Origin of the sequence: Paracoccus sp. DMF-8 (assembly GCF_029309835.1) — a bacterium.
GTDB lineage: Bacteria > Pseudomonadota > Alphaproteobacteria > Rhodobacterales > Rhodobacteraceae > Paracoccus.
The window spans coordinates 393,723-450,504 of sequence record NZ_JARJHL010000017.1; the positions used below are offsets into that span (position 1 = coordinate 393,723).

Consider the following 56,782-nt stretch of genomic DNA (forward strand, 5'->3'; position numbering starts at 1 on the left):
CATCGGCGTCGGCCAAGGCATAGCCATCGCGCTGGAACGGGTCTGACAAGGATATCGTGGCGGCGTGCCCCTGATGGGGGCACGCTATTCCGGCGATGACATGAAGGTTACGGCAGCCGTCGGACGGCGTCCATTCCAGCACCCGTAGGTCAGGAAAACAGCCGGGGGATATGCCAAACCTGTCTGGCGCATTCCGGTCACGCCGATGCGACCCAGACATGAACGCCACGGGCAAAGGATGTGCATTCCTTCCCGCCGCACGAACCGTTCCAACGGACGCAGGACGGCCCTGCCCCGGGCCGCCATGACCTGAACCGCCCTGCCCCGGGCCATCCGAAAGAATGGCCCGGGCCGACATCGACGATCAGAACGTCTTGTTCAGCGAAAGGTAGAAGGCCCGACCCGCTTCATTGAAGGTATTGGCGCCCTGTCCGGTGCGGAACAACTGCTTGTTGAAGATATTGTTGACCCCTGCCGAGAGTTCCGCCTGATCCGTCACATCCCAGTTCATGCCCAGATTCACCAGGGCATAGGATGGGCGTTCGTCCAGGTCGGTTTGCTCGACGCCGGTATGCACCGCCACCTTCGCCGCCTTGATCCTGCCGTAATGCGTGGCGGAAACGGTAAAGGTCAGGTCGTCGCGCGCATACCAGTCAAGCGAGGCGTTGATCGTATGGTCCGGCACCAGACTCAGCGCGTTGCCGGTCCGCTTGTCGCGGGATTCGATCATCTTGGTGAGGTTGAGGGCATATTCGCCATCTCCGAATTCGGTCGAGAAATTGCCCTCGATGCCTTCGATGACCGCCTCCGGCGTATTTTCCCATTGCAGGATCGCGCCACCGCCAGGCCGGTCGCCGCGATCACTGAAACCCGGAGCAATGCGGTTCTTGTAGTCATTGTGGAACCAGGTCAGGCTGGCGTCGATCCCGTTGACACCACGATACGCGACGCCGATTTCCTTGTTGAAGCTGGTTTCGGCCTCAAGGTCCGGATTGCCCCGGATCTCGCAAGGCGTCTCAACCCCCGGAGGGCAGCCCATGCCCATCGTGCTGTAGACATAGTTCGGGTTCAAGTTGCGGGTGTTACGGGTATTTTCCCACTGGATATAGCTGTGGGACTCGCCAAAGCTGTATTCACCGCGATGCGTCGCCGACAGGGTGCGGCGCAACATGCGGTTGGTTTCCAGACCGATCAGGTTTTCGTCATTCACATCGGCCTGCACGTCCCCACCTGCGGGATCCCCCGCGTACCGGTTGCCCTGACGCGAGAAGTTGAACTCGAAATCAAGCTCATGTCCCTCGATGGGCAGCCAGGTCAGAAGCAGGCCGAGATCCTTGTTCACAACGCCTTCACGCCCGGCATACGGGGTTTCCAGCCCTGCTTCGGCGGCTGCGTCCGCGTTCAGCTCGGTGCTGTCGGGATCGGATTTGTTGTAATTGCCAAAGACCCGGAAACTCCAGTTCTCGCCCATCGGACCGGCCAGCATGAAATTGGTCCGGACGCTTCCGCCTTCAAGGTCGCTGTCGGGCATGTTTGCATGCAATCCGACCGAGCCGGTGAAAATCTCGGGCCGCTTGGTGACGATATTCACGACACCGCCGGCAGCACCCGCGCCATAGCGCGCCGCCGCCGGGCCGCGCAGCACCTCGATACGTTCGATCAGTCCGGCGGGTACCCAGTTCAGATCGCCGCGCGTGTCGCGTTCGGCCTGCCGCCCCATGCGGATCGAGTTGCGCGACATGCTGGACACCGCCGTCATCCATCTGGCCGTCATAGACATCATGATGCCGGGCGAAAGCGGGCTGAGCCTGTGCCGCGACCTGACGCGGGAACGTCGCACCCCCGTAATCCTGCTGACCGCCCGTGCCGAGGAAACCGATCGCATCGACGGGCTGGAACTTGGCGCCGACGACTATGTCACCAAGCCATTCAATCCCCGTGAACTGGTCGCCCGGATTCGCGCGGTGCTGCGCCGGGTGCCGGCCAGCCAGCCCCAGCCCGGCACGGCCTGCAGGCGCTTTGGCGAATTTGTCCATGATCCGCTGCGGGAACGGCTGATGACCGATCAGGGGCATGAAATCGAGCTGACCACCGGCGAAAACAGGTTGCTGGGCGCCCTGCTGGATCATCCGGGAAAGACGCTGTCGCGGATGCGGCTGCTGGACCTGATCCACGGGCGCGAGGCACGCGCCTATGATCGCGCCGTGGACAACACGATCAGCCGTCTGCGGCGCAAGCTTGGCGACGACAGGCGGAGATCGCGCCTGATTGTCACGGAATGGGGCGGCGGCTACCGCATCGCGGTCCCCGTCGAGCAACTGCGATGAGCCGTTTGCGCCACCTTGCCCCTTCGGGTCTGGCAGCCCGTTTCTCGCTGCTGCTGATTGTCGCGCTGGTCGGGGTCAATGCGATCGCGGCCTTTCTTCTGGCCCGGGAAGGATCGGGCTTTGATCAGGCCGTGCGCATCCAGCGCGACATGGGGCGGCTGGTGGCGCTGGTCACGGCGCTGGAGGAGGTCGATTCCGCCACGGGTGAGACGATTCTGGCGCAAAGCAACACCGGCTATACACGTTTCTTCGTGGCCCCCGACCCCGTCAGCCCGGCGGGTGTCCCGTCTTTGCCCGGTATCGAGCAGGAGGTCCGTATTGCCCTGCCCGGACATGCGGTCCATGCCTTCGATGGCGGACATGATGCATCGGTATCGGACCAGCCCATGCTGCTGCTTCTGTCGGTGCAACTGGGCGCCGGCGTGCATGCGGGGCATTGGCTGAATTCGCTGCTTTATCCGCTTCCGCCAACGCGGGCATGGCCCCGCAAGATCCCTTTCTTCATCCCGTTGGCGGCCTCGCTGCTGGGAACACTGGTCGTCGGGCTGATCTTCACCCGCCGCATGACCGCGCCCTTGCAGGAACTTTCCCGCGCCGCATGGGCGGCAGGCAATGGCGACCGCAGCGCCCGCGTCACCGAAACAGGCGCGCGCGAGTTGCGCGAGGCGGCGGCGGCCTTCAACGACATGCAGCAGCGCATCGCCAATTTCGATGCCGAGCGGATGCGCCTTGTCGCGGCCATCGGACATGACCTGCGCACGCCCATCACCGGCCTGCGCATCCGCGCCGAGATGCTGGAAAACGAAGACATCCGGGAACCCTTCATCCGCACGCTGGACGATATGGCGGTGATCGCCGAAGATCTGCTGCAATACGGGCGTGGGGGTCAGGACGGCGAAGCGCCGGTTGCGACCGATCTGGTGGCGCTGCTGGGCCAGCTTTGCCATGATCGCGGTGCCGCTTCTGAAACGCGCGGGCGGATTGCCCTGCGCTTGCGGCCGGTGGCGATCAGCCGTGCCCTTGGCAATCTGATCGACAACGCGGTCCGCTATGGCGCGACGGCCGTGGTCCGGGTCAGGCAATCCGGGCAGCAGGTCGCGGTGGTGATCGAGGATGACGGGCCGGGAATCGCGCCGCACCTTCTGGAGCACGTCTTCGAGCCGTTTTTCCGCGGCGAGGACAGCCGCAATCTGGATACCGGCGGGGCGGGGCTTGGGCTGGCCATCGCCCGGCAGATCATCTCCGAACATGGCGGCAGCATAACCCTGAGCAACCGGGCGACCGGTGGCCTGCGGGCAGAGGTCAGGCTGCCGGACTGCCAGACCCGGACCAATGGCACAAACAGCAGGAGCAACGCATGACCCGCGACGCAAGACAGGACTATATCAGCGGGATCGCCTATCCTGCCTTCTTTCACCGCGAACAGTCGCCGGTCTGGACCGCCTCGGTCGCGGCTGCCCTTGGCCGCGCCGCGCCGGATCCCGCCCGCGCGCGCTGCTGCGGCGCGCGAACTGGCGGCTGCTGCCCGCCGCACCGGCACCCGGCGGGCTGGTTTTCCAGGCCCGGATCGGCCCGGTCGATGGCGACGCCCGCATCTTCGGCCCGCTGCTGGCGCGGCTGCGCGAAGGCCCGGCCAGCTTTGCCGGGCTGGAGACGATCCAGCCCTTTACCGGCCGCGCCCCGGCCTGCTCAACCAGTCCTTGCAGACGCTGCTGTGGTCGGGCGCGGCGCATCCGGTCGTGCCGGTCGGCGATCCGGCGCCCTCGGCGCGGCTGAACCGGCATCTGCTGGCCGGGCGGGCGCAGGGTCAGGCGGTTCCGGCGCTGGCCTGCCCGGCACTGGGGTCCGGGCTGGCCTTTGGCGCCGGGGATCTGGACGCACTGGCCACAGGCCGCGCCGGGCGCGACCTGCGTCATCTGACCGCGCTGAAGGGATGAACAGGCGCCCGATCACGGCATGATGATCGCCTTCAGCGGACAGATCCGTGGCAGAATAAAGCCTGCCGCCACGCAACAGGGAGACAGCCGATGACCAGACTGACCGCAAGGGATTTTCCGCAGGAACTGCTGGAGCTTTACGATTTCTATGCCCATGGCCGCATCACCAAGCGCGAATTCCTGGACCGCGCGGGCAAGTTCGCGGTGGGCGGGCTGACAGCGACGGCGCTGCTGGGGATGCTGCGCCCGGATTATGCGCTGGCCCAGCAGATCGCCTTTACCGACCCCGATATCGTCGCGGAATATGTCACCTACCCCTCGCCCAACGGACATGAGGAGGTGCGCGGCTATCTGGTGCGGCCCTCGGGCGCAAGCGGCCCGGTGCCGGGCGTGGTCGTGGTCCACGAAAACCGTGGCCTGAACCCTTATATCGAGGATGTCGCCCGCCGCGTCGCCAAGGCGGGTTTCGTGGCGCTGGCACCCGACGGGCTGACATCGCAGGGCGGCTATCCCGGCAATGACGACCGGGGCCGCGAATTGCAGCAGCAGGTCGATCCGGCGCGGCTGATGAACGATTTCTTTGCCGCCATCGAATGGCTTCTGGCCAGCGACCTGACCACCGACAAGATCGGCATCACCGGCTTTTGCTATGGTGGCGGGGTGTCGAACGCGGCCACCGTGGCCTATCCCGAACTTGCCGCGGCAGTGCCCTTTTATGGCCGGCAGGCCCCGGTCGAGGACGTGCCCAGCATCAGCGCCCCGCTGCTGCTGCAATTCGCCGAGCATGACGAGAACGTCAATGCAGGCTGGCCCGCCTATGAGGCGGCGCTAAAGGAACACGGCAAGACCTATGAGGCGCATGTCTATCCCGGCACCAATCACGGTTTCCACAACGATTCCACCCCGCGCTATGACAGGGAAGCGGCGGAACTGGCCTGGCAACGGACCATCGACTGGTTCAACCGCTGGCTGATCTGATCGTCGGTGACAGGGATGGCCTGAACGCGCAAGGCAAAGAGGCAGCCGCCCGGCGATCCGCCGCCACTATGGCAGACGGATCACCGCGCAATATCAAGGCGTTCAGGGTTGTTTTCAGCCCGCTACACAGCGACCTGCCACGGGCTTGCCCCGCCTATTTCTGCCCCCGCGCATGAAAGACAAAGCCGAGGAAGTTCAGCAGCACCTGCGCCGCCAGGATCGCGGTCGAGCCGGTCTGGTCGTAATCCGGCGCCACCTCGACCAGGTCGATGCCCACCACCTCGTGCCGGCGTGCCAGCGCCTGCAACATCTCCAGCACCTCGTAATAGAGGAACCCGCCATGCGAGGGCGTCCCCGTCCCCGGCGCGATCGAGGGGCAGAAGCCGTCGATGTCCAGCGTCACATAGACCCGGGCGCCCTCGGGGATGCGATCGATCACCCCCTGCGGACCCAGTGCCCGCATCTGCCGCACCGACAGGATGTCCGAACCCATGGCGCGCGCCGCGTCATAGCCGTCCTTTGCCGTCGAACTGACATTGCGGATGCCGACCTGCGTCAGCCCGGTCACATAGGGCTTTTCCGCCGCCCGGCGCAGCGGGCTGCCATGGCCGGTGCGGACGCCGTGGCGTTCGTCCACGAAATCCAGATGCGCATCGATCTGCAGGACGTGGATGTCGCCCCGGCCCTCGAACGCCTCGATGCAGGGGATGTTGACCGAATGGTCGCCCCCGATCACCACCGGAAAGGCCCCGGCATCCAGGATCGCCTGCACGCCCGCGCGGATATTGGCGTGGCTTTTCGCGGTGTCGGTGTGGACGATGTCGGCATCGCCGATATCGACGATGCGCACGTCGCCGCCCAGATAGGTGCAGTCGTCCTCGTGATCATAGGCCCCGGCATGGCCGAAGCTGAACAGGGTCGAGGCCTCGCGCACCGCGCGCGGCCCGAAGCGGGCACCGGCGCGGAACTGGGTGCCGAAGTCGAAGGGCGCGCCCAGCACGGCGACATCGGCCTCGATCCGCGACCAGTCCGCGACATAGGGCCGCTTGCCGAAGGTCGAGATCCCGACAAAGGGCAGGTTCAGCCGGCCGGTCTCATAGCCGTGCGAGGAAGAAGTGTCGGACATGGTTCAGGTTCCTTGGTAAGGATCAGCGAAAAGCAAGGTCGCGCAATCCCAGTGCGATCGAGGGAAAGACGCAAAGCAGCACGGCGACCACCAGCAGGATGGCAAGAAACGGCGGCACGCCGCGCACGACCTCGATGAAGGGTCGGCGAAAGACGGCGACGGCGGTGAACAGGTTGCAGCCAAAGGGCGGGGTCGCGGCGCCGATGGCGACCTGAAGCGTGACCAGCACGCCGACCAGCACCGGGTCCAGCCCCGCAGCAGCCGCCAGAGGCGCAAGAATGGGGACGAGGATCAGCATGACCACCAGCAGATCGACGAACATGCAGCCGATGAAGAATGCGATGTTGATGACCAGCAGGGTCTTGACCGCCCCCGCGCCTTCCAGCCCGACCGCCGCCAGCAGGGTCTGCGGCACCTGCGCGTAAGAGATGGTCCATGAAAACGCGCTGCCTGTGGCGATCAGGATGAACACCACCGAGGTCATCACCCCCGTCGACAGCGCCACGTCCCACAAATCGCGCAGCCCGATGGAACGGAAGACGACCAGTTCAAGGATCGCCGCGTAAAGCACGCAGACCGAGGCCGCCTCGGTCGGGCTGAAGATCCCGCCATAGATGCCGCCGACCACCAGCACCGGAAAGCCCAGTGGCCACAGCGCGCGGCGCATCGCGGTAAAGCGTTCGCCCCAGTTCGCGCGCGGCTCGACCGGGATGCCCTGCCGGCGGGCGACGATCCAGCACCAGATCGAGAACAGCAGGACGACCAGCAGGCCCGGCCCGATCCCGGCGATGAACAGTTCGGAAATCGAGGTGCCCGACAGCACGCCATAGACGATCATCCCGATCGAGGGCGGGATCAGATAGGCAAGGTCCGCCGCGTTCACGATCAGCCCGATGGTGAAATCGTCGCGATAGCCCGCGCGCAGCATCCGGGGCCGCATCGCGCCGCCGACCGCCACCACCGTCGCCTGGGTCGAGCCGCAGACCGCGCCGAACAGCGCGCAGGCCGAGGTGACCGAAATCGCAAGCCCGCCGCGCAGGTGCCCCATGAAGCGCATCACCAGATCGACCAGCCGGTCCGCCGAATGGCCGCGCGTGATGATGTCGGCCGCCAGAATGAACATCGGCACCGCGACCAGCGCCGAGGGCTTTACGCCGCCGATCATCTGCTGGACGATCTGCCCCATCCCCAAATTCGGGAAATAGATCACGAAGGCCAGCACCGTCGCCGCCAGCAGCGGCATCATCATCGGATAGCCCGCGATCAGCAGCAGGCACATCACGCTCATCATCATCAAGGTCATGGCGCGGGCCTTCCGTCGGCATGGGATGCGGAGTGCTGGGCCTCCAGCAGGGCGGCAAGCTCGGGGTCCTCGTAATCGTCGGTTTCGGAAAACGAGATCCAGACGCCTTCGCGGCGGGTCAGGTTGGCCCAGACGGCCAGCAGGTATTGCAGCCCGGTCAGCGCCAGCCCGACGACCACCGCGACATAGGTCCACCACAGCGGGATCTGCATCGCGGGCGTCAGGCGCCCGCGCGCCGCGACCTTGGCGACATATTCCCAGGCATGCCAGGCCAGCAGCAGCATGGCCAGGGCCGTGGTCAGCGAGATCGCGGCCATCAGCCAGCGCCGGGGCCGTTCGGGCAGCATGTCGTAAAGCGCCGACATGCGGATATGCCGGCCCTTGCGCTTGACATATCCCAGCCCCACGAAGGTCACGGTCACCATCAGGATCTCGTTCAGCTCTTCCGAGAAATAGATGCTTTGCGAAAAGACATAGCGGCCCAGCACGTTGGCGATGGTGTTCAGCGCCATGACAAGGATCGCGAGGCCGGTGATGGTGGCCTCGATCCCAGCGATTCCATCGTCCAGCCTGCGCAGGACGCCTGCGCCCGGATTGCGGGGATGCGCGTTCATCGGCTTCTCCGGTGAGGTGGGTTTGCCCGGCGCGGGGCGCCGGGAAAGGCGATTACTCGCCCAGTTCGGATTTCAGCGACTGCAGCAGTTCGGCACCCTTGGCGCCGACGATCCCGGCCACGGCCTCGTCGGTGGCCTTGGCGCGTTCGCGGAAGGCTGCGCGCTCGTCCTCGGACAGTTCGATCATCGTGATCCCCGGCTTGGCCGCCTTGATCTGGTCCAGCCGCTCGGCGTTGAATTTCTCGACCACCGGGGTAATGAAGCCGTTCATCTCGGCGAAGGTCTGATCCAGAAGCTGCTGGCGTTCGGGCGGCAGGGTCTGGAACCAGTCATCACTGGCCATCACCGCCGTCAGCAACTGCTGTTCGCCGGCCCAGATCATGTAATCGGTGACCTCGTAGAATTTCATTTCCTGGATGGCGGGGACCGGGTTCACCTGGCCATCGACCTGGCCCAGTTGCAATGCGCCATAGACCTCGCCGAAGGGGATCGGGGTCGGGCTGGCGCCCAGATCCTCGTAAGCCCTCAGCAGCATGGGCGAAACCATGACCCGCATCTTGAAATTCGCCATGTCCTCGGGCGTGCGGATTTCCTTGCGCGTGGTCCAGACCTGCTCGCCCTCGCTGTAAAGCGCGCCCAGCTTCAGGCCCTTGGCCACGAATGTCTCGGCCAGCGCGCCGTGGACCGTCGGGCTTTCGGCCAGAAAACGGTTCACCTCGGCCACGTCAGAGGGCAGCAGATAGGTCGAAAGAAACACACGGCTTTCGGGCACGATGGTCCCCAGGTTCCCGATCGAAAGGTTCGAAAGCTGGATCACCCCGTCCGCGGTCTGCTCGGCCACCTCGGTCGGCGTCCCCAGCGAGCCCAGCGGATAGATCGTGACGGTAACCTCGCCCCCGGTGGCGGTTTCGATGCGCTTTTTGAAGTCCTGCGCATAGCTGTCCATGATCGAGCCGGGGATTTCCTCGATCGCGAATTTCCATTCCTCGGCCAGCGCGGCGCCACCCATCAGGGCGGCAAGGGCCGTGGCAAGCGCCAGTTTCGCGGCAAATCTGGTCATGTTCGACTTCCCTGTTTTGATGCCGCGATCTCGATCGCCACGGCTGAAGAGAACTATGAGGCGCTGAAATTTTCGTTAAACTGAAATTATGCGATCTTTACTTTCGGTTCAGCGAAGCAAGCCATGCGGATCAGCGACTATACCCTGCGCAACCTGCGCACCTTCTGCGCCATGGTCGAACATGGCGGCCCCAGCGGCGCGCAGGCCGTGCTGGGGGCCAGCCTTTCGGCGATCTCGACCCATCTGAAGGATCTTGAACTCAGCCTCGGCTTCACGCTCTGCCAGCGCGGCCGGGGCGGCTTTGCCCTGACCGACAAGGGCGAGGCCGTCTATCGCGAGGCCAAGCGGATGCTGGGCGGGATCGAGCAATGCGAGGCCAATCTGGGCACGCTGCGCAAGGTCCGGACCGGCCATCTGCGCATCGGCATCGTGGACAGCGAGGCCGACAATCCCGACCTGCCCATCCATCGCGCCATCCGCCGCTTTTTCGGGCGCGAACACGAGGTGCGGCTGACCCCGGAAATCGGCACGACGCAGGCGCTGAGCAAGGCTTTGCAGACCGGCGAGGTCCATGTCGCCATCGGCCCCTTTCCGAACCGTCAGCCGAATGTCGAATACACCCCGGTCTATACCGAGGAACACGCGCTTTACTGCGGTCGCCTGCATCCGCTTTATGCCCGCGCCGAAGGCGCCGTGACGCTGGAGGAGCTTTCCCTTTGTCCGATCACCGCGCGCCCCTATCTTCAGCGCGCCGAACTCGCGGCCCTGCACGATCCGAATGTCGCGGCCTCGGTGTCGAACATGGAGGCGCAGGCGATCCTGATCCGAAGCGGCCGCTTCCTGGGTTTTCTGCCGCTGCATTTCGCCAATAGCTGGGTCCGGCGCGGTGAAATGCGTCAGATTACGGGGTTGGGGCTGGAATGGCTGTCCCAATTCCATATCGCCCTGCGCATCCAGCCGGAACCGCTGGAGATCGCAAGGCTCTTCGCCACCGATCTGGCAGAGGAACTCGCGCGCGCCTGATTGCTGGTGATCCGCCCTGTCCGGTGGGCGCCGTGCTGGGGAAGATCACTGCCAGCGGCAAATACTGGGTCCAATTGCGCTGCTGTTCGGCGAGGGGCGGCAATATCTGCTGGTGTAGAGTGAATATCAGGATGACCTGCGGCTTTTTGCCGTGACGGAATTCAAGGAATCAGACCGGAGCCGGATATTCATACCCGCCCCGAGGATTTCGATTTGCAGGATTGGCTGGCGGACAGCTTCGGCATCTGGCGCGAGGTACCTTTCGACGTCGAATGGCGGTTTCTGCCGGAAGTGGCGGATGAGGCCGCGACATATCAATTCCATCCCCGGCAGAAGGTGGAGAGACTGAAAGACGGGTCGCTGATGGTGCGTTTCCGGGCTGGTGGACGGCGGGAGATGGACTGGTATCTGTATCGGTGGGGGGATAAGGTGGAGGTGAGGAACCCGTAGCCGTATTTACCCTTATTAGGCTCAGGACCCATTGATTTCCGACTGGCGGCGTGATTCACGGTTCGAAAAGCGAGCGGTGACCATGTCTGATCTTTTTTGGTTGACGGACGCGCAGATGGCGCGTCTTGAGCCTTTCTTCCCCAAGTCCCACGGCAAGCCTCGCGTCGATGATCGACGCGTGTTAAGCGGGATTATCTTCATCAATCGCAATGGCTTACGGTGGCGCGATGCCCCGGCAGCCTATGGCCCGCACAAGACACTATACAACCGTTGGAAGCGGTGGAGCGACAAGGGCATCTTTGCCCAAATGATGGCGGGTCTGGCGGCCGGGCACGGCGAAGAGAAGACCGTGATGATCGACGCCACTTACCTGAAGGCCCACCGCACCGCGACCAGCATGGGCGTGAAAAAGGGGGCGTGGGCGCCTGATTGGTCGCACCAAGGGCGGCATGAACACCAAGTTGCACGCCATCTGCGACAGCCAGGGGCGCCCCCTCAACCTGTTCGTCACTGCCGGACAGGTCAGCGATTACATCGGCGCGCGGGCATTGCTGAGCAGCCTGCCGGATGTCGATTGGCTGCTCGGGGATCGCGGCTATGACGCCGACTGGTTCAGAGAAGCGTTGAAAGACAAAGGGATACGCGCCTGCATCCCAGGCCGGAAGCAGCGGAAGAAAACCGTCAAGTACGACAAGCGCCGGTACAAACGGCGCAACCGGATCGAGATCATGTTCGGCAGGCTCAAGGATTGGAGGCGTGTGGCGACCCGGTACGACCGTTGCCCCAAGGTATTCTTGTCAGCAATCGCACTTGCTGCCCTCGTCATCTACTGGCTTTGAAACTCAATGAGTCCAGACCCTAGACGGTACTGGCCGATGGACGCGGCATCAAGCCTTCAGCATCTCCGACTGCAACCTATGGCAGAGCGCAGAGGTCGGGTCTCTCAGGTGTTTAGCATCCAGCATGGCAGGGCCGGTCTCGGGATCACGAGCGATGCATGCCGATGATCGGGCGGCGATTAAATCGTCGGCGCAGGCGTCGGTATTGGCCCGCCGGTTCGCCTCCCCTGCGTGGTCGGCCAGTTCGCCCAGCTCTTTGTTTTTCCTGACCGGAACGCCCCTCCCCACCCCAGTTCCACCTTCCGCCTGTATTCCGGTCCCCGCCTTGTGGTCCGACTTGATAGTGGCGCGGGTTTACGCCTGTGTCGTCGGGCAAGGAGGCGGGATGGATGGTCAAACGACTGAAACTGAATGAGAAAACCCTGCGCGAGGCGGAGCCAAAGCCCGGCGTCAGCTATCAGATCTTCGACACGGAAGTGATTGGCTTTGCCGCGCGGGTTCAGGCCTCTGGTGCGCGGACCTTCACCATCGACTACCGGCATGCCGGGCGGCAGCGGCGGATGACCATCGGGCGGTGGCCAGAGTGGAGCGTCACTGCCGCGCGGGAACGCGCCAAGGAACTGCGCCGCGCCATCGACGAAGGGCAGGACCCTCTGTCGGCGCGGGATGAATGGCGCGGGGCCCCGCGTGTCACAGACATGATCGACCGGTACATCGCAGAGCATCTGCCGAAACTTGCCAAGACCAACGCGGGCGACCAGATTTCGATGCTGAAGAAGATGGTCGAACCGGCCTGGGGCAACCGGCTGGTGACGGAGATCACCAAGTCCGACGTCGCGAAGTTCCTCGATTTCGTGGCCGAGGGGCGCCCCCGCCCCTGCAAGGCAAAGCCCAACAACAGGGCCCGCAAGTTGCAGGGTCACAAGCCCACCCCGATCCGCGCCAACCGGATGGGCGAGGTGCTGCGCAAGATGTTCACGCTGGCGGTGGAATGGGAATGGCGGACGGACAACCCCGCGCAGGGATTCCATCGGCGCATTGAGCATGCCCGCGAGCGGTTCCTGTCGCCCGAGGAACTCACCCGGCTGGCGGTCGTGCTTGATGCAGCCGAGGATCAGCGTGCCGCGGCGATCATCCGCATCTGCATGTTGACCGGTGCCCGAGTGGGCGAGGTGCGCACGGCACGGTTCGAGCAGTTCAACCTCGACTATGCCATCTGGTCGAAACCAGCCTCGACCACCAAGCAGCGCAAGATCCACCGCGTGCCGATCTCGCAGGATGTGGCGGCCATCGTGCGGCTGCGCCAGCAGGCGGTGCCGAGCGGCAATCCGTGGCTGTTCCCCGGCGACACGGTCGGCCAGCCCGTACGGGAAATCCGGCGCTTCTGGGCCAAGGTGCAGAAGGACGCCGGGCTGACCGACGTCCGCATCCACGATTTGCGACACACCTTCGCCTCGCTTCTGGTCAGCGGCGGCGCGTCGCTGGAAATGATCGGCAAGCTCTTGGGCCACAGCCAGATGCAGACCACCCAGCGCTATGCGCACCTGATGGATTCCCCCCTGCGGGCGGGCGTCGACACGGTGGCCAGCCTCCTGCGCCCACGGCCGCGCCTTGTGCATGACGCGGCGCAGGACGGGGCTGAGCTGCCGAAATCGGCCTGACTCTCACACGGTTTCTTCGCCGCGCAGCTTGCGCCAGAGCGAGGTCAGCCGCTTGCGGATGGTGCTTTCATCCGGCACCTCGCCCGACTTCGAATTCTGGACGAACCAGTCTTGAACCAGTGCAATCAGCGCGGTCTGGGTGTCGGGCACGCCTCTTTCGAACAGGAATACGGTCAGCCACGCGTACATGGAATCCCAATCGTACCGCGGGCTGGCACCGACGGTGGAGGCCGGGCGCCGCAGCAGATCGCGTTCCTCCTCGAACTGCTGCAGGGATCCCGCCGACAAGAGAAGGTCGGACGACCGGATCAGCACGCCGTCGGGAGGGTCCGTCACTTTGAGCCAGGTCTTGGATCCGGGCGGCATCACGCGCCGCAGCCTCGCCTGTTCGTCGCTCGGGCCGATCCGTCTGAACATCGGCATCAGTTCGGCAATCGGAACCTCGACCAGACCGGCGACGGTCTCATCGCCGCAACTCACTGGCGGAATGCCTGCCAAAACCTGAAGGTGTCCCGCCGCGGCCCAGCCTGCGACGTCGGCCGGGGGACAGCCCCAGCGCACGGCAATTTCGTAGATGGAATAGAAGGCGACGGGCGGCAAAGGCATGAACGAACTCCTCTCAGACATACGGCATCCTTCGGCCAGGGCCATCGGAGTGCGGGTTACAAAAACCCGCCGTGCGAAGCACGCGGGTGGACTGGCTGCAGCCCACGTCGTCGAGGAAAACTGCCTGTAATTGGGCACTCCACCCCAAGTGGGGCGGGACCTGGCTTCGGTTGCCTTGTCGATTCTTATGTTCTGCTCAACCACGAATCTACGCATCCGGAAGGCGAGCGATCAACCAGAATCCTACGCTGGCGCGACGGAACAAAAAAAGAACTTGTGGATATCGTCCAGAACCCCTGGAACCCGACCGGAACGGTCCATTCCGGCAATTCCGGTCGCTGCGAAACCGGCGAAACCGCCTCAGCGCCGCCCAATCAGCCCCAAGCTGACGAAGCGATGGCGACGAAGTGCAGATTGTCGCCAAGAACCGGCGCTTGGAATGCGCTGCGAGGGCTGCGGCAACGCCTGTCGCGTCGCGCGCTATCCGCTGAGAGTCCAATAAAACAAGGGGTGGAGTTGGGAGGTAGCGGCCAGTTCCACCTTCCGCCTGTCTTCCGGTCCTCGCGCTCTGCTTCGCTGAAACCGCCCCCGGCAGAGGGGCGCGAGGCGAACGGAGCAGCCCATGAAGGACATGCAAAACGACCCGGTGGAGGAGGTCCCTGACCTCCTAGCCGACTGGATCAGCCGCGAGCAGCTGGCCCGCGCACTGGATTTGACCACAGACACTTTGTCGCGGTGGGAGGCCCGCCGTCAGGGTCCGCCCTGCACACGCATAGGTCGTAAGACCTTCTATCGCCGCGCATCCATTCAGGAGTGGATCAGGGCGCAGGAACAGGCCCACCCGGTGCGCAAGACGCGGGGGCGGTCATGACGATCCACCCCCGCAATTCCGCCTAGCCCGCCGACCGCGTGGCCGAGGCCCGCGCCGTCATCGCCGATGTCGCGCATCACAGCGATCTTCTCATCCGGCTCGCCTGCAATGTGCTCGTCCAGCATGGCGAGACGTCGGCTGAGCGAACGGAGGCGCAACGCCTGCTTGTGGTCGTTGACGCGCGGCGACCGGTGCGGCGCGCCCAACGCGAAGATCAGGGGAGGGCCGCGCGATGATGCGCCGTGGCACGCCCGAGGCCGATCTTCAGCGCGCCGTCGTGCAGGCGCTGCGCATCGCCCTGCCCCGCACGGCCATCATCCATCACTGCGCCAACGAGGTGACCGAGGCCGGGCCCCGCGGGTCCAAGCGCCAAGCGATCCTCGTCGGCATGGGCGTCCATGCCGGGTTCGCCGATCTGATGGTGATCTGCGACGGCCGTGTCCTGTTCCTCGAACTGAAGGCGCCGAAAGGGCGCCTGCGGCCGGAACAGGAGGCATTCCGTGATGCCGTTCTGGCGCAAGGGTTCGGCTGGGCGCTGGTGCGCAGTCTCGACGATGCGCTGGGCGCGCTGGCCGATCACGGGTTCACCACGCGCATCGCCCCTGCCCCGCGGAGGCCCGCGCCATGAGTCATGAGGCCACCAACTGGGCCATCAAGCAGCGCAGGCTGAAGCCGACGACCAAGATCGTGCTCTGGCATCTGTGCGACCGGTTCAACCCGGATTACGGCTGCTTTCCTTCGCAGGACCGGCTGGCGCATGACTGCGAGATCAGCCGGTCCACACTGAACGATCACCTTGGCCAGCTCGAGGCGGTGGGCCTGTTGCGGCGCGTGCCGAGGCTCGATCCCGTGACCAAGCGTCAGCTGCCGACCCGCTACATCCCGGGGTTCGAGCCGGGCTTCACACCTGTGGCTGTAGCTCCGTGTCCGGAAATCGGACACGGGGATGGCACGAGGCCCGTGTCCGATTTTCCGGCCGACCCGTGTCCGGAAAATGCCGAAAGCCGTGTCCGGATTTCGGACACTAACTCTGTAAGGGAATCTCTAAGTAAACCAGTAAAGGAGGAGGAGGGCGCGCAGGCGCGCGGGGCGATCTCCGATGAGGTTTTCGGGAAGCTGCTGGCAGCGCTGGGCCTCGACCCCGTCGCCCTACCCAGCTGGTGGCAAGGCTGGCCGCCTCGGCTGCACGTCCAGCGCTGGCGGGACGAGCTGGGGCTGACCGAGGCGGAGATCATCGCCGCAGCCGAGGCCTCCCGCGAGGAGCATCCCGAACCGCCCGATGGGCCGAAGGCGCTGGACCGCGCCATGCAACGGGCGGCAGGGCGCAAGGTCGAGGATGCCGGGCGGAAACGGCGCAAGCCCAAGACGCCCTCCGCCCCGGCCGCCAAGCCGATCACAGACCTGCCCGCCTTCTATGCCGATCTGATCAACTCCGACCGATACCTGCCGGTCAGCGCGATCAGCAACACGATGCGCGATGCCATGCTGGCACGTGGGTTGGTGACGGCCGAACGCATGCGCGAGCGAGGTGTTCGATGACACTGCAACGACCGATCGGCCGTGCGGGCAGTCGAGCCATTCAACGTGCGTTGGGCGTGCAGGCGGCGCTGGAATGGGCGTTCCGGATCGAACAGGCGCAGCTGGAACTGCCGCTGCCCGCGGACATCACCGAGGAAGGCTTCGGCTTCGGCCTGGAATACGTCCTGCTCCAGCGCGCCGTGCTGGGCTGCAAGATCGATGGTGGCCAGCACAAGATCGGCGGCTACACCCACGAGGACGCTGAGGTCATCGCCGCCACTGTCGCCGGGATCCCCGACAGCCTCGGCGGCAAGCGCATGGCGATCCGCGTCGCCGAACTGGCCCGCGCCGGGCTGACGCCCGACTGGATGCCCGGCGCCGTGCCGCGCTGCGTGCCCAGCATCGTGAAGCAGAACCAGCATGGCACGCATGCGGGCGCCATCGTCGTAGGCACGGAGCGCATCCGGGTTCGTGGTTCGGGCGCCCGTGCCACATGGAAGACCATCGACATCCTGGCCTGTCCGGTCACCTTCTCCCCCCACCCGCAGCAGATCAGGGCCGCCCGGCGTGGCTATGGCGACTGGTGGCAGGCGCTGAGCTGGGTTCGGGACGGGCTGATTGCGGGCGGGATGTTGCGGGAGGTTGAGGTGACAGGGGCGATGCCGAAGCCGCGGCCGTGGGAGGGGAGCCGGTGACATGTCAGACGGACCGTCATATCGCAGCTCCGGACTGTCCGACCCACGCTCGGACATCATGCCCATTCAGACCCTACCGGGCCGCTTCTCCGGTGTTTGGGCGCCCCAATATCCGCCTCTCCGACTTCAAGCTCTCGACCATCACCATGAAGCCATCCCGAAACGACGTCCCGGACGGCTGCAACACCAGCCTCGGTTCGCAAGGCGCATTCCCAGATTGTCGCAACCCTCCAACCGGCCAGCAACAAAGCCGATCGAACTGCCCCGTCCCGCATTGCATTCGCGATGAACTTCGATGCCCAGAACTCCGGGCGTGTTGCCGGAGTGCTTGCGTAACGGCAGCCCGGGTGTCGGTGCCAGAAGCACCCGTGCACGAAAATGACGGCCTTGTATTTCGGCAGCACAAGATCCGGATTGCCGGGTATGCCTTTCGCATGGAGGCGGTAGCGGAAGCCCAGCGCGTGCAGGGACCGCCGGAGCACCAGTTCCGGCTTCGTATCCTTTGCGCGGATGCCAGCCATCATCCGGGAACGGGTCTGGCTGTCGACGATGTCGGTCATTTGCCTCCTGGCCTCGGCCGATGGACCTGGTATACAGCCAGTGATCCGAATTCGAGAGGTCTCTGATTTGCCAGCCACTTTCGGCATTGTCGATCTGTTTGCAGGTCCAGGCGGCCTTGGAGAGGGATTCGCCTCGCTTGATGTTGGCGGGCAGCACCCATTCCACATCGGAATTTCGGTAGAGAAAGAGGCATCGGCACATCGGACGCTGCGGCTGCGCGCCTTTCTGCGTGACCATGTTTCGCGACACGACGCCCTTCCGGAAGCCTTCGTGAAGTTCCATGCCGGTGTGACGGACGAACCGGACTGGTCAGAGGTAGACGCCGCAGCATGGACAGAGGCGACCACAGAAGCTCGCTGTCTTGAGCTTGGCAGTGATGCAGCCGCAACAGCCATCGATGAGGCTATCGGTCGGCTGCGACAGAGCTTCGACGACACGATCCTGATCGGCGGTCCACCCTGTCAGGCCTATTCGCTGGTCGGGCGGGCCCGTTCGCGCGGCAAGACGGACTACGTCCCAGAGGAAGACCACCGGCATTACCTTTTCCGCGAATACATCCGGGTGCTGAAAGAACTTCGCCCGGCCGCTTTCGTCATGGAAAACGTCAAGGGCATGCTGTCCTCGACCGTCGAAAGCCGACTGGTCTTCGAGATGCTGATGGAAGACCTGGCTTCCCTGGGCACGGGTCACGGCCATCACTACGAGCTTCGGGCGATCCGCCTTGCAGACGGTATGGCCACCCTGCAAGAGGCGGCACAGCCATCCGACTTCATCGTGCGTGCCGAACAATTCGGTGTTCCGCAGCGCCGCCATCGCGTCATCATCGTCGGCATCAGGTCGGATTTGGCAACCCGAGCATCCGGCGCAAGCATCGCGGTGTCGTGCACTACCCGCACGGTCGATGAGACCATCGGCAACATGCCGCCTCTGCGCAGCGGCATCAGCCGCGCGTCAGACACCGCCGAGGCATGGAAAAAGGAGGTCGCAGGGTTCGCCAAACTGCTCGCGAAGATCTTCAAGGGCGAGCCGGATGGCGCCCTGCGGCCCGAGTTTCTTGATGTCGTGGAACTCCTGAAGCTCGGCGCCGAAACCCGACGCTCCTCCGCCATGCTTCACGCAGGCTATGGAACATCGAATGACGATCTGATGCGCTGGCTGGAGCGTCCCGGCTTGCGCGCGCTGACCCAGCACGAAACCGGGGGTCACATGGCCTCGGACCTCGGCCGCTACCTGTTTGCCGCAGTCTTCGGCAAGGTGCGTGGTTACAGCCCGAAGGCGGCCGACTTCCCGCTAGCCCTAAGCCCGGATCACCGTAACTGGCACAGCGGTGTCTTCAACGACCGCTTTCGCGTCCAGCTTGCACACGAGCCTTCGACGACGGTTACCAGCCACATCTCGAAGGACGGGCACTATTTCATCCACCCGGACCCGCTGCAATGCCGCAGCCTGACGGTGCGCGAGGCGGCGCGGCTGCAGACCTTCCCGGACGACTATCTCTTCCTCGGCAACCGGACACAGCAGTATGTCCAGGTCGGAAATGCGGTCCCACCATTCCTGGCAAGACAGATTGCAGCGCTAGTCCATGCATCCCTGACAAAACCGGACACCCTCAACCTCTGAGGCACTTCGCGCACCTTGTAACGACGATCCGTTCGCGCAAGAGTAGATCGTGATCGTACTGCCAAGGGTTCGCATGCAGGAAATTGTTGTTTCAAGACGGGCAGATGCCACTCCTCACGCCGCGGCATTGATCGAGGGTCTGAGGGATATCGGCTATTCTCTCGAAACGGCCATTTCAGACATCATCGACAATTCCATCACCGCGGGCGCCCATCGGATCGAGATCGTCACAGAAACCTATTCGGACGAACCCTACATCGCGATCATCGACGATGGCCTGGGCATGACCGAAGACGAACTTGTCGCAGCAATGCGACCCGGCAGCAGGAACCCGCTGGCCACGCGTGATGAACCGGACCTCGGTCGGTTCGGCCTCGGCCTCAAGAGCGCCAGCTTCTCCCAGTGCCGTCGGCTCACGGTCGTGTCCCGGCGTTACGGGCAAACCAGCGCAGCAATCTGGGATCTTGATGATGTTGCCGAACGGAACGAATGGGCGGTTCAATTGCCCGATCAATTCGATCTCATCCCGGGCATCGAGAAGCTGGGGCAGCATGGCACGCTTGTGCTCTGGCAGAAACTTGACCGCCTGACTGGCGGTTATTCCCACAATGCAGCCAAGCGCGCCGAGGTCATCAACCAGAGGATCGCGGAAACAGAGCGCCACCTGCGCCTCGTGTTTCATCGGTTCATGGAGGATGCCAAGCCGCTGCGCATTCTCCTAAACGGGCGACTGCTTCGCCCACTTGATCCGTTTGCCCGAAAGAACCCCGCGACCATTTCAGACCCGGAAGAAAAGCTGACCCTGATCAGGGGAGATGTAGAGATCCAGAGCTTCACGCTTCCCCATCATAAGCAGATGGGAAAGACGGAATGGGAGGATATAGGCGGGCCGGAGGGTCACCTGAAATCGCAGGGCTTCTACCTCTATCGCGGCAAGCGCCTGATCCTGCACGGCACATGGTTTGGTCTGTGCCGCCAATCGGAACTGACCAAGCTGTCCCGGGTCAGGATCGACATTCCCAACAGCATGGACGCCGACTGGAAGATCGACGTCAAGAAATCCTCAGCACAACTGCCGCCAGTCGTGCGCGATCGCCTGAGAAAGGTCATCGAGCGCATCCTCGCCGGTTCAAAGCGCACCTACAGCAAGCGGGGACAGAAGCTCGTCGATCATGAACGGCTGCCCATGTGGCATCGGATTCAGGCAGATGGGCAGATACGCTACCGCCCGAACATCGAACACCCGGCGTTTGCCGATTTCGCCGAAAGCCTGCCCCCGGACCTTCGGCGCGGCTTCTTCAACTGCATTGCTCTGGTCGGGGCGTCATTGCCCATCGAAACGTTGCACGCAGACATGGCAGGCACGGCCGAACAGATCGTTACGGATCGGGTGGACGAAGACGCGCTTGCCCAAGCCGTGCAGGCAACCCTCTCCGTCCTTCTGGGCGCGCGCAAGGACATCAAAGAAATCAAGGCACTGATGAAGGACGTCGATCCGTTCAGATCGGCCTGGGAAGATACGGAACGCATCATCGCGGCGACGATCGAGACGAAGGAAGACAAGTGAAGCAGATCCTGAGCAGCCTCGAGGGCATGACGTCCATGTACATGGCGTCGCAGCCCGGCCCCCACACAGCCCAGTCGATCCGGGAGATCATCGCCCAACTGCGTGTCATGCCGATGTTCGCGGGCCAGGTCGAAGATGGTGACGCAGAGGAACTCGCACGCCTGATCGAGGAGAAATACGGGATCAGCATGGGCTTCGGCGCCATCGTCGATGCCGAGGACTTCCGCCCTCGGCTGCATGACGCCCGGATCAACGGCGAGATCGGGGATTTCTACTGGGGCAGGTATCGCAAGCTCCTGAACCTGAAGGGACTGCCGAAGTCAGTGATCGACGCGACGGACGAGGTTACGGATCGGGTGCTGGATCGTCTGGGCGATCCGCGCAACCTGAGCCCATGGAGCCGCCGCGGCATGGTCGTGGGCCATGTGCAAAGCGGCAAGACCGCCAACTACACCGGGCTCATCTGCAAGGCGGCGGATGCGGGCTATCGCCTGATCGTCGTGATCGCGGGCATCCACAACAACCTGCGGAACCAGACGCAGGCGCGGATCGACGAGGGCTTCATCGGCCGGGATACCGGGCGACTAGCCCATGCCAACAGGGCGCAACGCCAGAAGATCATCGGTGTCGGTCGGTTTGGTGACAGCCAGTTCCCCGTCTCCCTGACCAACACGATCAAGGACTTCAACAAGGACACGGCTACCTCGAACACCAGCCAGATCGGGCAATACAACGTGCCCGTCGTGCTGGTGATCAAGAAGAACTCCAGCACGCTGAAGAACCTGCTGGAATGGCTGGAGGAACACTCTGCAACCGGGGCTACCAAGATGGTCAGCCAGCCCATGCTGCTGATCGATGACGAGGCCGACAATGCCTCGATCAACACGGCCTACGCACGCGACGAGGTTACCCGGATCAATGGGCAGCTCCGGCAGCTGCTGTCGATGTTCCACCGCAGCTGCTATGTCGGATACACGGCGACGCCGTTTGCCAACATCTTCATCGACCCGGACACCGATGATGATGCCCTTAAGCAGGACCTGTTCCCGCGGCACTTCATCATCGGCCTCGACGCGCCGTCGAACTACTTCGGTGCGCAGAAGGTGTTTCTCGATGCCCGTGAACGGCATGTCCGTTTGATCGACGACAACGAGGACATCCTTCCAATGAAGCACAAGATCGACCATCCGGTCGACGTGCTGCCGGAAAGCCTCATCCGTGCCGTGCGCGCATTTGTCGTCGCGCGGGCGATCCGGAACGCCCGGGGCCAGCAGGGGACCCATGCCTCGATGCTGATCAACGCCTCGCGCTTTACGGATGTTCAGGGGCGGTTGCGGTCCCGGGTAGCCGATGTGGTCGACAGGATACGGGCCGCCGTCGCAGTCGATGGGGCCAAGGGCCATGCTGCGCTTCGCAGCCTGGAGATTGCCGCCCTGCATGCGGTCTGGGAGTCCGAGTTCACCGAGGCCGAGGGCGCGGACTGGCCCGCCGTCCAGGCCCGTTTGCACGAGGTTCTGGTTGCCGCGCGTGTTGTCGAGGTCAACGCGTCAAAGCGGTCGCAGCCGCTCGACTATGACCAAGGTGGGGAACATGGCGTGACGGTGATTGCCGTCGGGGGCTTCTCCCTCTCGCGCGGCCTGACGCTGGAAGGACTGACAATCAGCTACTTCCTGCGGAACTCCATGATGTATGACACCCTGATGCAAATGGGCCGGTGGTTCGGTTACCGGCCGGGCTACGAGGATCTGTGCCGGATCTGGATCCCTGCCGATGGCGTTGGCTGGTATGCCCATATCCACGAGGCGATGGACGACCTGCAGACCCAGCTGAAGCGCATGGAACTTGCCAAGGCGACGCCCGAGCAGTTCGGCCTCGCCGTCCGCAGTCACCCGGAATCGCTGATCGTGACGGCGAGGAACAAGATGGGAACGGGGAAGGAATTCCCCATGAAGGTCAGCCTTGAAGAGAAACTGGTCGAAACGACACGCATCGTTGCCGAGGAGGGCCTGATGCGGCGCAACTTTGCGGCAGGCGAGGCACTGCTGCAGGACTTGGTTTCAGATGGCCTTGCGTTCGAGAAGCGAAGCCGGGGTCACCTGGTGAAGGGCGTGGCCGTCGGGCGGATCGACGCTTTCCTGCGGACCTTCCGTACGGATCCGGCGAATGTGCCAGCCGATCTTCTGACGGACCCCTGGCTGATCCGCGACTACATCGCCGCCCGGGCCGACAGCGAATTGCGGCTGTGGGACGTATTTATTGCCAGTTCGACCGGAAAGGAGTTCGATCCGGTCGCCTTCGGGCATCTGGATCTCGTGCCATACGGGCGGTCGGTCGACCCTCGCGACTTCGCAAAGGGCGTTCTGACGATCAGCGGCACAAGCCGCCGAGTCGGTTCGGCCGAGGATGAACGCGAAGGGCTGACGGACGAACAGATCGCGGCGGCCGAGGACGCCTTCAGGCGCGACCGTCCCGAAGCAAAACCGAAGTCCTCCATAAACCCCAGTTACTACAGGTCGGTAGAGGGACGACGACCGCTGTTGATCTTGCGGCTCGTGCGGCCGAAGGTCGAAGATGCCGATGGCAAGACCGTCTACGGGAAGGACATCCTTGCCTGGGGTCTTTCCTTCCCGTCCAGCAAGATCGCAGGCGGCACGGTGGAATACATCGTCAACACCATCCGCATGCGCGAGATGTTCGGCGATGAAGAGATCGAGGAGGAGGCGCGCGGTGATACCGACTGACACGCCATGGTCCGGCCTCGAGGCCGGAAAGGTGGACACGCGCCGGGTTTCGGCATCGGCACGGTGGAACTGGTTCTGGGCAGTGATGCCGCGGGCGGATGTGGCCCTTGTCCTGCAATTGTCCAACCTGCCGAAACCCGCCCCAGACCTGCCAAAGCTGCGTAACCTCGAAATCCGGTTCCAGACGCTGCCGCGTGGTCCGATCCTCTACATCCGGCTCAAGGACAGCGCCCAGCTTGAATTGTTCGAGACCCTGTGCCGCGATGTGATCGCGGCAGGCGAGCTTGCAGAGGCCGAGCCCGAAGCCTTGGAGCGCGCCATCGGCCGCACCTTCCGCTGGCACTATCTGCTACGCGGCGGAAAGCTCGAGGTCTTGTCGGAGGAAGCCCAGAAGGGCCTGATCGGCGAGATCGAAGTGTTGAAGCTGCTGATTGCCACGCTCGGCGCCAAACCGGCGTTGACCGCATGGACGGGCCCTTCCGGCGCACCAAAGGATTTCGAACTGAAGGCCGACTGCATCGAGGTCAAGGCGCGGCGCGGGGCTTCGCAGCCCTTCGTGAAGATCGCGAACGAATTCCAGCTGGCCGACGTGCCGGACCGTCGCCTCTGGCTGGCCGTGCTGGCCGTCGACAAGGTGCAGCCGCCGCACGGCCTGACGCTGACCGAATATGTCTCGGAAGTCACCGAGCTTCTTGAACGGACCGAACCTTCGGCCATCATGGACTGGGATCTGCACCTGGCTGACGCCGGATTTGACATCCTGCACGACTATTCGGCCTGGCGCTGGATCGTGTCGTCCCCCGACTTTCATGCCGTGACCAAGGATTTTCCGCGGATTGCTGCGCCCGTGCCGCTTGGACTGTCCGCGGTTTCCTACGCCCTCGCCCTTTCTGCCTGCACGCCATTCCGGACGGAGTGGGGCGCAGTGCAGGAAAAGCTGAACGAAGCAGACCAGACATGAGCGAACTCGACGAGTATCATCAGAACCTGATTGCCGATATCCGCCGCGAAGCGGATGCCAGCGGCGTTTTCCCTGTGGAAGCCTTCTTTGACCGGATGACCGAGCGCCTGACCGAGGCCGGTGAACTGGAAGTCGCAGACCGCGCCTATTACCAGAGCGGTGAAGGCGGCCAGAGACTGCGGATTGACGGATATGCAGGTGACCCGCGCGACGGCGAAGGTGTTCTGGGGCTGATCGTCTGCGACTTTGCCGACAGCGACGCTGTCCAGACCTTTGGCAAGGGGGATGTGCCCCCGATCCTGAACCCACTGATCCGCTTTCTGAAGAAAGCAAAGACCGAGGAATTCCGCGACTCGCTGAACGAGGCCAACCCCGCTTTTCAGGTCTCGGACCTCATCATCACTACGTGGTCGCAGGTCACGAAGGTCAAGTTGATCCTTATTTCCAACCGGCAGTACATCGGCCGCGACGATACGGTGAAACTGGCGGAAATCGGCGAGGTGCCGATTACGTGGTCGGTCTGGGATCTGGCACGCTTCGAGCGGTTCGACCGCTCGGGACAGGCCCGTGAGGACATGGTCATCGACTTTGCCAAGGATTTCCGGGGCACCCCTTCCGGCACTCCAAGCGTCGCAATCGGGCGCGGCTCTTGAAAGCTACCTCCTTATCGTGCCGGGGGAGCAGTTGGCCGCGATCTATGACAAGTGGGGCGCACGCCTTCTCGAGGCCAACGTCCGGTCTTTCCTTCAGGCAAGGGCCAAGACCAACAAGGGCATCCAGAAGACCATCAAGGACGAACCTGAACTCTTCTTCCCCTACAACAACGGGCTGTCGGCCACCGCCGATGCCGTTTCGTGCGTGCGGACAGATGACGGGTTGGGTGTAGCCTCGATCAGCAACCTGCAGATCGTCAACGGCGCCCAGACAACCGGGTCGATCCACGCCGGGCTGAAGTCGGCAAAGGAACAGCTCCCGCAAGTGTTCGTGCAGATGAAACTGACCGTCGTTCCTCCCGACAGGTCCGAGGACATCGTGCCGAAGATTTCGGAATACGCGAACACCCAGAACAAAGTGAACGCTGCCGATTTCTTCTCGAACCATCCCTTCCACATCCGGATGGAACAGTTCTCGCGCAGCGTCCTCTTCCCGGCGCGTGCTGGCGAGCGTCACGATACCAAGTGGTTCTACGAGCGTTCGCGCGGGCAGTTCATCAATGCCCGCGCCAAGCTGACACCAGCCCAGCTGAAGAAGTTCGATCTGGAGTTCCCGAAAACACAGCTCTTCAGCAAGACCGATCTCGCCAAGTTCGAGTTTTCGGCAGTCGGCCAGCCGCACATCGTTTCGCGAGGGGCCCAGAAGAACTTCGCGGAATTCGCCAAGGACATCGGCGAAGCATGGTCCAAGAGCGACGCCCGGTATGACGAGCTCTGGTACAAGCGTCTGATCTCGAAGGCGATCGTGTTTCGATGGCTCGAGGCCGAGGTTCCGAAGCAGCCTTGGTACGAAGGTGGCTATCGCGCCAACATCGTTACCTACGCCATGGCCAAGGTGTTCCACGATGCAAATGGAGAGAAGCAGGTCCTCGACCTTGACGCAATCTGGCGGCGGCAGTCTGTTCCAGATGCCCTCCAGCGCGCGCTGCTTCTGGCGGCCGCAGAGGCACACGACGTCATCACTCACCCTCCCGCAGGTGTCCGCAACATGTCGGAATGGGCGAAGCAGCAGGCCTGCTGGAACGGGATGAAGGGCCGAACGTTGAACTACGACGATGACTTCGACACCTGCCTGACTCTCTGGAGACTTCGCGCGGCAAGGAAAAAGACGAAAAGAAGAGGACGAAAGAAGACGAAGGGATTTTGGCACAGACAACAGTTGTCAATCTGGGCGCAGCCTTCTGGAAGGATGTGCTCACTTGGGGACAAGCGCGGAAGAAGTTGGACCCAAAGGAACAACAGATTATTGGCGTGTGCGCATCGATGCCGCGCCTTACACCTTCACCCGATCAATCACGGCTCGCGCTGACCGTATTGGGACGCATAAAAGATCAGGGTTTCGGAGAAGGATAGCGCTCTGCAGGCGGGCCCCCTCCTCTGGTTCCTCCTCGGCGCTGAACGTATGCGGGGGGGCGCAGCGCGGCGGTTCGCTAGCGTGAGGCGTTTTCACCGGGGAAGCCAGGCGGAAGCCACCTTGTGCGCTGACGCCGGAATTCGTGAGTCAGATCAGCGACTTGCGGAATCACGATCTGGCCGGGGTGGATTCCCAGCGGGAAGCCAGGGAAGCCACCTTCGGGGAAGCCAGGTGGCCGGAAGCCACCGCCGAAAGCCAATTCGTTAGAAGCCGTTGAATCCGCTTCACTTTTTGGGCTGACAGATGTGCCCCCATTGACCTACCCCTTGATCATCGAAGAATTGCGCCTGGAGGAACCCCTCTCGGGCGCTTTTCATGTAACCGTCCGGTCTGACCGCTATCCGTTCCATCGCCATGGCAACAGGTCGTCGACCTTGGTGATCTTGTAGTCCGGGATGCGGGCGAGGGTATCGGCGAGCCAGGCGTTTGGATCGACGGCGTTGAGCTTGGCCGTCTCGATCAGGGTGTAGGCGATTGCGGCGGCCTTGCCGCCTGCTTCCGAGCCGACGAAGAGGTAATTCTTCCGCCCGAGGGCGATGGCGCGCATGCCGCGTTCGGCGGTGTTGTTGTCCAACTCTAGGATGCCGTGGTCGAGGTAGGGGCGCAAGCGTTCCATCCGCGCCAGGGCATAGCGGATGGCGGCCGCGAGCGGGGATTTGCCCGAGATTTTGGTCAGTTGCATGGCCAGCCATCGTTCCAGATCGTCGAAGACCGGGGCAGCATGGGCCTTTCGCAGTTCGGCACGGCGGTCTGGCAGAGCGCCTCTGGCCTCCTTCTCGACGACGTAGAGTTGCGCGATCCGGCCGATGGCCTCTTCGGCGATGGGGGAGCCTTGCGAGCGGTGAATGTCTACGAACTTGCGCCGCACATGCGCCATGCAGGCGACCTCGCGGATGGCACCGGAACGGTAGAGGTCCTCGAACCCGGCATAGCCGTCGGCGTGCATCCAGCCGCGGAACCGGGCGAGATGGTCCTTGGGGTGTTGGCCTTTGCGGTCGCCCGAGAAGCGATACCAGGCGGCCGGGGGCGCATCGCCGCCCGGCGGGCGCTCATCACGGGCATAGGTCCAGAGCCGGGCGGTCTGGGTCTTGCCGGTGCCGGGAGCGAGCATGCTGACGGGCGTGTCATCGGCGAAGATCGCCTCGGCCGACAGGACATGGCGGCCGATGGCATCGGCCAGCGGTTCCAGCAGGGCGGTGCTCTTGCCAACCCAGTCGGCCAGGGTCGAGCGGTTGAGGTCGAGCCCCTCACGGTCGAAGATCTGGCTCTGGCGATAGAGGGGCAGATGGTCGGCATATTTGCTGACCAGCACATGAGCGAGCAAGCCCGGCCCCGGACGGCCGCGCTCGATGGGGCGCGAGGGCAGCGCGGCCTGGACGAAGCGTTCACAGCAGGCACAGGTCAGGCGAGGCCGCACGATCCGGTTCACGATGAACCGCCCCGGCACATATTCCAGCTCCTCCGTCACATCCTCGCCGATCCGGCGCAGACGCCCGCCGCACTCGGCACAGGCATCGGCGCCGGGTGTCAATTCCACTTCCATGCGCGGGATGTGATCCGGGATCGGGCGGCGCTTGGGTTTGTCCTTCTCCTCGATGTCGGGCAGCTTCATGCGCGCCGTCATCGCGGCGGCGGCGATCTCGCTGGTCTCGAGCGCCAATCGCAGCTGCTCGGCGGCCTCGGACGACGCCCCGAACCGGTGCGCCCGGTGCCCGGCCAACTGGTGCCGGAGCTTCTCGATCAGGATCGCCTGCGCCCTCACCTCGGCCAGAAGCCGCGCGGTGAAACTGCGCAGCTCCTCGGGGTCATCCGGCAAGGTCAAGGTCTGACTGAGCATGCCGGGAGTTTATCTTATTGGATTTCTTGTGGGAATCCTCTCCTCTCCGGAGCGGCGGATTATCCCGCAGCCAATGGCCGCCATGTCCGCTGTGGTGCCCGCCAGTCGATCCCCTCCAGCAGCATCGACAGTTGCGCGGGCGTCAGCGCCACCTTGCCTTCCTTGGCCGAGGGCCAGACGAACCGGCCTCTCTCCAGCCGCTTCATGAACAGGCAGGCCCCTTGCCCGTCCCACCAGATGATCTTCACGAGGTCACCCCGGCGGCCGCGGAAGACGAACAGATGCCCGGTAAACGGGTCCTGCTTCAGCACCGCCTCGGCCTGCGCCGCCAAGGCCGCAAAGCCCCTGCGCATGTCGGTCACCCCGGCCGCCAACCAGACCCGCGTGCTGACCGGGACCGGGATCACGCCGAAAGCCCCCGGATCAGCCGCACCAGCGCCTCGGGATCATAGCTGCCACTGATCCGCATCCGATGCCCGCCCGCCAGTTCGATCTCGATGTGGTTGTCGGCGGCGGGCGCTGCCACTGGTGCCTTCACCTCCGCGACAATCTCCACCGGCAGAAAGCGCGCCCTCCGACGACGATGCCATCGAAGCCGGGTCCGGCGCATAGCGCGGATCGCGCCGCCATTTGAAGATCAGGTTCGCATTCACCGAATAGCGCAGCGCCACCAGGCCACCGACACGCCCCGCGCAGCCGTCTGCATGCAGATCGACCGCTTCTCGTCATCCGTCCAGAGCCGCCTCGTTCGTCGCGCCACATCCGCACCTTGGTGTCCACCATCGTTAGTGGACACTATCCCGCACCAGCATCACGCGGCAGAGCGGTCAGACCGGACGGTTACCTTTTCGTTTCCCCTCCCCCACATCGCGAGCCCCATCCCATGGACCTCGTCTTCGCGCCGAGCCAGGTTGAGTCTTGGCCGATTGCCCGGCTGCGCCCGTATGCCCGCAATGCCAAGATGCATGGCGACGACCAGGTGGCGAAGATCGCCGCCAGCATGGCCAAGTTCGGCTGGACCGTGCCCTGCATGGTGGCCGGCGACGGCGAGCTGATCGCGGGCCATGGCCGGGTGCTGGCGGCCACCATGCTCGGGCTGACCGAGGTGCCGGTGATCCGGCTCAGTCATCTGGACGAGGCGGAACGCCGGGCCTACCGGATCGCCGACAACAAGCTGACGGAACTGGGCGAATGGGACGAGGCCATGCTCCGCGACGAGATCGCAGGGCTGCTGGCCGAGGATTTCGACCTGACACTCCTTGGCATCAGCGACGATGACCTCGACGCGCTGCTGCGGGATCCGGAGGCGCTGGGCGGCGATGGTCCGGTCGAGGGCGAGGACGATGTTCCGGAAATGCCGGTCACGCCGGTGTCGCTGCCGGGCGATCTCTGGCAACTGGGCGCGCACCGGCTTATCTGCGGCGACAGCACTGCGGCCGATGTGGTCGGGCGGCTGCTGGGCGATGTGCGCCCCCAACTGATGGTCACCGACCCGCCCTATGGCGTGGAGTACGATCCCTCCCGGCGCAACGCCGCGGGCGCAGCCAAGACCAAGCGCACCGGCCAGGTGCTGAACGACGACCGGGCAGACTGGCGCGAGGCATGGGCGCTGTTCCCCGGCGACGTCGCCTATGTCTGGCACGGCGCGCTGCATGCCGGGACGGTGGCAGACAGCCACGGCGGCCGCGGGTTTCGCCATCCGGTCGCAGATCATCTGGGCGAAGGACCGGCTGGTCCTCAGCCGCGGCGACTATCACTGGCAGCACGAACCCTGCTGGTATGCTGTGCGCGCCAAGGGAAAGGGTCACTGGGCCGGGGACCGCAAGCAGACCACGCTGTGGCAGATCGCCAACCGGGATCAGGATGCCGACACGGTCCACGGCACCCAGAAGCCGGTCGAGTGCATGCGCCGTCCGATCCTCAACAACTCGAGCCCGGGCGAGGCGGTCTATGAGCCTTTCATGGGATCGGGCACAACACTGATCGCGGCCGAAACCACCGGGCGGGTGTGCTTCGGCGTGGAACTGAACCCGGCCTATGTCGATGTCGCCATCGAGCGCTGGCAATCCTTCACGGGTCACGAGGCGGTGCTGGCGGAGACCGGCGAGACTTACGCCGCCCTCAAGTCCAGGAGACTGGCGGCATGAACTGCACCCTTGCCCTCCGGCACGCCGCAACCAGCCATGACGAAGTCGCCGCCCTTGCCAGCGCGGTGACCGAGTTCCAGGAGAAGATCTGCGACGCGAAGGGCTATCCCCGGATCAATGCGTTGCAACAGGATTTGCAGGCGACGCGCCAGCGCCTGGCCGTGCTGTTCGGCGAACGCCATGGCTGGCACCTGTCCAAGTCCGCCTTCTCGCCCTCGGTGCTGGCGCGGGGCGGATTGTTCAACGGGCGCGGCTATCACGTCGATCCCTGGCCGCGCGAGCTTGTCGACCACGGGTATTTCTACCGCAGGGACCGGAAGGCCGCCGCGGTGGCCGCGCATCTCTACGGTACTTTCGATGCCGCGAAGCGTCAGGACACCGAGGCCACGGCTGCGCTTCACGGGCTTCGCGTCACCTGGCCCGAGGATTTCCCGAGCTGGTATCTCCCCGGCCGAACCACGCTGATAGTCTGCACACCGCTGGCTGGACCTACGTCATGATCATGCCACCCGGCCGGATCGAACTCTGGCCCCTGGCCCGTCTCCGGCCTTACGCCCGCAACGCCAAGACCCACGATGCCGACCAGGTGGCGAAGATCGCCGCCAGCATGGCCGAGTTCGGCTGGACCGTGCCCTGCCTCGTCGCCGCGGATGGGGAGTTGATCGCGGGCCATGGTCGCGTCCTCGCCGCGGCCCAGCTGGGTCTGGCCGAGGCGCCGGTGATCGTGCTGGGTCATCTGACAGACCCGAACCTGACGGTGTCGGAATGGGCGGATCAGCATCGCTGGCTGTCGTCGCGCGGCGCGGCCGAGCCGGGGCGGTATCGCACCGCCCGTGCACCCTACCTGCGCGAGATCATGGATGCGCTCTCGCCGGGCCACCCGGCCCAGCGCATCACCTTCATGAAGGCTGCACAGGTGGGGGCCACCGAAGCGGGCAACAACTGGATCGGCTTCGTCATCCATCACGCGCCGGGGCCGATGCTGGCAGTGCTGCCGAGCCTGGAACTGGCGAAGCGCACCTCGCGCGGCCGTCTTGATCCCTTGATCGCGGACAGCCCGGCGCTGCGCGAGCGGGTGAACCCGGCCCGGTCGCGGGATGCCGGGAATTCGATGCTGTCAAAGGAATTCCCCGGCGGCATCCTGGTGCTGACCGGCGCGAATTCGGCCACCGGCCTGCGGTCGATGCCCGCGCGCTACGTCTTCCTCGACGAGGTCGACGCCTATCCGGCCTCGGCCGACGAGGAAGGCGATCCGGTCACGCTGGCGGAAGCCCGAACGACCACCTTCTCGCACCGGCGCAAGGTGTTCATGGTCTCGACGCCCACGATCCGGGGACTCAGCCGGATCGAACGGGAATTCGAGGCATCGGACCAAAGGCGCTACTTCGTGCCCTGTCCGCATTGCGGGACGATGCAGCGGCTGCAGTTCGACCGGCTGCGCTGGGCGAAGGGGAAGCCGGAAACGGCGGCCTACCATTGCGAGGGTTGCGAGAGGCCCATCGCCGAGCACCACAAGACCGAGATGCTGGCCCGCGGGGAGTGGCGGGCGACGGCGGTTTCCAGGGATCCGAAGGCCATCGGCTTCCACCTCTCGGCGCTCTATTCGCCGCTCGGCTGGAAAAGCTGGTCCGACGTTGCGCGGGAATGGCTGGCGGCCCAGGGGTCGGACGAGACGCTGCGCGTCGCGCGCAACACACTTCTGGGCGAGACATGGGTCGAAAGCGGCGACGCGCCGGAATGGCAACGGCTGGCGGATCGGCGGGAGGTGTGGAAGCCGGGCACCGTGCCTATGGCGGGGCTGTTCCTGACCGCGGGTGCCGACGTCCAGAGAGACCGCATCGAGGTCGACATCTGGGCGTGGGGCCGGGGTCTCGAGTCCTGGCTTGTCGATCACATCGTCATTCCGGGCGGGCCTGACGCCCCAGAAGCCTGGGACAAGCTGACCGCCTTGCTCGGGCGCAGTTGGCAGCATGCCAACGGCGCCTTCATGACCCCGGCGCGGCTTGGCATCGACACCGGCTACGAGGCCGCGGCGGTCTATGCCTGGTCGCGCAAGGTCGGGTTCGAGCAAGTGGCACCCCTGAAGGGCCTCGAGGGGTTCAACCGGTCGGCACCCGTCTCGGGCCCGACCTTCGTCGATGCCACCATTGGCGGCAAACGGCTGCGGCGCGGCGCGCGGCTCTGGTCTGTGGCGACCGCGACGTTCAAGGCGGAGACCTACCGGTTCCTGCGAATCGAACGGCCCTCGGACGAGGCGCGCGGCTCGGGCGCCCTCGATGCCCCCGGCACGATCCACCTTCCCGGCTGGGCCGACACCGAATGGCTGAAACAGCTGGTGGCCGAACAGCTGGTCACCATCCGCAACAAGCGCGGCTATGCCCACCAGGAATGGCAAAAGATGCGCGAGCGGAACGAGGCGCTGGACTGCCGGGTCTACGCCCGCGCCGCCGCATGGATCCTCGGCGCCGACCGATGGGACGAGGCCACGTGGCGGCGGCTGGAAGCGCACGCTGGCGTGGAAACGCGCCTGCCCACGGCCGTCGCGGCCGAAACCACAGAAGACCCGGCCCAGCCCAAGGCCGGAACCCTGACCACGCCACGCCGGAAACGGCGGGCCTACACCCCGAACTTCATGAGGGACTGATGGACCTGGAACGCATGCAGGCCCTGCTCACGGCACTGCAGGAAGCCCGCTTCGCCGGGCTGCGGAGCGTCAGCTACGACGGCAAGACCGTGACCTATGGCTCGGACGCCGAACTGGCGGCGGCAATTCGCGATCTGGAGGGGCGGATCGCTAAGGCTTCTGCCGCGCCGCGCCGTCGACGCTGGGGCACGGTCGCGACGAAGGGTCTGTGAACGATGGTCCTCGACGCCTTCCGCGCACGGCTCGGGTCCATCATCGGCGGGTTCGACGCCGCGCAGTCCCATCGGCGCATGCGCGGGTTCCGTGCCACGCGGGCGCATGTGAACACGCTGATCGCCGCTTCCGGTGAAACCATCACCGCCCGGGCGCGCTGGCTGGTACGCAACAACGGCTATGCCGCGAATGCGGTCGACGCCTTTGCAAACCACGTCGTCGGTGACGGCATCAAGCCCTCGTCGAAGATCTCCGATGCGGCCCGGAAGGAAGAGTTGCAGAAACTCTGGCTCGCCTGGACGGACGAGGCGGATGCCGAGGGTCTGACAGACTTCTTCGGCTTGCAGCGCCGGGCCGCGCGGGAGGTGTTCCTGGCGGGCGAGGTGTTCCTGCGCATCCGGACGCGGCGACCGGAGGACGGGCTGACCGTGCCGATGCAGCTGCAGATGCTGCCCTCGGAAATGCTGCCACAGGACATGACCCGCGCGCTGCCCGGCGCGGGATTGATCCGGCAGGGCATCGAATTCGACGGGATCGGACGACGTGTGGCTTACCACTTCCTGCGCCGCCATCCGGGGGACATGACAGACCCGGGGTTGGCGGGCGAGACGGTGCGCGTGCCCGCGTCCGAGGTGATCCACATCCTCGACCCGGTCGAGGCGGGCCAGCTGCGGGGCGTCTCGCGCTTCGCGGCAGCCGTGGTGAAGCTCTTCACCCTCGATCTCTACGACGACGCGGAACTCGAGCGGAAGAAGACCGCCGCGATGTTCGCGATGCTCATCACGTCGCCAGCCCCGGAAACCGCCCTCGATCCGGCCGAGGACGATCTGGAGGTGGAACCCGGCCAAGTGGTACGGCTCGATCCCGGAGAGGATGTCACGACGCCATCCACCCCGGACTCGGGGTCCACCTACGAACCCTTCCAGTACCGCACCCTCCTGCAAATCGGAGCGGCGCTGGGCGTGCCCTATGGGTATCTGACTGGCGACACCGCCAAGGGCAACTTCTCGAACACGCGGATCGCGCTGGTGGATTTCCGCCGCCGCATCTCGGCCTTCCAGCATTCGGTGATGGTCTATCAGCTCTGCCGCGCCGTCTGGACGCGCTGGATGGACATGGCCGTGCTGGCCGGGGCCATCGATCTGCCGGGCTATACGACGGAGCGGCGGCAATACCTCGCCTGCGACTGGCTCCCCACGAAATGGGACTGGATCGATCCGGCAAAGGATGCCGCGGCCGAGATCCTGCAGATCGAGGCGGGTCTGAAGTCCCGCACGCAAGCCATCGCCGAACGCGGCTACGACGCCGAGCAGGTCGACCGCGAAATCGCTGCGGAACGCAAGCGCGAGGCGGACCTCGGGCTCGACTTCCGGCGGCCGGGTTCTCCGGCGCAGGCGGCCGGTGGCAGTAGCGCGGATCAGGGCGGCGAAACGGACCCTGACAAGCAGGACCAGCGAGAGAATGACGAGGGTGAGGACCGGGAAACCCGGCCCGCGGAGGACGAATGATGCACCACACCCAGATCGCCCAGCGCGTGTTCAACACGCCCTTGATGGTCGATCCCGCCACGGCGTTGGCCTTCCTGACCGGGCTTGGTCCTCGGATCGCAGGACGGGAGATCAGTGTCGATGGTCTGGAGGTCACGGCCGAGGACCAAGCCAGCGCCACCGTTCCCGCCCGCGCCTCGCTCTTTGGCGACGACCTGACCGCCCGACAGACGCGAAACGGCGGCCAGCCCTTCGCTGTGGTGGACGGGATCGCCGTCATCGAAATCGCTGGCACGTTGGTGCATCGCGGGGCGTGGATCGGGCAATCCTCCGGCCTGACCTCCTACGAGGGAATTGCAGCGCAGCTGCAGGCGGCCGTCACCGATCCCGTCATCCGCGGCATCGCGCTCGACATCGACAGCTTCGGTGGCGAGGTGGCCGGGGCCTTTGACCTCGCCGACCGCATCCGCGCGGCGCGTCAGGTCAAGCCCGTGCAGGCCTTCGTCGCCGACCACGCCCTCTCGGCCGCCTATGCGCTGGCGTCCCAGGTCGACCGGATCATCCTGCCCCGCACCGGCGCTGTCGGCAGCATCGGCGTCGTGGCCATGCACAGCGACATGAGCGGGGCGCTGGACCAGAAAGGCATCGCCGTCACGCTTATCCATGCAGGCGCGCGCAAGGTCGATGCCAACCTGTATCAGCCGCTTCCCGAGGCCGTCCGCGCCCGGATCGCGGGCGAGTTGGAAGACCTCCGCCAGCTCTTCGCCGAAACCGTCGCCGAAGGGCGCGGACGGCGCCTCGACACCCTTCAGGCGCTAAGCACCGAGGCCGCTGTCTTCCGCGGTGAGGCGGCCGTCTTCGCCGGTCTTGCCGACGAGGTGGCCGATCCCGTCACCGCCTTCCGCGCTTTCGCCGCCGCACCCCGCGGCACAACAACCCCAAAAGGAAAGGGCCCGATGATGACCACCGCTCCCGAAGATCATGCGCAGCCTGCTGCCACCACCCCGCCGGAACCGGCCCTGCCCGCGGCAATCGCGCTGCCACAAACCACGGCGACCGCGATGTCGCCCGAAGCGATCCGCGCGGAGGCGGCGGAGGTTGCACAGGTCTGCGCACAGGCCGCGCGCCTCGGCATCCAGATTGATGCTGCCGATGCTGTGGCCAAGGGCGTGAAGCCGGAAGCGCTGCGCGCCAAGGTGCTGGCCGATCTCGCGGCCCGCAGCGATGCCGCGGCACATCGTCAACCGCCCCGGCGGCGGGCGCGAAGGAAAGCCCCATCGTCGCGGCCGCGAAGAAATCGGCCGCTGCCTCGCGCTGACAATTCTGCCCGCGCTGGGCGCCCCATCCCCAACATCCTCGGAGACTCGAACCATGCCCGTCCTGACGGAACCGCCCAGCATGGGCGATGTCCTCAAATACGAGGTCAACCCGAACTACACCCGCGAGGTGGTGACGCTGCTCGCGGGCATGCCCTATCCCGTCGGCGCGGTCCTCGGGAAAATCACGGCCAGCGGCAAGTTTACCCTGTCGCCCGCGACCGGAGCCGACGGCTCGCAGGTCGCCACGGCCGTCCTGCTCTATGCCGTTGACGCGACGCTGGCCGATGCCATCGGCATCGTGCTGGTCCGCGGCCCCGCCATCGTCTCGCGCGCCGCCCTCGCCTACGGCGCCACCGTCGATGACGGCACCAAGATCGCCGCCAAGATCACCCAGCTGGCCGCCGTCGGCATCATCGCCCGTGACGGCGTCTGATCCCCCTTATCCCCCGGAGCATCCCCATGACCCTCGTCCGCAATCCCTTCGACGCTGGCGGCTATTCGCTGGCCGAGATGACGCAGGCCATCAACATCCTGCCCAACCTCTACACGCGCCTCGCCCAGATCGGCCTCTTTCGCTTCGAAGGGGTCAGCCAACGGTCCGTCATCATCGAACAATACGAGGGCGTCCTCAGCCTGCTGCCCTCGGTCCCGCTCGGCGGCCCGGCCACAGTCGGCACCCGGGAAGGCCGGTCCATGCGGTCCTTCGCCCTGCCGTGGATCCCGCATGACGACGTGGTCCTGCCCGCCGACATCCAGGGGCAGCCAGCGCTGGGCGGCGCTTTCGATGCGGCCGATCCTCTGGTCGAGGTGATGAACCGCAAGCTGCTCCTCATGCGGCGCAAACATGCCCAGACCCGCGAATACATGGAGATGAACGCGCTCCGCGGCATCGTGAGGGACGGGGCCGGGACGACACTCTACAACTACTTTACCGAATTCGGCCTGACGCAGATCTCGGTCGACTTCGTCCTCGGCACGGCTGGCACCAACGTGCAGGGCAAGGTCCGCGAGGTGCTGCGCGCCATCGAGGACAACCTCTTGGGCGAGGCGATGACCTCGGTCCATGCGCTGGTCAGGCGCGGGCGTGCCGGTAAGGACTGAACGATAGGCAAAGGGCTGCAGCATCGCTTTTCTCAGCCTTGTTCTCTCGTAGCGAAAGTTATATCGTCTATCGACGATTAACGAAAAGTTTGGAATCACACGTGCCGCAGAGCGATCATCTTGCAGATCTGGCCAAGGCGCTGGCGCATCCCGCGCGCATTCGCATCCTTCGGCTTTTGCTGGCCACCCCCGGCTGCATCGGCGGTGACATCGTGGATGCTGTCGGGCTTGCGCAGTCCACGGTGTCCGAGCACCTGCGCATCCTCAAGGTGGCGGGGATCATCTCGGGCGAGATCGACGGCCCGCGCGTCTGCTATGCGTTGAACCCCGCTTCACTGGCTCCCCTCGCTGAGTTCATCGCCAGCCTGACACCGCCCCCCGGCGATGCCTGCTGCGTCCCCACCCGGAAGGAAACCCCATGAGCCTGTTCGAACGCTGGCCGACCCTGTGGGTCGCCCTCTGCATCCTTGCGGGTCTGGTGCTGGGCAACCTTGCGCCGGCCCTGTTCGGTGTGCTGGCCGGGCTGGAGTATGCCTCGGTCAATCTTGTCGTGGCGGTGCTGATCTGGGCGATGGTCTATCCGATGATGATCGCCATCGACTTCGGCTCGCTCAAGGATGTCGGGCGTCGGCCGAAGGGGCTGATCATCACGCTGGTGATCAACTGGCTGATCAAACCGTTCACGATGGCGGCGCTTGGGGTTCTGTTCTTCAACCACCTCTTCGCCGGACTGATCGACCCGACGAAAGCGCCCGAATACATCGCAGGGCTGATCCTGCTAGGCGCCGCGCCCTGCACTGCGATGGTGTTCGTCTGGTCGCAACTGACGAAGGGTGATCCGAACTACACGCTGGTGCAGGTCAGCGTGAACGATTTGGTCATGGTGGTGGGCTTTGCGCCGATCGTCGCCTTCCTGCTGGGTGTAACGGATATCAGCGTGCCGTGGGAAACGCTGATCCTGTCGGTGGTCCTCTACATCGTCATTCCGCTGATCGCCGGGGCGCTGACGCGGCGCGCCCTGATCGCGCGGGGGCAATCGGTTGAGGCCTTCACGGCCCGGATCAAGCCTGCCTCGGTCCTCGGCCTGCTTCTGACCGTGATCCTGCTGTTCGGCTTTCAGGGGCAGATCATCATCGCCCAACCCCTGCTGATCGCTCTGATCGCGGTGCCGATCATCATCCAGTCCTACGGCATTTTCGCGCTTGGCTATGCTCGGGCCTATGCGTGGAGGCTGCCGCACAAGGTGGCCGCCCCCTGCGCGCTGATCGGCACGTCGAACTTTTTCGAACTGGCGGTCGCGGTCGCCATCGGGCTTTTCGGCCTCAACTCGGGCGCGGCGCTCGCGACGGTGGTCGGTGTGCTGGTCGAAGTGCCGGTGATGCTGTCGCTGGTCGCCTTCGCCAACCGCACCCGTGAAAGGTTCCCGACATGAGCTTTCCCGTCGTTATCCACCACAACCCGGGCTGCGGCACCTCGCGCAATGTCCTCGGGATCATCCGCACCGCCGGATACGAGCCGGTCGTGATCGACTACCTGACCGAAGGCTGGACCCGCCCGCAGCTTTTGGCGCTGTTCGCGGCCGCCGGGATCACCCTGCGCGAGGCGCTGCGTGTGGCCCGCACGCCTGCCGAGGAACTGGGACTGACCGCCGAGAGCGTGACAGACGATCAGCTGCTGGACGCGATGGTCGCGCATCCCGTTCTGGTGAACCGCCCCATCGTCTGCACGCCCAAGGGGGTGCGCCTGTGCCGCCCGTCCGAGGTGGTGCTGGACCTGCTGGATCGCCTGCCCCCCGGCCCGCTGGCCAAGGAGGACGGGCAGCTGATCATCGACCATGAGGGAAACCGTCTTGTCTGATACTCCCAACATCGACGATGTCCTCTTCCCCGGCATCGACTGCGACAGGCTGTTCGGCGGCACTGCCTGTGTGCATCCGCCGCGCATCCTGATCCTCTACGGCTCTCTCCGCAGCCGCAGCTTTCGCGGCTTGCGGCCGAGGAAGCCGCCTCGCATCCCGACGGCGGCCTCGGGGCCGAGGTCCGGGTCTTCAACCCTTCCGGCCTGCCGCTGGTCGATGACGGCGTGGATGCAAGCCACCCCAAGGTGCGTGAACTGCGCGACCTGAGTGGCTTGGTGCGAGGGAATGGTCTGGTCCAGCCCCGAACGGCACGGCGCCATGACCGGCCTGATGAAGACGCAGATCGACTGGATCCCGCTTTCCGATGGCGCGGTGCGCCCGACGCAGGGCAAGACGCTGGCCGTCATGCAGGTCTCGGGCGGATCGCAAAGCTTCAACGCGGTCAACCAGATGCGCGTTCTTGGCCGCTGGATGCGGCTGCTGACGATCCCGAACCAGTCCTCCATCCCCAAGGCGTTCCAGGAGTTCGACGAGGCCGGGCGGATGCGCCCCTCGCCGCTTTATGATCGGATCGTCGATGTGATGGAGGAATTGGTCAAGTTCACCCTGCTGACCCGTGACCGGGCGGAATACCTCGTGGACCGCTATTCCGAACGCAAGGAAAGTGCCGAGGCACTGATGAAGCGCGTGAACCTTTCAGCCGCGACCTGAGGCGCATCGATGCTTTCAACGTCGCCTGCCAGATCATCTGACGGAGTTCAGGTCAGTGAAAGAAGCGCTGGCACCCCCACCGGCGGTTCGGCCAGGAAGGGGACCAGATACATCCGCCGCGCCAGCCCATTCCTGATCCGCGCGATCTGGGCAGCCTCGCCCATGATCCGGCGCTGAAGCAGAGGATCGGTCGTCCCCGTTCGCGCCAGCGACCGGTTCACGACCCATCCCCACGGCTCGATCCTAGCCCGCCGCAAGTCGTCCTGCAGACTTGCGGCCTCGGATACCGGCGTCGTCTCAGGCAGCGCGACGAGGATGACCTTGGTGTAATCGGGGTCCTGGAGGCGCATCAGCGGCGTCACGATCCGCCCCTGCACCGTTCCCATGTCCTGCGTCATCTGCCGGTGATAGGCGCCCGTCGCATCCAGAAGCAGCAGGGTATGCCCCGTTGGTGCGGTATCCATGACAACAAAGGCCCCGCGCGCCTCGGCCACGATGCGCGAGAAGGCGTGGAACACCGCCACCTCCTCGGTGCAGGGCGAGGCGAGGTCTTCCCGCATCAGCGCGCGGTCAGCTTCGTCCTGATCGCGGCCCTTGGTGGCCAGAACCTTCTCGACATAGCGTGCTGTCTCGACCACGGGGTCGATCCGATCCACAGTCAGGCCGTCAAGGTTGCCGTCGACCACAAGCGACACATGCGCCGCTGGATCGGTCGTCGTCGAATGGACCTTGTGGCCCCGTTTCACCAGACCCACCGCCACGGCAGCAGCGACGGTCGTCTTGCCGACGCCGCCCTTGCCCATCACCATGATCAGGCCCCGCCCCGGCTGCGCCAGTTCGTCAACCATCGCATCGAGACCTGCGCCGTCGATCCCCGCAGGCACCACCGCCGCCGCCACTGGCCGCTCGTCTTGGAAGAGCGCACGCAGGGCGGGCAGGCCCACCATGTCGAAAGACCGGAGCGGCACCTCGTCTCGTGGCAGCGCAGCAAGGTTTGCGGGCAGCGCCGCGATCACCGCCGCATGATCGCGGGCAAGTCCTTCTGCTACCGCATCGCCCTGACCGGAGGCATGGAATACACCGTTGATGACAAGCCTCTGGTTGCCCAGACCCAGTGCCCGCAGTTCGTCCGATGTTCGCGCCGCTTCGCGGACCGCACCGCGATCGGCCCGGGTGACCAGAACGATCGACGTCTGCCCCGGATCAGACAGCGTCGCCAGCGCCGCCTTGAAGCGTTCCTCCTGCATCTTCAGCCCGGAATGAGGTCCAAGGCAGGACGCCCCGCGATCATTGCCTTTAAGGAAACCCGTCCATGCCCGCGGCAGGCTCAGCAGGCGCAGTGTATGCCCCGTAGGTGCCGTGTCGAAGATGACATGGTCGAACCCCTCCACGTCGCCCGCCAGGAGGCCGACGAATTCGTCGAAAGCCGCGATCTCGATGGTGCAGGCACCCGAGAGTTGTTCGCGCACCGTGGCGCGGTCCTCATCCGTTGCCTCGGGCCCCATCTGGTCCAAGACGCGGATCCGGTAATCCTCGGCCGCCTTGTCAGGGTCAATGTTCATGGCGAACAAGCCCGGCGCATCCGGGACGGGCTTTGGCTGATCCGACAGAGCCACTCCGAGCATCTCATCCGGGTTCGAGGCCGGGTCCGTGCTGACCAGCATTACCCGCCGCCCAGCATCCGCGAGGGACAGCGCCACCGCGCAACTCAGAGAAGTCTTCCCCACCCCGCCTTTGCCAGTGAAGAAAAGGTAGCGGGTGGGATCCTGGAACGGTTCGGCTTGCGGCAATTGGATCTCCTGAAAACCGGATTATTCTACATCGATTGGGCTCATGCGGACGATGACCTGCATCAAGACCGACCGCAACCGGACTGTCACTCGACAGTCCTCAGCGGCTAAGGCAGGGCATTGACGGTCTCGGTCGGAGCAACTCCTTCCAATATGTCGTTGGTCATTTCGCAGGCCGATTAGGGCGATGTTCGCTTTTGCGGACTACGCTCCCTGTCGCGAATGACCCAATCCGCGTCGCCATAGGTAACGGCGTAGATCAGCACCTCGGCGGCATCGTCATCCACCATAAAGCCGATGACGGCTTTTCGCCCGGCCGGGATGGCACGCAGTCCGGGGACAATTTCGGTTCGGAGACTTCCCTTGTGCGGCGTGTCCCCCTGGGTAGCGATGGCGGTCTCAATCTCGGTCATCTTCCGCGCCGCGAAATCCGTCCCGGCATAATCGAGGATCCATCGTGCGATGGCGTCGAGATCACGCGCCACGAGAGGGTGGAACGAGCGGATGCATCAGATGGACCGGTTTCGGGAGGATCTTCCGAAGTGACGGATGGCTCCGACGACGATTATCCGCACCGTCGATGGGGGGCTGGTAAAGCGTTGACCAGGTGTTGACAAGAATTTGGAATGACAAAAGCCGAGCGTTATGCTCGGCTTTTAAGTCTCTGATATTACGAATTATTTTGGTTGCGGGGGCAGGATTTGAACCTGCGGCCTTCAGGTTATGAGCCGGATTTCAATGAAGACGCAAAGTTCATCTCTATCAATCTCTTAAACAAAAATGTGCTGTCTGACCGCGCTCTTGTTGACGGATCCTGGCTGCACCAAACGCTATAGCGTTGGATTCCACGCGTCAAAGCGACGTTCAAAGCGATCCTAAGGTTGAGGTGGCGTTGAGGTGCCAGGGAAATGGGCGAAATCACTTTAATCGCAGAGACGAAACCAAAAGGACGACAAACATCTCAACCGAGCTCCACCGTTCAACTCAGCAACAAAAACTTAACTATATGTTCTTAAAGCCTCCTTCTATATACCACTCACAATCACAAAGGACTGAAAACATAGCGTGTTCCCAGGAGTCCTTTCGCCTGCTACTTCTGCGTAAATGGTCGGACAGTTCATCTCTAACCGAGACCCAATCATTGTCGTCATGAAATTTCGAAAATGTCTCCTTTAGGTCGTCAAGCATGACAATAGCATTTGATGTGTAGAGCTCATTAAGCTTGAGACGGGAAAAATGACTCTTAATCTTCGCAAATGCCCTATCGCTCACACCCTCTGGCCTCCTCGCTCGAAACTCTATTTCGATAGGGCTTTCCTGGAGGATCACAAAGTCAAGCCATTGAACGCCGCTGAAATCATCGAAGTAAGGATGCATAAACTGCTTATCCTCAGCGTTTGGCATAGTATGCTTCTTTGCCTCATTGCACCTAGAGCAAATCGGTACAAGATTCAGCGGATTAACTGCATGTCGAAAATAACTAGACTTGGGCAGATGATGATCCAATGCGGTAACGGTACTTTCTGAACACATTGGACATTTTTTCCTAGGAGCAGACGCAAGCAGTCTCTCGTACTCTTCACGGCACACACCGGACTTCTTAACCAATTGATCACTGTACAGTGAAAGAAGATCATCCTTCTCAAAACTGCCCACCTTACTGGATCGAGGAAATTCTACTACACTCTCCAATTCCATAGCGGCCTGATAGGCAACATATTCCTGCTCAATGATTGGCGAAACCGCGGGGAGAAGCGCCTCTAAACGCACAGACTGCGCAGTGGCACAACGACGAAAAATCTCAAGTGGATCAATTTGCGGCCTTGGAATACTGAGCATAGTTACTTTTTATTCTTCTGCCTGATCATGGAACGCGCAAGTGCACGGGCCTCACCACCAAGTTGGCCTCCAAATGACTCCATGATCTTCTCGAAATCATCAAACTTTTCAGCGGCTTCCAAAATCATCCTGTAAAAGCCTGTATTCAACAGCTCGTGGCTGAATACTTCACGAGTCAGCTGTCCAACATTCTCACCAAATGTTTCGCCGTCTGGCCTGCATCCTACTAGGAACCGCCCAGTTCGATTCAAAATCCAGACGCAGCTGGCAGGGACTTCCTGAAGAACAACTGGAGAGTGCGTTGCAACCACAGCGACACCATTCCGCTCTCCCATTAGATATGAGACGGCGCGAACGAATGCAGAAGTCAACGGTGGATGTAGATGCGCTTCTGGCTCGTCAATTAGCGTGAGCGAGCGTTCTTCAGTTACCTCAATCAAGCGGGTAACTATCAGAAGAATAATCAAATGACCTGAACTCAGTCGGCGAAGGAGCTTATTAACATCGTTCTGCCACTTGCTTTTGTCGACGAAATCCTTCCCCGAGGCGTTCGAGAGCGACGATATCTCTGCTTCCTTGAAGAGCGGGTCGCTTTCAAGAATTTCCAGGCAAGCATGCCAGCGCTCTCGCCTAACACCCTGCAAGCACGCCTCCATACTCAGAATGAACTCGGCAAAGAGATCGTCAAAAGACTTAGGTGCGAGCGAACCATCCTTTCCATCTGCAAACTTCATCAAGCCTACATAAGAGTACTTCACACCTGCGGGCAGAGACTTTTGTGAAATCGGCCCAAATCTATCGAATGGGCTGTATGACACGAGTGAAAGTGCCGTGAAGTACTCTTGATCTGGAACCCAACCTTCGTCTCCCTCTGGCGTCTCTAAGCTACCAACTTGCTCATCACCATCTTTGATCTTGAGAACGCCTTGGATTAGCCCCCTGAATAGCGTTGTCTTCCCAACGCCATTTCGGCCGATGATAGCATGAACGTTAGTTGGGGGTGTTGTGTGCGGCCGGACGTTGAAATTTAGGCGCACATCTGATCCATGAGGGTCCTTCTGAGGAAAAAGATACGAGAAATCAAACTGACTAAGGTTTGAATTGCCAATTGCAAGCTCATGGAGACGCTCTCTCAGATGCCTCTCACCGATGTCTCTGAGTAACGATTTCCTCATTGCGGGGTGCTGAGCATAACGATCAAAGATTAGAAGATCATATGCGCAATCCCTGAGATTCTGCAGAATTTCATTTCCGATTGCCGGAGCTAGCGAGCGAACACTTTCATAATAGTTCTCCCCTTGCCCAACTGAGAAGAAGTCCTCTGGCAGTTTGGAAAAGCTCTCTGGGAGTTCCGGAGCGTTCGTCTTGTACGGCTCTTGACCAGTCTTTTGATCCTCAGAGACCATACGCTCCTGAGCAATTTTCACACTCCCAAGTGAGTGCAATTCGCCCCCTTCAGAAACGTAATAGGCCGTGAACTGGGTAACCCAATAGAACCAGTCGTTCCAGTTATCGTGTATCAGATATACCGCATTACGCTCTGGAGATTTCGGAAAATCCGCACAATAAAAGAAATTCAAAATACCTCCTTGCACACTATCCTGTGCCACTTTCGCATGAGGGCGTGCTGGATCACCGTGTCTCGCCACATGTTATCCATTCCCATGGTCAGATCAATGCTGCTTGGGAGGTTACCTGGCTCCGATGACTACTGCATGGTGCTTGATCGAGGCCTCGCCGCCGCGGGTATCTGGTTGGTTGCAGACGCTTGGACGGATTGGTGCGCTCCGACGCTAGCGGCGTCTCGGCGCTGACAGCCCGATAAGCGTTCTCGGTTATATGAAGCACACCACGCGCGCCGCAAAACATCGTAAACCGATTAGGAGCTTTATGCCCCGGTGCATTTCCGGTCTCCGCCTCCTTTCCGGTCTTCCCTCCATGCTTGCCTTGATCCAGGCGCAGATCCACGCCTCATGTCGGGACGAGCAAGATGGAGCGATGCATAGTCAAGAGGCTGAAACTGAACGAGAAAACCGTCCGTGAGGCGGCGAACCTGGGGCGGGACTACCAGATCTTCGACACGGATGTGCGGGGGTTCTCGGTCACCATCTACCCTTCCGGAAACCGGGCCTTCACGCTGGACTACCGGGTCGCCGGGCGCCAGCGGCGGATGACCATCGGGCGCTGGCCGGAATGGACCGCGACGGCCGCCCGCGAACGGGCCAAGCAGCTACGGCGCGAGATCGACGAAGGTGGCGATCCCCTCAGCCAGCGCCAGGCGGCACGGGAAGCGCCGCGGATCAGTGATCTGATCGACCGCTATCTGGCTGAACACACGCCCAACCTCGCGCCCCGCAGCGCGGCCGACCATCACACCATCATGCACAAGCTGGTCGGCCCGGACTGGAACAAGAAGCTGGTGACAGAGATCACCAAGGCCGATGTCGAGAAGCTCCTGAACAAGATCGCCGCGGGCCGAGCCCGGCCGTCGAAGGCGAAGCCAAACAACAGGGCGCGCAAGCTGCAGGGGCCGAAGCCCACGCCGGTGCGCGCCAACCGGGTGGGCGAGGTGCTGCGCAAGATGTTTTCGCTCTCCATCGAATGGGGCATGCGCACCGACAACCCGGCCAGCGGCTTTCGCCGCCGGATCGAGACGGAGCGGGAACGGTTCCTGTCGCCCGACGAGATCGCCCGTCTGGCAAAGGTGCTGGATGCGGCCGAGGACCAGCGCGCGGCCGGGATCATCCGGCTCTGCATGCTGACTGGCGCCCGGGTGGGCGAGGTGCGGCAGGCGCGGTTCGAACAGTTCAACCTCGATCTGCTCAGCTGGTCGAAGCCCGCTTCGACGACCAAGCAGCGCAAGATCCACCGCATCCCGATTTCCGACGACGTCGCGGCCATCGTCCGCCAGCGCAGCCTGCTGGTCCCGCGTGGAAATCCGTGGCTGTTCCCCGGCGACACACCCGGCCAGCCAGTCAAGGAAATCCGCCGGTTCTGGGTCGGGATCCAGAAGCAGGCCAACCTGCCCGGTGTCCGGATCCACGACCTGCGTCACACTTTCGCGTCTCTCCTTGTCAGCGGCGGGGCCTCGCTCGAAATGATCGGCAAGCTGCTGGGCCATTCGCAGATGACGACGACCCAGCGGTATGCGCATCTGATGGACTCGCCCCTCCGCCACGGGGTGAATGTCGTCGCCAGCATCTTCCGGCCGCGGCCGCAGCTAGTCCATGACGCCGACCAGAGCAGAAAAGCGCCTGATCGCGGCGCGCGGCCGGTCAGTCCCGCTCGCGCAGCACCCGCCAGATCGGCGCGATCTTCTTGCGAGTTGTGCTTTCCTCGGGAATGTCGCCGTTCGGCGAGTTCTGGGCGAACCAGTCCTGCACCTCATTGATCAGTTCGCCCTGCGTCGCGGGCAGGCCCTGTTCGTTAATGCGGCGGAACAGCATCAGGTTCACCTCTTCCCAATCGTATCGAGGCGCGGATCCCGGCGGGGATGCCGGGCGCCGCAGCAGATCGCGCTCGTCCTCGAACTTGTGGACCTCGTCGGCCAAGAGCAGCAGGTCGGTGATCTTCACCAGCACCCCATCGGTCGGGTCGGTGATGAACTGCCACTCGGTGGTTCCGGGCAGCCGGATCCGGTAGACGCGGCATTCCTCGTCGCTCGGCCCATGGCGACGGAACATCCGCATCATGTCGGCCGCGCTCACCTCGTACGATTCCCGCCACGGGCTGCCTGCCGCAGATGACCGAGGCGATGCTGGTGTTCAGCGAGAGAAGACCGGTCGCGGACCACCCGGCGACATCGGCAGCAGTGCAACCCCAGCGAGCAGAAATCTCGGTCAGGGAATAGAAGGGGCGGGGCGGCAGGTTCATCGCGGCGGTCTCCTTTCTGCAATCGATAAATCCCAGGTCAGAAAGGCATGCGGCAGGGATGCTGTTTGCAAACAGAGACTTGTCGGCGCGTGTTTGGATGTCGGCACCATTTCCCCGCCCCTCCCACAAGGCGTGCGTTATTGTTCGGGCTGGATTGCCCGTCATTGGCCGTCGGGGATCATGGGAATCGCCTTGATCTGACGGTTTCAGGCTACTCGCCTTTCGCGCGAATTTGCACTATCTCACCCTGACAGGTTCGGTCAGGGATCAAGAAGTGTGAACAAGCGTCTGGGCAAGGCCATCGACATCATGCGGCTGGCAGAAGTGGCCGCCGCGCAGGCGGACGGAATCAGCCTGGTGCAGATCACCGAGACCTTCGGCGTGAACCTGCGCACCGCGCAGCGCATGTCGAAGGCGCTGGAGGCAGCCTTTCCCATGGTCGAGACCCGCATCGACAAGGACCGGCGCAAGTGGTGGAAACTGAACGAGCAGAAACTGCTCCATGGGCAGGGCATTCGGGACAGCGAATTGTCGGCGCTGGAGATGGGCATTCGCCGCGCCGAGCGGGACGGTGCCGCAACCGAGGTTTCGGCGCTGACCTCGCTGCGGGACCGGCTTCTTGCCACCATGCCATCCTCCCACGCACGCCGCGCCGAGGCGGATGCTGAGGCGGTGCTGGAAGCCCGTGGCCATGCCTGCCGCCCCGGGCCGCGAGCCAAGTACGATCCCATAACCCTCGGGACCATCGACGCGGCGCTGAAGGGTCCGTTCACGATGCAGATCGACTATGCCGGGGCACAGGACGCCAGCCCGCGAACGCGGCAGATCGAACCCTATGGCGTGCTGTTCGGCATGCGTGGCTACCTGATCGCCCGCGAGATCGGGAACGGGTCAAGCTTCCGGCATTTCCGACTCGACCGGATCCGCAAGGCTCAGCTGATGGCGTCGTCCTTCAAGCGCGATCCGGATTTCGACCTGCGCGCCCATGCCGCCCGCGCCTTCGGCTCGTTTCACTCGGAGGCAGAGTTGGCCCCGGTCGAATGGCGGTTCTCGCCTGCGGCGGCGCCTGTTGCGCGCGACTTCCTGTTTCATCCCGACCAGGAGGTGACGACCGAGGGCGACGGCAGCCTGACCGTCCGCTTCACAGCCGGAGGGTGGCTCGAGATGGCCTGGCACCTCTGCAGTGGGGCGACACCGTCGAGGTGCTCTCGCCGCCCGAACTGCGGGCCATGGTCGAGGCGCACCGCCGACCGGACTTCCCCGCCCTACCCCGACACCGCACCGCCGGAACGGCAGCGTCCCGTTCCGGCCCACCGTCGCAGCCATGTGTCGATGATTGCGGATCAGCGCGGCGATCCGCGCCAATCCGCAGAATCAACGCGCGCACAATCACCGGAAATGGCGGAATGGCGCTGGGCGCATCTGCAATTCCGGTTTCCGGGCAGGCCAGCAATCCCCAATGAAACTTGGGCCGGAATGGCCCTTTGCCTGTCAGTTCCGGTCTCCGCCTAGGTTCCGGTCCCACCGCTCTGCTTGCCTCGCCCCGTCTCCGGCATCGACCGGGATCTGGATGGGAGTACGAGATGCAGACCACGACCGCTGCCCCCGAGGGCCAGCCCCTGAACCTCCTCGCGGACTGGATCAGCCGCGACCAGCTTGCGGGTGAGTTGGGCGTTGCCAGCGACACCCTCGCCAGGTGGGAAGCCCGCCACGAAGGCCCGCCCTGCACCCGCATCGGGCGCAAGGTGTTCTATCGGCGCACCTCGGTCGAGGCGTGGATCCGCGCGCAGGAGCAGGTCCGCCCCGCGCCGAAAACCCGGGGGCGGCGCTGATGGCCGCCCCACATCGCCCCGCCCGGCGCCCTGCTGTCGATCCCGCCCGGCGCGCGCAGCGTCTGGCCGAGGCGCGCACCGTCGTCGCCAATGTCGCGCACCATTCCGACCACCTCGTCCGCCTTGCCTGTCAGGTGCTGACTACCCACGGCCAGTCGGAACGCGAACGCCGCGATGCCCGGGCCTTGCTCTTTGCGGTCGAGGCCCGATGCCCGGCCCGCCATCGCCGCGCGCAGGGCCTCGACCCAGAGGTCCGCCGATGAAGCGGCGCGGAACTCCCGAGGCCGATTTGCAGCGCGCCGTCGTGCAGGCGCTGCGCATCGCGCTGCCCCGCTCGGCCATCATCCATCACTGCGCCAACGAGGTGACGGAGGCCGGGCCCCGCGGAGCCAAGCGCCAGGCGATCCTTGTCGGTATGGGCGTCCATGCTGGTTTCGCCGATCTGATGGTGCTCTGCGACGGCCGCGTGCTGTTCCTCGAGCTGAAGGCGCCGAAAGGGCGGCTGCGGCCGGAACAGGAGGCATTCCGCGATGCTGTTCTGGCGCAGGGGTTCGGCTGGGCGCTGGTGCGCAGTCTCGACGACGCGCTGGGCGCGCTGGCCGATCACGGCTTCACCACGCGGATCGCCCCTGCCCCGCGGAGGCCCGCGCCATGAGCCACGAGGCCACCAACTGGGCCATCAAGCAGCGCGGGTTGAAGCCCACGACCAAGATCGTGCTCTGGCACCTCTGCGATCGGTTCAACCCCGACTACGGCTGCTTCCCCTCGCAGGACCGGCTGGCGCATGACTGCGAGATCAGCCGGTCGACGCTGAACGATCATCTTGGCCAGCTCGAAGCCGTGGGCCTGCTGCGGCGGGTGCCGCGGCTCGATCCCGTGACCAAGCGCCAGCTGCCGACACGCTACATCCTGGGGTTCGAGCCCTGGCTTCACACCTGTAGCTGCGGTGCCGTGTCCGGAAATCGGACACGGGGAGGATCGCGGCGCGGGAATCTCCGACATGGCGGCGGGTTCGCACGCCGACGTTGGGTCGGAAGCGCTGCCGTGTCCGGATTTCGGACACGGGGAGGATGCCGGAGCCGTGTCCGATTTTCCGGACGAGCCGTGTCCGGAAAATGCCGAAAGCCGTGTCCGGATTTCGGACACTAACCCTGTAAGGGAACCTCTAAGGAAACCAGTAAAGGAGGAGGAGGGCGCGCAGGCGCGCGCGGCGATCTCCGATGAGGTTTTCGGAGAGCTGCTCGCGGCGCTGGGCCTCGATCCCGCCGCCCTGCCCGGCTGGTGGCAAGGCTGGCCGCCCCGGCTGCACGTCCAGCGCTGGCGCCACGAGCTGGGGCTGACCGAGGCGGAGATCATCGAAACGGCCGAGGCCAGCCGCCAGGAGCATCCCGAACCGCCCGATGGGCCGAAGGCGCTGGACCGCGCCATGCAGCGCGCCGCCCAGCGCAAGGTCGAGGATGCAGGCAGGAAACGGCGGACGCCCAAGACACCCCCTGCCCCGGCAGCGAAGCCGATCACCGACCTGCCCGCCTTCTACGCCGATCTGGTCAACTCCGACCGGTATTCGCCGGTCAGCGCGATCAGCAACACGATGCGCGATGCCATGCTGGCCCGGGGGCTGGTCACGGCCGAGCGCCTGCGCGAACGAGGGGTGCGGTGAATGGCATGGTGTCACGTCCCCGGCACGGACTGTCCCTCTGCGCAGGCGGCGGAGGCCTTGATCTGGGCCTCATGCTCGCCGAGCCAAGCCATCACACCCGCGCCTTCGTCGAATGGGAGGACTGGCCCCGCACTGTCCTCATCGCCGCCCAGCGCGCAGGATACTTCGCCCTGGCCCCGATCTGGACCGACCTGCGCAGCTTTGACGCCCGACCGTTCCGCGGCGCCTTCGATGCCGTCCTCGCAGGATATCCCCGCCAGCCCTTCAGCGCGGCCGGAAAGCGTGGCGGCGCCGGCGACCCCCGTCACCTCTGGCCCGATGTTGCCCGCGTCATCGGCGAATGCCGTCCCGAATGGGTCTTCCTCGAAAACGTCGCCGGTCAGGTCACCCTCGGCCTCGAGACCGTCCTGCGAGAGCTTTGGGGATTGGGCCACAGGCCTGCGGCGGGCCTGTTCTCGGCGGCAGAGGTCGGCGCGCCGCACGAGCGGCTGCGCATCTTCATCCTGGCCCACACCGATGAGCCTGCATCCCGGCACCGGCCGCTACAACCCGGCGGGGAACAGCGACTTCACCCGGAAGGCCGAGGCGCTGGCGCTGGGCATCGCGAAGGCCCTGCCGAACCACTGGCCGACCCCGGCCGCGCAGAACTGGAAGGGCAGCAGCGAGGCCAGCATCATCCGCACGGACGGCAAGTCCCGGATGGACCTGCTGCACTACCGGGCGGAGCAGGGCTTCATCCGCCCGGCCCCGGCGACCTTCCCGGATGGGCCACGGTCCTCGCATCACGCCCCGATCTCGCGCCCGCTCTGGGCTTCGATGATTGCCTCGCATGGGCGCGTCGTCTCGCGGCGGATCCTGAAGGGCAGGTCGCGGCGGCGGCTGAACCCGCTCTTCGTCGGATGGCTGATGGGCTGGCCCATCGGGCACGCGCTCTGCGCCTGCTCGGCAACGGAGTTCACCCTCTGGCAGCGGCACATGCGTGGCGCGCTCTCGCAGCTGCCCATGGCCTCGGGCCCGTGGATCTGGCGGCCGACGGACAATGCCCAGCGCCCGGCGCAGATGGATTTCCTTGAAGGATTGCAGCCATGAGCTTCCACGGCCGCGTCAGCGGCACCAGGATCAAGCGCGCGCTGGGCGTGCAGGCGGCGCTGGAATGGGCGTTCCGGATCGAACAGGCGCAACTGGAACTACCTCTCCCCCCGGACGTCACCGAGGAAGGCTTCGGCTTCGGCCTCGAATACGTCCTGCTGCAGCGCGCGGTGCTCGGCTGCAAGATCGACGGCGGCCAGCACAAGATCGGCGGCTACACCCATGAGGATGCCGAGGTGATCGCCGCAACTGTCGCATGGATCCCCGATAGCCTCGGCGGCAAGCGCATGGCAATCCGCGTCGCCGAACTGGCGCGCGCCGGGCTGACCCCGGACTGGATGCCGGGCGCTGTCCCGCGCTGCGTGCCGACCATCGTGAAGCAGAACCAGCATGGCACGCATGCGGGCGCCATCGTCGTAAGGACGGAGCGTATCCGCGTGCGCGGCCCGGGCGCACGCGCCACGTGGAAGACCATCGACATCCTCGCCTGCCCGGTCACCTTCTCTCCGCATCCGCAGCAGATCGAGGCCGCCCGGCGCGGCTATGACGACTGGCGGCAGGCACTCGGCTGGGTCAGAGAGGGGCTGATCGCAGGCGGGATGCTGCGGGAGGTTGAGGTGACGGCAGCGATGCCAAAGGCGAATCCATGGCTGAGGGTGCGTTCATCCGGGTAAGGGATGGTTATTGCCTTTTGGCACATAATGACTATCTTGATGCCAAAGGAGAACAACCATGCAGTTCGCCACGGTCCAGCCGATCATCGCGCGCCCCGACCTTCCCGTCATCACCGACGAGGAAGCGGCCGCTCTGGCACGCACCACCGTCAACCTGTTCCGCGCCCTGGGCCTGACGGATGGCGAGGCGCGCGTTCTCTTGGGTGACATGGCGCAGCGCACCTGGGCGCGCTGGAAGGTTGGCGACATCGGGCGCATCGACCGTGATCTGCGCGCGCGGATGGCGATCCTGATGGGCATCCACAAGGCGCTGCGTTACCTCTTCACCGAGCCTGCCCGCGGCTATGCGTGGATCCGCAAGCCCAGCACGGCCTTCGGTGGTCGCAGCGCGCTGGACATCATGTTGTGTGGCGAGATCACCGACCTGATCGACCTGCGCGCCTATCTGGATGCCGAACGGGGTGCCTGGTGAATGTGCCTCTCCGCCGCGTGACATGGCCACGCACTGTCCGCATCATCCGCTCCATCCACCCGCCCATCGACCTGTTCGAAGACATCGCCGACCCCGCCGATTGGGAGGCGCTGGCCTCGGCCGAGGCCAAGTTCAACCCGCGCATCCGCGACAGTATCGGTGATCTGTCGAAGGTGCCGGTCGCGCGCCGCGTGACCGGGCCCGGCGCCAGCTGGGTGATGGCACCCTTCGTCCACTGCTCGCCCCTACGGCCGGGGCGGTTCTCGGACGGCAGCTTCGGCCTCTACTATGCGGGCGACCGCACCGAGGTCGCCATCGCCGAAACCATCCATCACCACGCCCGCTTCATGCGTGCGACGAACGAGGCCCTCGGCTGGACCTCTCAGTTCCGCGAACTGATCGGGTCCGTGGATGCCGATCTGGACGACGCCACCGGCCGCGCCGACCTGCTGGACCCAGACGACTACCGCGCCTCGCAGGTCTTCGGGGCCGAGCGGCGCGCGGCCGGGTCGAACGGCATCACCCGCTCCAGCATCCGCTTCCCGACGGCCAGTGCATCGCCGTCTTCTGGCCCGACGTGATCCCGATCCCCACCCAAGGCGCGCATTTCGCCTATCACTGGAACGGCGAGGCGGTGGATTTCGTCAAGCAGCTGGACAGTGGCGAGGTGTGGCACGTCACATGACCCTGTCAAAAACGGTCAGCCTCAATCCGCATTCATCAACTTTGGGCTGCATTTCGCCTGAAAACTCCTTAGCTTGGCCCAAACAGCCGATGTCCCCAAAGGTTCCCTATGTCCGATTCCCTGCGTGATCTTGTCCTTGCCCATATTCCGGAAGACGGCTCTGCCATTGGCAATGGTGCCCTGATCGCGCGGCTGCGGGAGATTGTCCCGAACCTCTCGGACGAGGACTATGCCGCTGCCAAAGACTCGCTGGTGGATGAGGGCATCCTTGGCAAGGGCAAGGGGCGCGGCGGGTCGGTTTACCTGATCACCGAAGATGACGAGGACGAGGATCAGGACGACGATTTCGAACTGACCCCCACAGACGAACCCGCCCCCAAAGCCAAACGCGCGGCGGCCAAGACCAAGGCCGCGCCGCGCAAATCCGGGGAACCGGCGCAGGTCATCAGCTATCGCCACACCGACACGCGGGTGAACAACCCCGAGGTCGGCATGGTCCACCCCGACAACGACCCCGACCAGCCAAAGACGGTCTGGGCCTATGACCCGCACCTTGACCCTGCGCTGATGTTCGACAGCCAGCGCGCCCGGGTGGAAAAGCTGATCGACGATGCACTCGCCTCAGACGATCCGGCTACCATGAAGGACGCGCTGGCGGAACTGCGCGCGTTGCAGGCGCCTTATCTCAACTGGGCGGGCAAGGCAGAGCGGACGAGCTTTCAGGTCGATACCGTATCGCTGCATGTCCATGAACGGGTGGACCCGGCGACGATCCTCGCCAATGCGCGCAAGCGGTTGAAGGGCGAGGCGAAGGCGGCCGAGGTATGGCGTCAGGCCGATCTGTTCGCCGCCCCGTTCGAAAACCTGCCGCTGCGGCAGGCGCTGGATTTCTACCACCATGAAAAGGGCTGGTCGAACCGGCTGATCGCGGGCGACAGCCTGCTGGTGATGAACTCGCTCTTGCAGAAAGAGGCGATGGCTGGCCGGGTGCAGATGATCTACATCGACCCGCCCTATGGCATCAAATACGGATCGAACTTTCAGCCCTTCACGAACAAGCGCGACGTGAAGGACGGCGCGGATGCCGACCTGACCCAGGAACCCGAGATGATCAAGGCGTTCCGGGACACTTGGGAACTGGGCATCCATTCCTACCTGACCTATCTGCGCGACCGACTTTGGTTGGCCAAGGAGTTGCTGCACGAGAGCGGGTCAGTCTTCGTGCAGATTTCCGATGAGAACCTGCATCATGTTGCCGAAGTCGTCGCCGAGGTCTTCGGTGCAGAGAACTATCTAAATGTAATTCCGTTCACCAAGACCAGCGGTGTGACGACGAAGTTCTTAGCCAGCAATGTTGATTTCCTAGTTTGGTATGCAAAGGACAAGGGCAAGGCCAAGTTCAACCAGCTTTATTTCGAGAAGTCTGCCGAGGCCGGAACCGCCAAGAACTATGGATGGATCGAGCAAGCCAATGGAGACAGGCGCGGTCAGAGCAAACAAGAAAAAATGGACCCTTCGCTCCTGCCTGACGGAGCAATCGTCTATAAGCCCGACAACATAGCGAGTCAGGGCAACCCTGCGGACCCCTTCGTCTATCAAGGCAAGCAATACGCGCAGGAATGGAAAACAAACGAAGTCGGAAGGCAGAGACTGGCCAAAGCAAACCGTCTTCACGTTGCGAAGAACAGCCTGCAGTATGTAAGGTATCTCACTGATTTTCCATGCATCGCCCACACACAGCTTTGGGACGATATGCAGACGGGAAGCTTCACAGAAGACAAAGTCTACGCAGTTCAAACGGCGGAAAAGGTCATTGAGCGGTGCCTATTGATGACCACCGATCCAGGAGACCTTGTCCTTGATCCAACCTGTGGCTCGGGAACTACTGCCATTGTCGCCGAGAAATGGGGCAGGCGCTGGATCACCTGCGACACCAGCCGGGTGGCGATAACTCTGGCCAAACAAAGGCTTATGACGGCGAGTTTCGACTATTTCCGTCTTCGTTTCCCCCACGAAGGGCTAAAGGGTGGCTTTGTGTATCAGACAGTTCCGCACATCATGTTGCGGTCGATTGCAACCAACATCGAGATCGACACGATTTTCGACGAGCGGCACCCCGCCATCGCCACGGCGCTGGCGGCGCTGAACGCCACCCTCACCACCGCCCTGCCCTTTCGCCCCGCTCAAGGCGCGCGCAGCGGGAAGCCCGTCACCTTCACCAAGGGCGAGCGGCTGGAGGAATGGGAGGTGCCCTTTGACCTGCCCGACGACTGGGCCCGCGTGCCGCTGCCGAACCCTTCGCCGCGTTCCACGCCGCGCGGCAGGCGATGCAGGCCGCGATGGATGCCAGCATCAAGGCCCACGCCGATCAGGAAACGCTGTACGACAGGCCTGAGCTAGACAAGACCCGGCTGCGCATCACAGGCCCGTTCAGCGTTGAGGCCGTGCCAGCCCCATCGGTCCTGTCGCTGTGATGATGACCGCCCCGGACCAAGCCGATGCCACGGTCGCGCGGCTCAGGCGAAACCTCGCGCCAGACGCAATGGCGCGATGAGCTGGTCCGCACCGGCCTGCGCGCCAAGGGCGGCGCGATGCTGAAGATCACCGATCTTGCAGGCTCGTCCCTGGCGTCGCACTATCCATGCATCAGGCACAGTTGCCGACACCGGGCGAGCGGGTCGTTGTCAGCTTCGGCCCGGAACATGCCGCGCTTGAACAGAAGCAGGTTGAGCGCGCAATCGAGGATGCCCAGACTCTAGTGCCCAAACCCAAGTTCGTGGTCTTCTGCGCATTTACCTTCGATCCGGAGGCGGCGAAAGATATCGACGAGACTCAACTGGCCGGGCGTCACCTTGCTCAAGGCCCAGATGAACACCGATTTGCTGACCGAGGACCTGAAAAAGGCCCGGACATCCAACCAGAGTCGTTCTGGCTGATGGGGCAGCCCGAGGTGGAACTGACGCAGG

57 protein-coding genes and 5 pseudogenes (2 of these 62 only partly in view) are annotated in these 56,782 nt (G+C 64.0%); 45 read left to right on the forward strand and 17 right to left on the reverse strand.

All coding sequences use genetic code 11. From position 1 onward, the window contains the following. Positions 1-46, forward strand: partial view of a 3-oxoadipyl-CoA thiolase gene (pcaF, locus tag PE067_RS20005; protein WP_276191505.1) — the end only. The gene continues 1,154 nt to the left of window position 1, outside the view; 46 of the gene's 1,200 nt are visible here — the last part of the coding sequence; its start codon lies beyond the left edge, outside the window; it ends in the stop codon at positions 44-46. Positions 47-364: 318 nt separating this feature from the next. On the opposite strand, the gene PE067_RS20010 is transcribed toward pcaF, so the two are convergent. Further along, positions 365-1,759, reverse strand: coding sequence for a TonB-dependent receptor (locus PE067_RS20010; protein ID WP_276191507.1), 1,395 nt, complete (start codon positions 1,757-1,759; stop codon positions 365-367). Between PE067_RS20010 and PE067_RS20015 the strand changes: the two genes are divergently transcribed. The 4 genes from PE067_RS20015 to yghX all read left to right on the forward strand — a co-directional run bounded on the left by PE067_RS20015 (position 1,740) and on the right by yghX (position 5,242). Further along, positions 1,740-2,327: a winged helix-turn-helix domain-containing protein gene (locus PE067_RS20015; RefSeq protein WP_276191508.1), complete on the forward strand. Its 588-nt coding sequence runs from the start codon at positions 1,740-1,742 to the stop codon at positions 2,325-2,327. The genes PE067_RS20010 and PE067_RS20015 overlap by 20 nt on opposite strands. Beyond that, positions 2,324-3,688: an ATP-binding protein gene (locus PE067_RS20020; protein WP_276191510.1), complete on the forward strand. Its 1,365-nt coding sequence runs from the start codon at positions 2,324-2,326 to the stop codon at positions 3,686-3,688. The genes PE067_RS20015 and PE067_RS20020 overlap by 4 nt, the downstream gene beginning before the upstream one ends. Before the next feature lie 339 nt (positions 3,689-4,027). Further along, positions 4,028-4,264 carry a hypothetical protein gene (locus tag PE067_RS20025; protein WP_276191511.1) on the forward strand — a complete coding sequence of 79 codons (237 nt, stop codon included), beginning with the start codon at positions 4,028-4,030 and terminating at the stop codon, positions 4,262-4,264. Between the two features lie 90 nt (positions 4,265-4,354). Next, on the forward strand, positions 4,355-5,242 hold the full coding sequence (gene yghX / locus PE067_RS20030; protein WP_276191512.1) for a YghX family hydrolase: 888 nt from the start codon (positions 4,355-4,357) through the stop codon (positions 5,240-5,242). A 154-nt stretch (positions 5,243-5,396) separates the two neighbouring features. Here the strand turns inward: yghX and speB are convergent, their stop codons facing one another. From speB to dctP, 4 genes are read right to left on the reverse strand one after another with little or no spacing between them, the layout of a single operon-like run. Beyond that, positions 5,397-6,368, reverse strand: a complete 972-nt coding sequence (speB, locus tag PE067_RS20035; RefSeq protein ID WP_276191513.1) for an agmatinase — start codon at positions 6,366-6,368, stop codon at positions 5,397-5,399. Positions 6,369-6,390: 22 nt separating this feature from the next. Next, positions 6,391-7,671, reverse strand: a complete 1,281-nt coding sequence (locus tag PE067_RS20040; RefSeq protein ID WP_276191514.1) for a TRAP transporter large permease — start codon at positions 7,669-7,671, stop codon at positions 6,391-6,393. After that, positions 7,668-8,285 (reverse strand): TRAP transporter small permease, encoded by a 618-nt coding sequence (locus PE067_RS20045; protein WP_276191515.1) that lies wholly within the window; start codon positions 8,283-8,285, stop codon positions 7,668-7,670. The genes PE067_RS20040 and PE067_RS20045 overlap by 4 nt, the downstream gene beginning before the upstream one ends. Before the next feature lie 52 nt (positions 8,286-8,337). Then, positions 8,338-9,345, reverse strand: coding sequence for a TRAP transporter substrate-binding protein DctP (dctP, locus tag PE067_RS20050; protein WP_276191516.1), 1,008 nt, complete (start codon positions 9,343-9,345; stop codon positions 8,338-8,340). A 123-nt stretch (positions 9,346-9,468) separates the two neighbouring features. Here dctP and PE067_RS20055 point away from each other — a divergent pair, with 123 nt between their 5' ends. From PE067_RS20055 to PE067_RS20070, 4 genes are all read left to right on the forward strand, one after another. Then, on the forward strand, positions 9,469-10,368 hold the full coding sequence (locus tag PE067_RS20055) for a LysR family transcriptional regulator (RefSeq protein WP_276191517.1): 900 nt from the start codon (positions 9,469-9,471) through the stop codon (positions 10,366-10,368). Between the two features lie 159 nt (positions 10,369-10,527). Beyond that, positions 10,528-10,818, forward strand: a complete 291-nt coding sequence (locus tag PE067_RS20060; protein WP_276191609.1) for a WYL domain-containing protein — start codon at positions 10,528-10,530, stop codon at positions 10,816-10,818. A gap of 82 nt (positions 10,819-10,900) precedes the next feature. Continuing rightward, positions 10,901-11,657, forward strand: a protein-coding gene (locus PE067_RS20065; protein ID WP_276188865.1) for an IS5 family transposase whose coding sequence is annotated in 2 segments (ribosomal slippage) — positions 10,901-11,232 and positions 11,231-11,657 — 759 coding nt in all. Because the reading frame shifts where the segments join, the coding sequence is not laid out codon by codon here. 389 nt (positions 11,658-12,046) lie between these two features. Beyond that, entirely contained in the window at positions 12,047-13,318 is a 1,272-nt protein-coding gene (locus tag PE067_RS20070) for a site-specific integrase (RefSeq protein WP_276191518.1), read from the forward strand. Positions 13,319-13,321: 3 nt separating this feature from the next. Here PE067_RS20070 and PE067_RS20075 read toward each other — a convergent pair whose 3' ends face one another. After that, positions 13,322-13,924, reverse strand: a complete 603-nt coding sequence (locus tag PE067_RS20075; protein WP_149140677.1) for a hypothetical protein — start codon at positions 13,922-13,924, stop codon at positions 13,322-13,324. A 631-nt stretch (positions 13,925-14,555) separates the two neighbouring features. On the opposite strand from PE067_RS20075, the gene PE067_RS20080 reads away from it, so the two are divergent. Further along, positions 14,556-14,795, forward strand: a complete 240-nt coding sequence (locus PE067_RS20080) for a helix-turn-helix domain-containing protein (protein WP_346429745.1) — start codon at positions 14,556-14,558, stop codon at positions 14,793-14,795. Here PE067_RS20080 and PE067_RS20085 read toward each other — a convergent pair. After that, on the reverse strand, positions 14,732-14,920 hold the full coding sequence (locus PE067_RS20085; protein WP_276191613.1) for a hypothetical protein: 189 nt from the start codon (positions 14,918-14,920) through the stop codon (positions 14,732-14,734). The two genes, PE067_RS20080 and PE067_RS20085, sit on opposite strands and share 64 nt — an antisense overlap. Here PE067_RS20085 and PE067_RS20090 point away from each other — a divergent pair. From PE067_RS20090 to PE067_RS20105, 4 genes are read left to right on the forward strand one after another with little or no spacing between them, the layout of a single operon-like run. After that, the gene (locus tag PE067_RS20090) at positions 14,834-15,031 is read left to right on the forward strand and encodes a hypothetical protein (RefSeq protein WP_276191520.1); all 198 of its coding nucleotides are present in this window, start codon (positions 14,834-14,836) and stop codon (positions 15,029-15,031) included. The two genes, PE067_RS20085 and PE067_RS20090, sit on opposite strands and share 87 nt — an antisense overlap. Next, on the forward strand, positions 15,028-15,423 hold the full coding sequence (locus PE067_RS20095; protein WP_276191521.1) for a VRR-NUC domain-containing protein: 396 nt from the start codon (positions 15,028-15,030) through the stop codon (positions 15,421-15,423). The genes PE067_RS20090 and PE067_RS20095 overlap by 4 nt, the downstream gene beginning before the upstream one ends. After that, complete coding sequence (locus tag PE067_RS20100) at positions 15,420-16,334, forward strand: helix-turn-helix domain-containing protein (RefSeq protein ID WP_276191522.1); 915 nt, start codon at positions 15,420-15,422, stop codon at positions 16,332-16,334. The genes PE067_RS20095 and PE067_RS20100 overlap by 4 nt, the downstream gene beginning before the upstream one ends. After that, positions 16,331-17,008, forward strand: coding sequence for a hypothetical protein (locus tag PE067_RS20105; RefSeq protein WP_276191523.1), 678 nt, complete (start codon positions 16,331-16,333; stop codon positions 17,006-17,008). Before PE067_RS20100 ends, PE067_RS20105 begins: the two co-directional genes overlap by 4 nt. A 56-nt stretch (positions 17,009-17,064) precedes the next feature. On the opposite strand, the gene vsr is transcribed toward PE067_RS20105, so the two are convergent. After that, positions 17,065-17,568: a DNA mismatch endonuclease Vsr gene (gene vsr / locus PE067_RS20110; protein WP_276191524.1), complete on the reverse strand. Its 504-nt coding sequence runs from the start codon at positions 17,566-17,568 to the stop codon at positions 17,065-17,067. A 67-nt stretch (positions 17,569-17,635) separates the two neighbouring features. Here vsr and PE067_RS20115 point away from each other — a divergent pair, with 67 nt between their 5' ends. The 6 genes from PE067_RS20115 (at position 17,636) to PE067_RS20140 (ending at position 26,480) form a co-directional block, all read left to right on the forward strand. Further along, positions 17,636-19,189, forward strand: a complete 1,554-nt coding sequence (locus tag PE067_RS20115; protein WP_276191525.1) for a DNA cytosine methyltransferase — start codon at positions 17,636-17,638, stop codon at positions 19,187-19,189. A 73-nt stretch (positions 19,190-19,262) separates the two neighbouring features. Next, a complete protein-coding gene (locus PE067_RS20120; protein WP_276191526.1) occupies positions 19,263-20,756 on the forward strand; it encodes an ATP-binding protein in 1,494 nt (497 codons plus the stop codon). Beyond that, entirely contained in the window at positions 20,753-23,497 is a 2,745-nt protein-coding gene (locus PE067_RS20125) for a Z1 domain-containing protein (RefSeq protein WP_276191528.1), read from the forward strand. The genes PE067_RS20120 and PE067_RS20125 overlap by 4 nt, the downstream gene beginning before the upstream one ends. Then, positions 23,457-24,458, forward strand: a complete 1,002-nt coding sequence (locus tag PE067_RS20130) for a PD-(D/E)XK motif protein (protein WP_276191529.1) — start codon at positions 23,457-23,459, stop codon at positions 24,456-24,458. The genes PE067_RS20125 and PE067_RS20130 overlap by 41 nt, the downstream gene beginning before the upstream one ends. Next, positions 24,455-25,111 (forward strand): hypothetical protein, encoded by a 657-nt coding sequence (locus PE067_RS20135; RefSeq protein ID WP_276191530.1) that lies wholly within the window; start codon positions 24,455-24,457, stop codon positions 25,109-25,111. The genes PE067_RS20130 and PE067_RS20135 overlap by 4 nt, the downstream gene beginning before the upstream one ends. Positions 25,112-25,142: 31 nt before the next feature. Then, positions 25,143-26,480 (forward strand): AIPR family protein, encoded by a 1,338-nt coding sequence (locus tag PE067_RS20140; RefSeq protein ID WP_276191531.1) that lies wholly within the window; start codon positions 25,143-25,145, stop codon positions 26,478-26,480. A gap of 442 nt (positions 26,481-26,922) precedes the next feature. Here the strand turns inward: PE067_RS20140 and PE067_RS20145 are convergent, their stop codons facing one another. Genes PE067_RS20145 through PE067_RS20155 form a run of 3 tightly spaced genes read right to left on the reverse strand, consistent with a single transcriptional unit; the run spans position 26,923 to position 28,948 of the window. Then, positions 26,923-28,422 carry an IS66 family transposase gene (locus tag PE067_RS20145; RefSeq protein ID WP_276191532.1) on the reverse strand — a complete coding sequence of 500 codons (1,500 nt, stop codon included), beginning with the start codon at positions 28,420-28,422 and terminating at the stop codon, positions 26,923-26,925. Positions 28,423-28,481: 59 nt separating this feature from the next. Then, on the reverse strand, positions 28,482-28,829 hold the full coding sequence (gene tnpB / locus PE067_RS20150; RefSeq protein ID WP_276191533.1) for an IS66 family insertion sequence element accessory protein TnpB: 348 nt from the start codon (positions 28,827-28,829) through the stop codon (positions 28,482-28,484). Beyond that, positions 28,826-28,948 (reverse strand): hypothetical protein, encoded by a 123-nt coding sequence (locus PE067_RS20155; RefSeq protein WP_276191534.1) that lies wholly within the window; start codon positions 28,946-28,948, stop codon positions 28,826-28,828. The genes tnpB and PE067_RS20155 overlap by 4 nt, the downstream gene beginning before the upstream one ends. A 357-nt stretch (positions 28,949-29,305) precedes the next feature. Here PE067_RS20155 and PE067_RS20160 point away from each other — a divergent pair. The 12 genes and pseudogenes from PE067_RS20160 to arsH all read left to right on the forward strand — a co-directional run bounded on the left by PE067_RS20160 (position 29,306) and on the right by arsH (position 39,902). Continuing rightward, positions 29,306-30,569 (forward strand): annotated as a pseudogene (locus PE067_RS20160) (DNA methyltransferase). After that, positions 30,566-31,069: a hypothetical protein gene (locus PE067_RS20165; protein WP_276191536.1), complete on the forward strand. Its 504-nt coding sequence runs from the start codon at positions 30,566-30,568 to the stop codon at positions 31,067-31,069. The pseudogene PE067_RS20160 and the gene PE067_RS20165 overlap by 4 nt, the downstream one beginning before the upstream one ends. Continuing rightward, positions 31,066-33,213: a terminase gpA endonuclease subunit gene (locus PE067_RS20170; protein WP_276191537.1), complete on the forward strand. Its 2,148-nt coding sequence runs from the start codon at positions 31,066-31,068 to the stop codon at positions 33,211-33,213. Before PE067_RS20165 ends, PE067_RS20170 begins: the two co-directional genes overlap by 4 nt. Further along, complete coding sequence (locus PE067_RS20175) at positions 33,213-33,425, forward strand: hypothetical protein (RefSeq protein ID WP_276191538.1); 213 nt, start codon at positions 33,213-33,215, stop codon at positions 33,423-33,425. Before PE067_RS20170 ends, PE067_RS20175 begins: the two co-directional genes overlap by 1 nt. 3 nt (positions 33,426-33,428) lie before the next feature. Then, positions 33,429-34,934: a phage portal protein gene (locus PE067_RS20180; RefSeq protein ID WP_276191539.1), complete on the forward strand. Its 1,506-nt coding sequence runs from the start codon at positions 33,429-33,431 to the stop codon at positions 34,932-34,934. 44 nt (positions 34,935-34,978) lie between these two features. Then, positions 34,979-35,743, forward strand: a pseudogene (locus PE067_RS20185) (S49 family peptidase); the annotation flags it as partial. Positions 35,744-36,284: 541 nt separating this feature from the next. Beyond that, positions 36,285-36,665: a head decoration protein gene (locus tag PE067_RS20190; protein WP_276191540.1), complete on the forward strand. Its 381-nt coding sequence runs from the start codon at positions 36,285-36,287 to the stop codon at positions 36,663-36,665. A gap of 26 nt (positions 36,666-36,691) precedes the next feature. Next, a pseudogene (locus tag PE067_RS20195) lies at positions 36,692-37,306 on the forward strand (major capsid protein); the annotation flags it as partial. A gap of 128 nt (positions 37,307-37,434) precedes the next feature. Beyond that, positions 37,435-37,755 (forward strand): metalloregulator ArsR/SmtB family transcription factor, encoded by a 321-nt coding sequence (locus tag PE067_RS20200; protein ID WP_276191541.1) that lies wholly within the window; start codon positions 37,435-37,437, stop codon positions 37,753-37,755. After that, positions 37,752-38,765: an ACR3 family arsenite efflux transporter gene (gene arsB, locus PE067_RS20205; RefSeq protein ID WP_276191542.1), complete on the forward strand. Its 1,014-nt coding sequence runs from the start codon at positions 37,752-37,754 to the stop codon at positions 38,763-38,765. Before PE067_RS20200 ends, arsB begins: the two co-directional genes overlap by 4 nt. Next, positions 38,762-39,190: an arsenate reductase (glutaredoxin) gene (gene arsC / locus PE067_RS20210; RefSeq protein WP_276191543.1), complete on the forward strand. Its 429-nt coding sequence runs from the start codon at positions 38,762-38,764 to the stop codon at positions 39,188-39,190. Before arsB ends, arsC begins: the two co-directional genes overlap by 4 nt. Then, positions 39,168-39,902, forward strand: a pseudogene (arsH, locus tag PE067_RS20215) (arsenical resistance protein ArsH). The gene arsC and the pseudogene arsH overlap by 23 nt, the downstream one beginning before the upstream one ends. 47 nt (positions 39,903-39,949) lie before the next feature. Here arsH and arsA read toward each other — a convergent pair. The 4 genes from arsA to PE067_RS20235 form a co-directional block, all read right to left on the reverse strand. Next, a complete protein-coding gene (gene arsA / locus PE067_RS20220) occupies positions 39,950-41,692 on the reverse strand; it encodes an arsenical pump-driving ATPase (protein WP_276191544.1) in 1,743 nt (580 codons plus the stop codon). A 179-nt stretch (positions 41,693-41,871) separates the two neighbouring features. Further along, a complete protein-coding gene (locus PE067_RS20225; RefSeq protein ID WP_276191545.1) occupies positions 41,872-42,177 on the reverse strand; it encodes a type II toxin-antitoxin system RelE/ParE family toxin in 306 nt (101 codons plus the stop codon). A gap of 517 nt (positions 42,178-42,694) precedes the next feature. Continuing rightward, positions 42,695-43,462 (reverse strand): hypothetical protein, encoded by a 768-nt coding sequence (locus PE067_RS20230; protein WP_276191547.1) that lies wholly within the window; start codon positions 43,460-43,462, stop codon positions 42,695-42,697. Between the two features lie 71 nt (positions 43,463-43,533). Beyond that, positions 43,534-45,111: an AAA family ATPase gene (locus PE067_RS20235; protein WP_276191548.1), complete on the reverse strand. Its 1,578-nt coding sequence runs from the start codon at positions 45,109-45,111 to the stop codon at positions 43,534-43,536. A 422-nt stretch (positions 45,112-45,533) separates the two neighbouring features. Between PE067_RS20235 and PE067_RS20240 the strand changes: the two genes are divergently transcribed. Continuing rightward, complete coding sequence (locus PE067_RS20240; RefSeq protein ID WP_276191610.1) at positions 45,534-46,922, forward strand: site-specific integrase; 1,389 nt, start codon at positions 45,534-45,536, stop codon at positions 46,920-46,922. Here PE067_RS20240 and PE067_RS20245 read toward each other — a convergent pair. Further along, on the reverse strand, positions 46,807-47,238 hold the full coding sequence (locus PE067_RS20245) for a hypothetical protein (protein ID WP_276191549.1): 432 nt from the start codon (positions 47,236-47,238) through the stop codon (positions 46,807-46,809). The two genes, PE067_RS20240 and PE067_RS20245, sit on opposite strands and share 116 nt — an antisense overlap. Before the next feature lie 442 nt (positions 47,239-47,680). On the opposite strand from PE067_RS20245, the gene PE067_RS20250 reads away from it, so the two are divergent. The 6 genes from PE067_RS20250 to PE067_RS22045 all read left to right on the forward strand — a co-directional run bounded on the left by PE067_RS20250 (position 47,681) and on the right by PE067_RS22045 (position 50,896). Next, positions 47,681-48,916, forward strand: a complete 1,236-nt coding sequence (locus PE067_RS20250; RefSeq protein ID WP_276191550.1) for a WYL domain-containing protein — start codon at positions 47,681-47,683, stop codon at positions 48,914-48,916. 71 nt (positions 48,917-48,987) lie between these two features. Next, positions 48,988-49,236, forward strand: coding sequence for a helix-turn-helix domain-containing protein (locus PE067_RS20255; protein WP_043133696.1), 249 nt, complete (start codon positions 48,988-48,990; stop codon positions 49,234-49,236). Beyond that, a complete protein-coding gene (locus PE067_RS20260) occupies positions 49,236-49,499 on the forward strand; it encodes a hypothetical protein (protein ID WP_276191552.1) in 264 nt (87 codons plus the stop codon). The genes PE067_RS20255 and PE067_RS20260 overlap by 1 nt, the downstream gene beginning before the upstream one ends. Beyond that, positions 49,496-49,891, forward strand: a complete 396-nt coding sequence (locus PE067_RS20265) for a VRR-NUC domain-containing protein (protein WP_276191553.1) — start codon at positions 49,496-49,498, stop codon at positions 49,889-49,891. Before PE067_RS20260 ends, PE067_RS20265 begins: the two co-directional genes overlap by 4 nt. Next, complete coding sequence (locus tag PE067_RS22040; RefSeq protein ID WP_346429738.1) at positions 49,888-50,385, forward strand: helix-turn-helix domain-containing protein; 498 nt, start codon at positions 49,888-49,890, stop codon at positions 50,383-50,385. The genes PE067_RS20265 and PE067_RS22040 overlap by 4 nt, the downstream gene beginning before the upstream one ends. Next, the gene (locus PE067_RS22045) at positions 50,318-50,896 is read left to right on the forward strand and encodes a hypothetical protein (RefSeq protein ID WP_346429739.1); all 579 of its coding nucleotides are present in this window, start codon (positions 50,318-50,320) and stop codon (positions 50,894-50,896) included. The genes PE067_RS22040 and PE067_RS22045 overlap by 68 nt, the downstream gene beginning before the upstream one ends. A gap of 11 nt (positions 50,897-50,907) precedes the next feature. Here PE067_RS22045 and PE067_RS20275 read toward each other — a convergent pair whose 3' ends face one another. Continuing rightward, positions 50,908-51,330 (reverse strand): hypothetical protein, encoded by a 423-nt coding sequence (locus PE067_RS20275; protein WP_276191554.1) that lies wholly within the window; start codon positions 51,328-51,330, stop codon positions 50,908-50,910. An 82-nt stretch (positions 51,331-51,412) separates the two neighbouring features. Between PE067_RS20275 and PE067_RS20280 the strand changes: the two genes are divergently transcribed. The 6 genes and pseudogenes from PE067_RS20280 to PE067_RS20305 form a co-directional block, all read left to right on the forward strand. After that, complete coding sequence (locus PE067_RS20280) at positions 51,413-51,985, forward strand: DNA methyltransferase (protein ID WP_276191555.1); 573 nt, start codon at positions 51,413-51,415, stop codon at positions 51,983-51,985. Then, positions 51,982-52,659 carry a hypothetical protein gene (locus PE067_RS20285; protein WP_276191556.1) on the forward strand — a complete coding sequence of 226 codons (678 nt, stop codon included), beginning with the start codon at positions 51,982-51,984 and terminating at the stop codon, positions 52,657-52,659. The genes PE067_RS20280 and PE067_RS20285 overlap by 4 nt, the downstream gene beginning before the upstream one ends. 58 nt (positions 52,660-52,717) lie before the next feature. Next, positions 52,718-53,131, forward strand: coding sequence for an MbcA/ParS/Xre antitoxin family protein (locus tag PE067_RS20290; protein WP_276191557.1), 414 nt, complete (start codon positions 52,718-52,720; stop codon positions 53,129-53,131). A 2-nt stretch (positions 53,132-53,133) separates the two neighbouring features. After that, positions 53,134-53,816, forward strand: a pseudogene (locus PE067_RS20295) (RES family NAD+ phosphorylase). Positions 53,817-53,924: 108 nt separating this feature from the next. Continuing rightward, on the forward strand, positions 53,925-56,216 hold the full coding sequence (locus PE067_RS20300; protein ID WP_276191559.1) for a site-specific DNA-methyltransferase: 2,292 nt from the start codon (positions 53,925-53,927) through the stop codon (positions 56,214-56,216). A gap of 241 nt (positions 56,217-56,457) precedes the next feature. Continuing rightward, positions 56,458-56,782: the 5' portion of a hypothetical protein gene (locus tag PE067_RS20305; RefSeq protein ID WP_276191560.1), read on the forward strand. It continues 74 nt past the right edge of the window; the window shows 325 of its 399 coding nt (coding positions 1-325); its start codon is at positions 56,458-56,460; the stop codon falls past the right edge of the window.

Coding starts and splice junctions, on each gene's coding strand:
- PE067_RS20165 (WP_276191536.1), top strand. CDS start 30,566: ATGAACTGCACCCTTGCCCTCCGGCACGCCGCAACCAGCCATGACGAA.
- vsr (WP_276191524.1), bottom strand. CDS start 17,568: ATGACCGACATCGTCGACAGCCAGACCCGTTCCCGGATGATGGCTGGC.
- PE067_RS20290 (WP_276191557.1), top strand. CDS start 52,718: ATGCAGTTCGCCACGGTCCAGCCGATCATCGCGCGCCCCGACCTTCCC.
- PE067_RS20100 (WP_276191522.1), top strand. CDS start 15,420: ATGAGTCATGAGGCCACCAACTGGGCCATCAAGCAGCGCAGGCTGAAG.
- PE067_RS20285 (WP_276191556.1), top strand. CDS start 51,982: ATGAGCTTCCACGGCCGCGTCAGCGGCACCAGGATCAAGCGCGCGCTG.
- PE067_RS20055 (WP_276191517.1), top strand. CDS start 9,469: ATGCGGATCAGCGACTATACCCTGCGCAACCTGCGCACCTTCTGCGCC.
- PE067_RS20070 (WP_276191518.1), top strand. CDS start 12,047: ATGGTCAAACGACTGAAACTGAATGAGAAAACCCTGCGCGAGGCGGAG.
- PE067_RS20010 (WP_276191507.1), bottom strand. CDS start 1,759: ATGACGGCGGTGTCCAGCATGTCGCGCAACTCGATCCGCATGGGGCGG.
- PE067_RS20280 (WP_276191555.1), top strand. CDS start 51,413: ATGAGCCTGCATCCCGGCACCGGCCGCTACAACCCGGCGGGGAACAGC.
- PE067_RS20130 (WP_276191529.1), top strand. CDS start 23,457: ATGAAGAGATCGAGGAGGAGGCGCGCGGTGATACCGACTGACACGCCA.
- PE067_RS20080 (WP_346429745.1), top strand. CDS start 14,556: ATGCAAAACGACCCGGTGGAGGAGGTCCCTGACCTCCTAGCCGACTGG.
- PE067_RS20040 (WP_276191514.1), bottom strand. CDS start 7,671: ATGACCTTGATGATGATGAGCGTGATGTGCCTGCTGCTGATCGCGGGC.
- arsC (WP_276191543.1), top strand. CDS start 38,762: ATGAGCTTTCCCGTCGTTATCCACCACAACCCGGGCTGCGGCACCTCG.
- PE067_RS22040 (WP_346429738.1), top strand. CDS start 49,888: ATGAGCCACGAGGCCACCAACTGGGCCATCAAGCAGCGCGGGTTGAAG.
- PE067_RS20020 (WP_276191510.1), top strand. CDS start 2,324: ATGAGCCGTTTGCGCCACCTTGCCCCTTCGGGTCTGGCAGCCCGTTTC.
- PE067_RS20045 (WP_276191515.1), bottom strand. CDS start 8,285: ATGAACGCGCATCCCCGCAATCCGGGCGCAGGCGTCCTGCGCAGGCTG.
- PE067_RS20300 (WP_276191559.1), top strand. CDS start 53,925: ATGTCCGATTCCCTGCGTGATCTTGTCCTTGCCCATATTCCGGAAGAC.
- PE067_RS20135 (WP_276191530.1), top strand. CDS start 24,455: ATGAGCGAACTCGACGAGTATCATCAGAACCTGATTGCCGATATCCGC.
- PE067_RS20085 (WP_276191613.1), bottom strand. CDS start 14,920: ATGCTGGACGAGCACATTGCAGGCGAGCCGGATGAGAAGATCGCTGTG.
- PE067_RS20095 (WP_276191521.1), top strand. CDS start 15,028: ATGATGCGCCGTGGCACGCCCGAGGCCGATCTTCAGCGCGCCGTCGTG.
- PE067_RS20120 (WP_276191526.1), top strand. CDS start 19,263: ATGCAGGAAATTGTTGTTTCAAGACGGGCAGATGCCACTCCTCACGCC.
- PE067_RS20175 (WP_276191538.1), top strand. CDS start 33,213: ATGGACCTGGAACGCATGCAGGCCCTGCTCACGGCACTGCAGGAAGCC.
- yghX (WP_276191512.1), top strand. CDS start 4,355: ATGACCAGACTGACCGCAAGGGATTTTCCGCAGGAACTGCTGGAGCTT.
- PE067_RS20260 (WP_276191552.1), top strand. CDS start 49,236: ATGGCCGCCCCACATCGCCCCGCCCGGCGCCCTGCTGTCGATCCCGCC.
- PE067_RS20170 (WP_276191537.1), top strand. CDS start 31,066: ATGATCATGCCACCCGGCCGGATCGAACTCTGGCCCCTGGCCCGTCTC.
- speB (WP_276191513.1), bottom strand. CDS start 6,368: ATGTCCGACACTTCTTCCTCGCACGGCTATGAGACCGGCCGGCTGAAC.
- arsB (WP_276191542.1), top strand. CDS start 37,752: ATGAGCCTGTTCGAACGCTGGCCGACCCTGTGGGTCGCCCTCTGCATC.
- dctP (WP_276191516.1), bottom strand. CDS start 9,345: ATGACCAGATTTGCCGCGAAACTGGCGCTTGCCACGGCCCTTGCCGCC.
- PE067_RS20075 (WP_149140677.1), bottom strand. CDS start 13,924: ATGCCTTTGCCGCCCGTCGCCTTCTATTCCATCTACGAAATTGCCGTG.
- PE067_RS20255 (WP_043133696.1), top strand. CDS start 48,988: ATGCAGACCACGACCGCTGCCCCCGAGGGCCAGCCCCTGAACCTCCTC.
- PE067_RS20015 (WP_276191508.1), top strand. CDS start 1,740: ATGCTGGACACCGCCGTCATCCATCTGGCCGTCATAGACATCATGATG.
- PE067_RS20105 (WP_276191523.1), top strand. CDS start 16,331: ATGACACTGCAACGACCGATCGGCCGTGCGGGCAGTCGAGCCATTCAA.
- PE067_RS20190 (WP_276191540.1), top strand. CDS start 36,285: ATGCCCGTCCTGACGGAACCGCCCAGCATGGGCGATGTCCTCAAATAC.
- PE067_RS20145 (WP_276191532.1), bottom strand. CDS start 28,422: ATGCTCAGTCAGACCTTGACCTTGCCGGATGACCCCGAGGAGCTGCGC.
- PE067_RS20265 (WP_276191553.1), top strand. CDS start 49,496: ATGAAGCGGCGCGGAACTCCCGAGGCCGATTTGCAGCGCGCCGTCGTG.
- PE067_RS20180 (WP_276191539.1), top strand. CDS start 33,429: ATGGTCCTCGACGCCTTCCGCGCACGGCTCGGGTCCATCATCGGCGGG.